General features: G+C 38.1%; 57 protein-coding genes and 9 tRNA genes (2 of these 66 only partly in view). 14 read left to right on the top strand and 52 right to left on the bottom strand.

Annotated elements, in window-relative coordinates:
• A protein-coding gene (locus tag BN6559_RS10475) for a sigma-54-dependent transcriptional regulator (RefSeq protein ID WP_110954652.1) crosses the window boundary here: on the top strand, positions 1-428 show its end. The gene continues 2,257 nt to the left of window position 1, outside the view; 428 of the gene's 2,685 nt are visible here — the last part of the coding sequence; its start codon lies beyond the left edge, outside the window; the stop codon is at positions 426-428.
• A gap of 100 nt (positions 429-528) precedes the next feature.
• On the opposite strand, the gene srlA is transcribed toward BN6559_RS10475, so the two are convergent.
• From srlA to BN6559_RS10455, 4 genes are all read right to left on the bottom strand, one after another.
• Positions 529-1,056, bottom strand: coding sequence for a PTS glucitol/sorbitol transporter subunit IIC (gene srlA / locus BN6559_RS10470; RefSeq protein ID WP_110954651.1), 528 nt, complete (start codon positions 1,054-1,056; stop codon positions 529-531).
• Between the two features lie 169 nt (positions 1,057-1,225).
• Positions 1,226-2,086, bottom strand: coding sequence for a class II fructose-bisphosphate aldolase (locus BN6559_RS10465; RefSeq protein ID WP_110954650.1), 861 nt, complete (start codon positions 2,084-2,086; stop codon positions 1,226-1,228).
• A 135-nt stretch (positions 2,087-2,221) separates the two neighbouring features.
• On the bottom strand, positions 2,222-3,187 hold the full coding sequence (locus BN6559_RS10460) for a sugar-binding transcriptional regulator (protein ID WP_110954649.1): 966 nt from the start codon (positions 3,185-3,187) through the stop codon (positions 2,222-2,224).
• A 257-nt stretch (positions 3,188-3,444) separates the two neighbouring features.
• Positions 3,445-4,173, bottom strand: coding sequence for a GntR family transcriptional regulator (locus tag BN6559_RS10455; protein ID WP_110954648.1), 729 nt, complete (start codon positions 4,171-4,173; stop codon positions 3,445-3,447).
• 213 nt (positions 4,174-4,386) lie between these two features.
• Between BN6559_RS10455 and BN6559_RS10450 the strand changes: the two genes are divergently transcribed.
• Positions 4,387-5,082, top strand: coding sequence for a triose-phosphate isomerase (locus BN6559_RS10450; RefSeq protein WP_110954647.1), 696 nt, complete (start codon positions 4,387-4,389; stop codon positions 5,080-5,082).
• 14 nt (positions 5,083-5,096) lie between these two features.
• On the top strand, positions 5,097-5,618 hold the full coding sequence (locus BN6559_RS10445) for a YjbQ family protein (RefSeq protein ID WP_110954646.1): 522 nt from the start codon (positions 5,097-5,099) through the stop codon (positions 5,616-5,618).
• Between the two features lie 240 nt (positions 5,619-5,858).
• Here the strand turns inward: BN6559_RS10445 and BN6559_RS10440 are convergent, their stop codons facing one another.
• From BN6559_RS10440 to BN6559_RS10405, 8 genes are all read right to left on the bottom strand, one after another.
• Complete coding sequence (locus BN6559_RS10440; protein WP_110954645.1) at positions 5,859-7,295, bottom strand: sodium:solute symporter family protein; 1,437 nt, start codon at positions 7,293-7,295, stop codon at positions 5,859-5,861.
• Positions 7,296-7,862: 567 nt separating this feature from the next.
• Positions 7,863-8,069 carry a hypothetical protein gene (locus BN6559_RS10435; protein WP_110954644.1) on the bottom strand — a complete coding sequence of 69 codons (207 nt, stop codon included), beginning with the start codon at positions 8,067-8,069 and terminating at the stop codon, positions 7,863-7,865.
• Between the two features lie 152 nt (positions 8,070-8,221).
• Positions 8,222-9,688 (bottom strand): ATP-binding protein, encoded by a 1,467-nt coding sequence (locus BN6559_RS10430; protein WP_110954643.1) that lies wholly within the window; start codon positions 9,686-9,688, stop codon positions 8,222-8,224.
• Between the two features lie 256 nt (positions 9,689-9,944).
• A complete protein-coding gene (locus BN6559_RS10425) occupies positions 9,945-11,120 on the bottom strand; it encodes an AAA family ATPase (RefSeq protein ID WP_110954642.1) in 1,176 nt (391 codons plus the stop codon).
• A gap of 392 nt (positions 11,121-11,512) precedes the next feature.
• Positions 11,513-12,943, bottom strand: coding sequence for an ATP-binding protein (locus BN6559_RS10420; protein WP_110954641.1), 1,431 nt, complete (start codon positions 12,941-12,943; stop codon positions 11,513-11,515).
• A gap of 195 nt (positions 12,944-13,138) precedes the next feature.
• Positions 13,139-13,807, bottom strand: coding sequence for a hypothetical protein (locus BN6559_RS10415; RefSeq protein ID WP_199883923.1), 669 nt, complete (start codon positions 13,805-13,807; stop codon positions 13,139-13,141).
• Positions 13,808-14,127: 320 nt separating this feature from the next.
• A tRNA-Gly gene (locus BN6559_RS10410) sits at positions 14,128-14,201 on the bottom strand.
• Positions 14,202-14,856: 655 nt separating this feature from the next.
• Positions 14,857-15,093 (bottom strand): DUF2164 domain-containing protein, encoded by a 237-nt coding sequence (locus tag BN6559_RS10405; RefSeq protein ID WP_110954640.1) that lies wholly within the window; start codon positions 15,091-15,093, stop codon positions 14,857-14,859.
• A 182-nt stretch (positions 15,094-15,275) separates the two neighbouring features.
• On the opposite strand from BN6559_RS10405, the gene BN6559_RS19260 reads away from it, so the two are divergent.
• From BN6559_RS19260 to BN6559_RS10390, 4 genes are read left to right on the top strand one after another with little or no spacing between them, the layout of a single operon-like run.
• Positions 15,276-15,455, top strand: a complete 180-nt coding sequence (locus BN6559_RS19260) for an FAD-dependent oxidoreductase (protein ID WP_199883922.1) — start codon at positions 15,276-15,278, stop codon at positions 15,453-15,455.
• Positions 15,415-15,720, top strand: coding sequence for an NAD(P)/FAD-dependent oxidoreductase (locus BN6559_RS10400; RefSeq protein ID WP_199883921.1), 306 nt, complete (start codon positions 15,415-15,417; stop codon positions 15,718-15,720). The genes BN6559_RS19260 and BN6559_RS10400 overlap by 41 nt, the downstream gene beginning before the upstream one ends.
• A 2-nt stretch (positions 15,721-15,722) precedes the next feature.
• Positions 15,723-15,965 carry a glutaredoxin domain-containing protein gene (locus BN6559_RS10395; RefSeq protein ID WP_110954639.1) on the top strand — a complete coding sequence of 81 codons (243 nt, stop codon included), beginning with the start codon at positions 15,723-15,725 and terminating at the stop codon, positions 15,963-15,965.
• Position 15,966: 1 nt separating this feature from the next.
• The gene (locus BN6559_RS10390; protein WP_110954638.1) at positions 15,967-16,512 is read left to right on the top strand and encodes a glutathione peroxidase; all 546 of its coding nucleotides are present in this window, start codon (positions 15,967-15,969) and stop codon (positions 16,510-16,512) included.
• A gap of 403 nt (positions 16,513-16,915) precedes the next feature.
• Here BN6559_RS10390 and BN6559_RS10385 read toward each other — a convergent pair.
• From BN6559_RS10385 to BN6559_RS10315, 15 genes are all read right to left on the bottom strand, one after another.
• Positions 16,916-16,991, bottom strand: a tRNA-Val gene (locus BN6559_RS10385).
• 85 nt (positions 16,992-17,076) lie between these two features.
• Positions 17,077-17,151, bottom strand: a tRNA-Glu gene (locus BN6559_RS10380).
• Between the two features lie 6 nt (positions 17,152-17,157).
• Positions 17,158-17,233: transfer RNA gene (locus BN6559_RS10375), tRNA-Lys, on the bottom strand.
• Positions 17,234-17,237: 4 nt separating this feature from the next.
• Positions 17,238-17,313 (bottom strand) — tRNA-Phe (locus BN6559_RS10370).
• Between the two features lie 5 nt (positions 17,314-17,318).
• A tRNA-Asp gene (locus BN6559_RS10365) sits at positions 17,319-17,395 on the bottom strand.
• 12 nt (positions 17,396-17,407) lie between these two features.
• Positions 17,408-17,483, bottom strand: a tRNA-Val gene (locus BN6559_RS10360).
• 9 nt (positions 17,484-17,492) lie between these two features.
• Positions 17,493-17,567 (bottom strand) — tRNA-Glu (locus tag BN6559_RS10355).
• A gap of 210 nt (positions 17,568-17,777) precedes the next feature.
• Positions 17,778-19,211, bottom strand: a complete 1,434-nt coding sequence (locus BN6559_RS10350; protein WP_199883920.1) for a glycoside hydrolase family 1 protein — start codon at positions 19,209-19,211, stop codon at positions 17,778-17,780.
• A gap of 16 nt (positions 19,212-19,227) precedes the next feature.
• Positions 19,228-19,527, bottom strand: coding sequence for a PTS lactose/cellobiose transporter subunit IIA (locus BN6559_RS10345; RefSeq protein ID WP_110954636.1), 300 nt, complete (start codon positions 19,525-19,527; stop codon positions 19,228-19,230).
• Positions 19,528-19,550: 23 nt separating this feature from the next.
• Positions 19,551-19,853 (bottom strand): PTS sugar transporter subunit IIB, encoded by a 303-nt coding sequence (locus tag BN6559_RS10340; protein ID WP_110954635.1) that lies wholly within the window; start codon positions 19,851-19,853, stop codon positions 19,551-19,553.
• 64 nt (positions 19,854-19,917) lie between these two features.
• Positions 19,918-21,225, bottom strand: a complete 1,308-nt coding sequence (locus BN6559_RS10335) for an S-layer homology domain-containing protein (RefSeq protein ID WP_110954634.1) — start codon at positions 21,223-21,225, stop codon at positions 19,918-19,920.
• A gap of 57 nt (positions 21,226-21,282) precedes the next feature.
• Positions 21,283-22,578: a PTS cellobiose transporter subunit IIC gene (celB, locus tag BN6559_RS10330; RefSeq protein ID WP_110954633.1), complete on the bottom strand. Its 1,296-nt coding sequence runs from the start codon at positions 22,576-22,578 to the stop codon at positions 21,283-21,285.
• 311 nt (positions 22,579-22,889) lie between these two features.
• Positions 22,890-25,592, bottom strand: a complete 2,703-nt coding sequence (locus BN6559_RS10325) for a sigma 54-interacting transcriptional regulator (protein ID WP_110954632.1) — start codon at positions 25,590-25,592, stop codon at positions 22,890-22,892.
• 172 nt (positions 25,593-25,764) lie between these two features.
• Complete coding sequence (locus tag BN6559_RS10320) at positions 25,765-26,670, bottom strand: nitroreductase family protein (RefSeq protein WP_110954631.1); 906 nt, start codon at positions 26,668-26,670, stop codon at positions 25,765-25,767.
• A gap of 173 nt (positions 26,671-26,843) precedes the next feature.
• A complete protein-coding gene (locus tag BN6559_RS10315; protein WP_110954630.1) occupies positions 26,844-27,635 on the bottom strand; it encodes a DUF2971 domain-containing protein in 792 nt (263 codons plus the stop codon).
• A gap of 276 nt (positions 27,636-27,911) precedes the next feature.
• Between BN6559_RS10315 and BN6559_RS10310 the strand changes: the two genes are divergently transcribed.
• Positions 27,912-29,153 carry an EAL and HDOD domain-containing protein gene (locus BN6559_RS10310; RefSeq protein WP_110954629.1) on the top strand — a complete coding sequence of 414 codons (1,242 nt, stop codon included), beginning with the start codon at positions 27,912-27,914 and terminating at the stop codon, positions 29,151-29,153.
• 102 nt (positions 29,154-29,255) lie between these two features.
• On the opposite strand, the gene BN6559_RS10305 is transcribed toward BN6559_RS10310, so the two are convergent.
• Positions 29,256-29,561, bottom strand: a complete 306-nt coding sequence (locus tag BN6559_RS10305; protein ID WP_110954628.1) for a helix-turn-helix domain-containing protein — start codon at positions 29,559-29,561, stop codon at positions 29,256-29,258.
• 140 nt (positions 29,562-29,701) lie between these two features.
• Here BN6559_RS10305 and BN6559_RS10300 point away from each other — a divergent pair, with 140 nt between their 5' ends.
• Together BN6559_RS10300 and BN6559_RS10295 are read left to right on the top strand one after the other, a co-directional pair.
• On the top strand, positions 29,702-29,953 hold the full coding sequence (locus BN6559_RS10300; RefSeq protein ID WP_110954627.1) for a helix-turn-helix domain-containing protein: 252 nt from the start codon (positions 29,702-29,704) through the stop codon (positions 29,951-29,953).
• A gap of 51 nt (positions 29,954-30,004) precedes the next feature.
• Positions 30,005-30,607 carry an EAL and HDOD domain-containing protein gene (locus tag BN6559_RS10295; protein WP_110954626.1) on the top strand — a complete coding sequence of 201 codons (603 nt, stop codon included), beginning with the start codon at positions 30,005-30,007 and terminating at the stop codon, positions 30,605-30,607.
• Positions 30,608-30,881: 274 nt separating this feature from the next.
• Here BN6559_RS10295 and tnpA read toward each other — a convergent pair whose 3' ends face one another.
• The 9 genes from tnpA to BN6559_RS10250 all read right to left on the bottom strand — a co-directional run bounded on the left by tnpA (position 30,882) and on the right by BN6559_RS10250 (position 40,540).
• Positions 30,882-31,346 carry an IS200/IS605 family transposase gene (gene tnpA / locus BN6559_RS10290; RefSeq protein ID WP_110954625.1) on the bottom strand — a complete coding sequence of 155 codons (465 nt, stop codon included), beginning with the start codon at positions 31,344-31,346 and terminating at the stop codon, positions 30,882-30,884.
• Between the two features lie 243 nt (positions 31,347-31,589).
• A tRNA-Lys gene (locus BN6559_RS10285) sits at positions 31,590-31,665 on the bottom strand.
• Positions 31,666-31,768: 103 nt separating this feature from the next.
• Complete coding sequence (locus tag BN6559_RS10280) at positions 31,769-33,052, bottom strand: adenylosuccinate synthase (protein WP_110954624.1); 1,284 nt, start codon at positions 33,050-33,052, stop codon at positions 31,769-31,771.
• 371 nt (positions 33,053-33,423) lie between these two features.
• Positions 33,424-34,755: a replicative DNA helicase gene (dnaB, locus tag BN6559_RS10275; protein ID WP_110954623.1), complete on the bottom strand. Its 1,332-nt coding sequence runs from the start codon at positions 34,753-34,755 to the stop codon at positions 33,424-33,426.
• Between the two features lie 18 nt (positions 34,756-34,773).
• The gene (gene lonC, locus BN6559_RS10270; RefSeq protein WP_110954622.1) at positions 34,774-36,696 is read right to left on the bottom strand and encodes a Lon family ATP-dependent protease; all 1,923 of its coding nucleotides are present in this window, start codon (positions 36,694-36,696) and stop codon (positions 34,774-34,776) included.
• A gap of 13 nt (positions 36,697-36,709) precedes the next feature.
• Positions 36,710-37,156 carry a 50S ribosomal protein L9 gene (gene rplI / locus BN6559_RS10265; protein WP_110954621.1) on the bottom strand — a complete coding sequence of 149 codons (447 nt, stop codon included), beginning with the start codon at positions 37,154-37,156 and terminating at the stop codon, positions 36,710-36,712.
• Positions 37,128-39,134, bottom strand: coding sequence for a DHH family phosphoesterase (locus BN6559_RS10260; protein ID WP_110954620.1), 2,007 nt, complete (start codon positions 39,132-39,134; stop codon positions 37,128-37,130). The genes rplI and BN6559_RS10260 overlap by 29 nt, the downstream gene beginning before the upstream one ends.
• A gap of 136 nt (positions 39,135-39,270) precedes the next feature.
• Positions 39,271-40,227, bottom strand: a complete 957-nt coding sequence (locus BN6559_RS10255; protein ID WP_110954619.1) for a YybS family protein — start codon at positions 40,225-40,227, stop codon at positions 39,271-39,273.
• Positions 40,228-40,231: 4 nt separating this feature from the next.
• Positions 40,232-40,540 carry a MazG-like family protein gene (locus BN6559_RS10250; RefSeq protein ID WP_110954618.1) on the bottom strand — a complete coding sequence of 103 codons (309 nt, stop codon included), beginning with the start codon at positions 40,538-40,540 and terminating at the stop codon, positions 40,232-40,234.
• A 123-nt stretch (positions 40,541-40,663) separates the two neighbouring features.
• On the opposite strand from BN6559_RS10250, the gene BN6559_RS10245 reads away from it, so the two are divergent.
• On the top strand, positions 40,664-41,137 hold the full coding sequence (locus BN6559_RS10245) for a nucleoside deaminase (RefSeq protein WP_110954617.1): 474 nt from the start codon (positions 40,664-40,666) through the stop codon (positions 41,135-41,137).
• 50 nt (positions 41,138-41,187) lie between these two features.
• On the opposite strand, the gene BN6559_RS10240 is transcribed toward BN6559_RS10245, so the two are convergent.
• The 9 genes from BN6559_RS10240 to ulaG form a co-directional block, all read right to left on the bottom strand.
• A complete protein-coding gene (locus tag BN6559_RS10240) occupies positions 41,188-42,432 on the bottom strand; it encodes a multidrug effflux MFS transporter (protein WP_234407829.1) in 1,245 nt (414 codons plus the stop codon).
• Positions 42,433-42,670: 238 nt separating this feature from the next.
• Positions 42,671-43,654: a 6-phosphofructokinase gene (gene pfkA, locus BN6559_RS10235; RefSeq protein ID WP_110954616.1), complete on the bottom strand. Its 984-nt coding sequence runs from the start codon at positions 43,652-43,654 to the stop codon at positions 42,671-42,673.
• An 84-nt stretch (positions 43,655-43,738) separates the two neighbouring features.
• Positions 43,739-44,587: an L-ribulose-5-phosphate 3-epimerase gene (locus BN6559_RS10230; protein ID WP_234407828.1), complete on the bottom strand. Its 849-nt coding sequence runs from the start codon at positions 44,585-44,587 to the stop codon at positions 43,739-43,741.
• A 97-nt stretch (positions 44,588-44,684) separates the two neighbouring features.
• Positions 44,685-45,377 (bottom strand): L-ribulose-5-phosphate 4-epimerase, encoded by a 693-nt coding sequence (locus BN6559_RS10225; RefSeq protein ID WP_110954615.1) that lies wholly within the window; start codon positions 45,375-45,377, stop codon positions 44,685-44,687.
• Between the two features lie 25 nt (positions 45,378-45,402).
• Entirely contained in the window at positions 45,403-46,431 is a 1,029-nt protein-coding gene (locus tag BN6559_RS10220; protein WP_110954614.1) for a hypothetical protein, read from the bottom strand.
• 55 nt (positions 46,432-46,486) lie between these two features.
• On the bottom strand, positions 46,487-46,780 hold the full coding sequence (locus tag BN6559_RS10215) for a PTS sugar transporter subunit IIB (protein ID WP_199883919.1): 294 nt from the start codon (positions 46,778-46,780) through the stop codon (positions 46,487-46,489).
• Between the two features lie 45 nt (positions 46,781-46,825).
• Complete coding sequence (locus BN6559_RS10210) at positions 46,826-48,283, bottom strand: PTS ascorbate transporter subunit IIC (RefSeq protein WP_110954612.1); 1,458 nt, start codon at positions 48,281-48,283, stop codon at positions 46,826-46,828.
• Positions 48,284-48,339: 56 nt separating this feature from the next.
• Entirely contained in the window at positions 48,340-48,774 is a 435-nt protein-coding gene (locus BN6559_RS10205; RefSeq protein WP_110954611.1) for a PTS sugar transporter subunit IIA, read from the bottom strand.
• A 138-nt stretch (positions 48,775-48,912) separates the two neighbouring features.
• Entirely contained in the window at positions 48,913-49,977 is a 1,065-nt protein-coding gene (ulaG, locus tag BN6559_RS10200; protein WP_110954610.1) for an L-ascorbate 6-phosphate lactonase, read from the bottom strand.
• Between the two features lie 345 nt (positions 49,978-50,322).
• On the opposite strand from ulaG, the gene BN6559_RS10195 reads away from it, so the two are divergent.
• Positions 50,323-51,123 carry a DeoR/GlpR family DNA-binding transcription regulator gene (locus tag BN6559_RS10195; RefSeq protein ID WP_110954609.1) on the top strand — a complete coding sequence of 267 codons (801 nt, stop codon included), beginning with the start codon at positions 50,323-50,325 and terminating at the stop codon, positions 51,121-51,123.
• A gap of 501 nt (positions 51,124-51,624) precedes the next feature.
• Positions 51,625-52,539: an AEC family transporter gene (locus tag BN6559_RS10190; RefSeq protein WP_199883918.1), complete on the top strand. Its 915-nt coding sequence runs from the start codon at positions 51,625-51,627 to the stop codon at positions 52,537-52,539.
• A gap of 280 nt (positions 52,540-52,819) precedes the next feature.
• Here the strand turns inward: BN6559_RS10190 and BN6559_RS10185 are convergent, their stop codons facing one another.
• The 6 genes from BN6559_RS10185 to BN6559_RS10160 all read right to left on the bottom strand — a co-directional run bounded on the left by BN6559_RS10185 (position 52,820) and on the right by BN6559_RS10160 (position 57,142).
• Positions 52,820-53,494 (bottom strand): TMEM165/GDT1 family protein, encoded by a 675-nt coding sequence (locus tag BN6559_RS10185; RefSeq protein WP_110954607.1) that lies wholly within the window; start codon positions 53,492-53,494, stop codon positions 52,820-52,822.
• Between the two features lie 338 nt (positions 53,495-53,832).
• Positions 53,833-54,063, bottom strand: coding sequence for a 30S ribosomal protein S18 (gene rpsR / locus BN6559_RS10180; RefSeq protein WP_110954606.1), 231 nt, complete (start codon positions 54,061-54,063; stop codon positions 53,833-53,835).
• A gap of 15 nt (positions 54,064-54,078) precedes the next feature.
• Positions 54,079-54,489 carry a single-stranded DNA-binding protein gene (locus BN6559_RS10175; protein WP_110954605.1) on the bottom strand — a complete coding sequence of 137 codons (411 nt, stop codon included), beginning with the start codon at positions 54,487-54,489 and terminating at the stop codon, positions 54,079-54,081.
• Between the two features lie 25 nt (positions 54,490-54,514).
• A complete protein-coding gene (rpsF, locus tag BN6559_RS10170; RefSeq protein WP_110954604.1) occupies positions 54,515-54,799 on the bottom strand; it encodes a 30S ribosomal protein S6 in 285 nt (94 codons plus the stop codon).
• A 151-nt stretch (positions 54,800-54,950) separates the two neighbouring features.
• Positions 54,951-56,312: an MFS transporter gene (locus BN6559_RS10165; protein WP_110954603.1), complete on the bottom strand. Its 1,362-nt coding sequence runs from the start codon at positions 56,310-56,312 to the stop codon at positions 54,951-54,953.
• Between the two features lie 122 nt (positions 56,313-56,434).
• Positions 56,435-57,142, bottom strand: coding sequence for a hypothetical protein (locus BN6559_RS10160; protein WP_110954602.1), 708 nt, complete (start codon positions 57,140-57,142; stop codon positions 56,435-56,437).
• 371 nt (positions 57,143-57,513) lie between these two features.
• On the opposite strand from BN6559_RS10160, the gene BN6559_RS19255 reads away from it, so the two are divergent.
• Positions 57,514-57,671, top strand: the beginning of a protein-coding gene (locus tag BN6559_RS19255) for a hypothetical protein (RefSeq protein WP_199883917.1). It continues 211 nt past the right edge of the window; only the first 158 of its 369 coding nucleotides appear in the window; it begins with the start codon at positions 57,514-57,516; the stop codon falls past the right edge of the window.

Here is a 57,671-nt window from a genome sequence, read left to right as displayed (position 1 = left end):
AAAAGCTTGAAGATACAGCTTGGAGCACTGCAGAAGTCGGCAAAGACTATGACTATTTTGAGCATGATAAAACAAAAATGTTGAAAATGTTAGAATCAGTTCTGACTTTTTTAGACGCGGACAAAGCTTACACACTTTTAAATCAAATTTATCTTTCCTTTCTAAGCAGATTACAATTAAAAGCAGATATAAGCTTCAAAGTTAAATTTATCTTTCATAATATTTCTATGCTGGAGAGAGTCATCCGTAACGATCCTTTAAACTACAATAATTTTGAAAATGTTTATCAACAAAATCTTTTTTTAGCTAAAATAATTCGCGAAGAATTTAAACTTCTTGAAAATTCTTTTGGTGTTTTTATCCCCGATAGTGAAATCTCCTACAATATTGAAATGATTAATATCTTTATCAAAACACAAAATGAATAAAATACAAAAGACCTCGCAAATTCCCTGCGAGGTCTTTTGTATTTATCGAGTAACCAAATATGCTCTCTTATGCAGCACACTTTACGATCAGGAATTGAATTTAAACTTCTCTTTTTTCTTTCGCTTGCATATACGCATAAATTTTTTCTGTAACAACGCCACGAATGAAAATGACCACTATACCTACGAGAAAATAGCGCACTGCCAATTCACCCAGCGGCAGTCCAAGCGCTGTAATGCCTGCTGCAATTCCCATATAAACGAAAAGTTCTCCACCATTGGCATGTGGGAATAATCCCGTGACTGGATGAACAAAGCTTACAGCCGCATCATAAAAGGCCGGTTTATGCTTTGCTTTAACAAATCTGCCAAAACTATAGCACATCGGATTACCCAAAAAAATTACCGCTAGTACTGGCAATACCGTATACCGCGTGATAATGTTTTGTGTCGCTCGCTGTGCCAAATTGCTTACTCTCTCTTCACCAATTAACTTGATCACAGAACTTACAGCCGTCATCAAAACCACAATCAGCGGAATAATTCCTGCTACCCAACTGGCAAAAGTTCCTGCACCCGCTTTAAAGATATCCATAAATCCATTCGCTAACCCTGCAATAAATTCCATACTATTTTCCTCCTCATTGTAAATCAAAATTCATGGGGCACTTCATTATAGTACAAATATAAGTTAGTTTTCTTTTAATTTAGAATATTCAGATTTTACATTTAAACAAAATCACAAGTGCAATTTAGCCTTAAAATTTTACCATTTTATTTTTAAGGCTAAAACGTCTTTATTTTTCAATCTTTATCGTTTCAAAAACCTGATAGTAGTGTTTCAAACAATTTTTCATGCCCTGTTTCGCATGTGCCATGACTTCAAAATAATTTGTTGCTGTTTTATTTGATATTTCTTCCTTTGCTGCAAGAACGAAATCCGTAAAAATATTAATTTTTGAGATTCCACTTGTAGCACATCGATTTAAATTCACATCCCCGGAAGATGAACCACCATGTAATACAAGCGGTGTGTCCATTCGCAGCGCAATTTCTTCCAATCTTTTAAAATTAATAACCGGAGTTCCTTTATAGGTGCCATGCGCTGTTCCAATCGAAATTGCCAAAGAATCTACGTTGGTTTTTTCGCACAATTCTACCGCTTCTTCCACTGAAGTGTAAATAGAATCATCATTTTCTCCCGTCCCACCGCCTTCACCAACATTGCCGACAAGAACTCCCGTCCCAACATGTCCAATTTCAGCCTCTACTACCACATTTTTAGCATGCGCATAATCAACAATCTCTTTTGTAATTGCAATATTTTTTTCTAACACTTCTTGCGATGCATCAATCATAACTGAAGTAAATCCTAAGCCAATTGCTTGTTTCACAATGTCCAAAGATGTTCCATGATCCAAATGCAATACAACTGGGACATTAATATTTTCCCCATAAAACTTTCCAAGTAAAGCTGCTTCTTCTATTGACAAATAAGCGCTATGCGCCTCAGCGTAACTTAGAATAATTGGCAAATTCATTTCACTGGCAACCTCAGTATATGCAACAATAGAAGTCCAATCAAAGAAATTAACAGATGGTACAGCAAATTTTTGTTGTCGTGCTTTTTTGAAAAGCTCCTTCGATGTAACTAACATAAAAATCCCCCTTTTCCTTCAATCTTTTTTAAGACACATGTCATATTTACCACATTATTTTAGAAATCATACGGTTTAACTCTTATTTATAAACGATTTCGTCAATAAATATACGCGCATGTATCACTTATATTTTCAGAGTTCCAATAAAGCCTTTGCGCAATCAATATCTGTAATTAAGATATTTAAAAAATTGCCTTTAATTGCACCGTGCACAGCTTTTGCTTTTTGTGCACCTCCGGCAATGCCAATTCGCTGCGGCACCTTTTTCAACTGCTCAATTGGCATGCCTGCAACGCGCTCATTGAAATCTCTAAATTTTTCAACATTACCAAATTCATCAAAAAACTGTAAAGATATATCGCCTACAGCGCCTCGTTTCACAAACTCTTCCATGACCTGTTCATCTACATAACCTGTCTGCATCAAAGTTGAACATTCTCTATCAGGTACACCAATTCCCATAATAATTGTGTCTATTTTTCTAAATATTTTGAAAATACCCTTTACCGACTTTTCTTTCATAAAGCCATTCAAAATATTGATATCCGAGAATACTGCCGGTGCAAAAAATTGTATACAATCTCCGCCAAATAAAGTTGCCAACTTGATTGCAATTGAGTTGGAATGAATATCTGACCGGCTTTCCCCAATTCCGCCGACAATAGGAACAAACGTGCACTTAATTGGTTCCTCAATGACTTTCTTTGTACTGGTAAGATTTTGTAAAGTCATGCCCATCGTAACACCAACATACGCACCATTTTCCAGGATCGTTTCTAAAAAATGAATCGTTTCCTCCATCAGCTCACTATTTTTTCGTTCTTTTCCAGCCACAATAGGACTCGAATCTGCAACAATAACTTCTCTTAAATTAAATTTCTTTTCTAACTCACGTTCTATTTTGCCAAAAGTAAAGCCATCCGGATGCTTAATCTCGATTTTTACGATGCCTAATTCTTTTCCTAACTTTATCATTCGACAAACAGATGGTCTTGATATGCCCAATAAATCACAAATTTCTTGTTGACTCATTTCATCTTCATAGTAAAGGCTACAGCATTTAAAAATAAGTCGTGTATCATCAATAATTTTTTTCATTGAAAAACCTCCGATACATTTTGACAATCAAGTCATCTTTTCTATATGCAATTTCATCATTAGGTTTATGATTCATATTATATAGATGGACCATCATGCATTCAATATATTCTGTTCAGAAACATTGTAAAAATGCATTGCGATTCTTTTGACTTTTACATTTATTCTGATTTTTCTATTTTATTTTACAACCAAAAAAGAACCCAGATATTACTACGAAGTCATAAATGAAAATCTGCCATCTTTTTTGTATAAAATTAGATCGATGAGATCACCCTAAAACTACTTTTATATGCATCTGCTTTTGAAGTTGCATATTGTATGATTCTAGAATCCTTATCATACGTAATGATCCGCGTCACAGAGATAGGTTCACCTTTTTTAAGATTTAAATAAGCAGACTCTTGAGGATTTGCTCTTTTTATTTCAATCGTTTTATCTTCCTTACTAGGTATAATCTGATATTTCTCCAAGGTTTGAAAAAGCGACGCATTTGTAAAATCAATCTCCATTAATTTAGGGCAGACATGTAGTGGAATATAATCATCTGCCAAGGAATATAACGCATGATTCACATAACGAAGACGCTTTAAATGAAATACCATTTCATCCTCTTGCAAATTCAAGTATGCTGTAATATTTGGATGAGGGATTTCTACAACCTGTTGTAAAACATGACTTTCGGTAAATTTCCCAACCGAACTTAGCACTTGAAACAACCCTAACCCGTGCCCATTGGCGTTTGAATAATCAATTGGCACCTTATTTCCTAGGTAAAACGACCCCCGTCCTTGAATCCTCGTTATCATATTTGCTTTTTCTAAGTTTTCTAACGCTTTCCGAATTGTCGGTCTGCTAACTTTAAAAAGTTGGCATAACTCGCGTTCGCCCGGAAGTGGTGAAAAGTATGATAAATCCGCCGTTTGCTCTAATATCGCCTTTTCTATTTTTTCATGCAGCAGACTCTCTCTTTTTTTATTTTCCATATCAAAATTACTCCATTACTTTTTTTCTATATTAGTATAAATTGTAAACATTATCAATCTTATTTTTGTGCATTTACTTTTCTTTCATGCTAAATTTTTAACGAAATTAAATTTTACAAAATTTCTGATAATAATCAATTGAACTTTTAACTTACCAGTGGTATCATTTAAATTAACCACTGGTAAGTTAATAATGATTTAGGAGGTCTCATAATGAAAAAAGTGTGTTGTCCTTTTTTAGTTGTCAATCCAAAATCGTATCTCTACGGAAAAAAAGCCTTAGAACTTGCTAAAGAAGCGGATAAAATCGCGCAGCAAACAAAGCTGCAAATCTTTTTCACTTGCCCATTTGCAGATATTCGTTTTATCAAAGATCATACAAGCTATATTACGGTAACCGCACAGCATATGGAATCCTTACGCCCGGGACGTGGTATGGGGCATATTCTTCCTGAATCTTTAAAAGAAGCTGGTGCCAATGCTGTATTTCTCAATCATGCTGAAAATCCAATGACAGTTTCCGAGCTTTCAAAAACTATTTTGCGTGCAAAAGAATTGGATATGATTACAATTGTCTGTGCAGACTCCGTTGCTGAAGCAATCGCAATCGCAAAAATGGATCCAGATATTTTACTATGTGAACCAACTGAATTAATTGGTACAGGTCAAGTCGCCGACAAAAATTACGTGCTTGAAACAACAGAAAAAATCAGATCTATCAATCCTGCTATCGCTGTAATGATCGCATCTGGCGTAACAACAGCCGAGGATGTTTACAATGTAATCATGCTTGGAGCCGATGGAACCGGCGGCACAAGTGGTATATTAAACGCACCTGATCCGGCGCTTAGAATAAAAGAAATGGCTGAAGCCATGCTAAAAGCAACAGACGAAAAAAATAAGGTTTAGGGAGGCTTATAAAATTGAGTGTTTACAAAGAAACCATCACATTAGAATCTCATGGAAAAACGCCTACTTTCTTAAATATAACCGATGAAGTAAAATCCGTTATCAAAAATAGTAAAATCCAAAATGGTATTTGCACTGTGATTTCCCCCCACACAACCTGTGCAGTTTTCTTCGAAGAATTTGTACATGACTATCACGATGACGGCAATGAATTTTTACAAACTGATTTAAACAATGCTTTAAAAAAGCTAATCCCTGATCACACCACCAAAGATCAATATAGTTATCCCGGTGAAAAACATTATGAAGCAGTAGCTTCCTGGCCCGATGCTGAAGCGTACCTTCCCAACGGCGACCGTACAGCATTACTAAATGGCGATGCACATTTAAAAGCTACTTTAGTTGGTTCAAGTGAAACCTTCGATGTGGATCATGGTGCACTCGGCGTTGGCACAACGGGTTATGTTTACTTCGTCGATTTCGACCGCACAAGAGCGCGTTCAAGAAAGTGCAAGATTATTGTTATAGGAGAATAATTTTTTCCTTGTCGCATCTTTGCATATTTTGAACAAACTCTTCTATGTTCATAAACGCTAAGCATACAACCTATTTTTTATTTTTATCCTCTTTCGGCAAAAATACCAAACAATAAATGCTATTATCAATCTCCGGTGGAACAATCCTCTATATGTTTTTAGTTCAGCATTTATTTTAAAAAATGAATCGTAAAAATAAGCCTCGCAATAAATCCTGCGAGGCTTTGATATTTTATATTACTAACCACAATGTTTTACAGTTACCCCACACAACTCTTCTTCCTGCGTATCGGGGAGCTTGATTGGTTCCTTATCGACCACAGCCACCACAAAGAAAGTGATCAAGCAAACCAGCCATTCCATGTAAATGGGGTGAGCAAAAATCTGTACAGACGGAAAAGCCTGCCATACAAAAAGCGTCAAGATACCTGCCAGCGTAGTGTAAAAAGCAGAATTACGTCGACACAGCCCCGGTGCAAACATCGTAAAAAGAAAAATCAAAGTGAATGCCGTTGTCAAGCTCAACCCGATCAGCATTGTTTTTACGATACCTACTGCATTAAAAGCAAACCATAAGGTGATCATCCCTAATCCTAAAATCGCACAACGATTAATTAAAGTATACTGCTTATCACTTACCTGTGGATTGATAAAGCGTTTATAAATATCTTGAGAGAAAAGCGTCCCTGCCGCCAGCAAAATATGACAAGCGGTAGACACATCTGCTGCCCATAATGCCGCTAGTGTTAAACCAGAAATGATTGGATCCAAACTCATAATCATATAAGGTAATGCTAAGGTCGCCTGCATTTCCGGATGCGCAGCGCGAGCGGCTACACCCATGATTGCACAAGCAAAACCGATGGGAAACATCAGCAATGCACCCCACAAAAATCCTTTTTTCGCCGCAGCTCCATCAACCGCTGCACAAGCCACCTGAACAGGTCCTTGCGCAGTAATCGCCTGTGTCATCATCACTACAAACCAACCGATAATCGTTGCCATTCCCAGCCCGCCAAGCGGCCCGAACCAATCAATTCCCGGTGGCAGTGAAGCCGCAATCGCACTGATACCACCTTGTTTAGCTACAATCGTTACTGTGCTGATGAGCACCCCCACATAGATCAAGGCCACACTAAGAATATTGGATAACCCAGAAGACCATAGTCCACCAAGAATTGTCGTGCCAAAAAACACAATCGCACTCGTAATCATTCCACCCTCAAAAGAAAAAATATCCGGCATCAAGGAAGAAAGAATCGCGCCTCCCGCCAGATACTGTAAAGAGGTAATCACCAATTGCAGTGTAATCATGCCCAATACGGCAATTACACGTCCTTTTTTATCATAATACCGTTCAAAAAGCTCCGGTACAGTCGTACAATTGAGCTCACGATACTTCCGAGCTGCTACCAACGCCATCAAAACAGCGCCCGCGGCCCAAGCAGCATTGTACCAACCTGCTGCGATTCCAGATTGAAACGCATTTTCTGCCACACCAATCGTAGCTGCTGCACCAATAGCCGTTCCGGCAATATTTGTCGCCACCAAAGTGGTACTTAACTTTCGTCCGGCAAAAAGAAAGCCGCTGCTATTATTCGCCCGACGCTTTACATACATGCTGATTGCAAAAAGTACGCAAATGTACAGCACGATGATCCAAAATTGAATTGTCATGTTCATCCATCCTACCTTTCTACTAGCCCCGTCTTTTTGAGAATTTTTTTGTTTATGCCTGCATAAATCTAAGCACAAACTCTGCTACTTTTCTACTATTCTACAAATTGATAATACCAAACTTCTTCTCATTTCTCATTGTCATACACTAAGACGTGCTTCTTTTTATTTTACATGACCTTAGCTTTTCTGTCCATTTGAATATAAATCATGTATACTTTACTTTCTCATTTTTTAATATAAGGCTTTAGCTTAACATACAAAAACATTTTACATAAAAAATAGTTCGTATAAGTTTTTCAACCTATCCGAACTATTTTCTGTATATCTATAATACACTCGATTCCTTATTTAAAACGTTCCATAAAAATATTTAATGCCTCTGCAGCACTCGTTAAACGAGAAAGATGTGCTGTAATTTCTTTCGTAGAAGCTGCTTGTTCCTGCCTGATCGCCCCTATTTTTTCAATTGTCTTTGAACTTTCAATTACAGCACGATTCAGATCTGCAAGTGTTGCCTGAATTTTTTCTGTTGCAGGTCTTGATTGTTCAGCAAAGCATTAGATTTCAACGGCTAAAATACCCCATAACAGTCCTATAGAGCCTTGATTTATCTAGCTCCATGCACTTTTCTTTTCTCAATCGATGGAACAGTTCCTCTGCCATAGATTCTATATATTCACACCTGCTAGTCTTATCTGCTTCGGTCAATATATGACCTTCCATAGCCATTGAAGCTGTTACATTACAGATGATTCTCTCTTGTTTTCTCATAAAATCACCGTCCTTATATCACCTCTTATTATATAGCATTTTTATCAACGTGATATTTTCATACTGTTTGCATAGGATAAAATTTTTGGCACTTCATGCAAAGTGGAAAATTATTTTTATTCATAGATACGTATACGTGATAGCAGCCATATCTATCCCCAATAAGGAACATATCGCCTATTTTTATTTGCTGTCACCGTATCATCAGTTATTTTTACCAATCCCGCTTCACAGCTGTCATTTAATAACCTGGAGATCACCGCACTATTTTTAGCTGCAACTTTAAAGCGTTCTCTGAGCGATGAATTCGTCATATATTCACGATTCACTCTTTTCAAACAAGCATGCAAATAACAAGCACGCATTTTATCCTCTTTGCTCATTTTTGAAAAATCTTTATGGGCAAACATCGTAACCCTTGTATTATTATGATAAACCTCAATCTCCGGTGCAGGCAGTTGATAATATTCAGTTTGATGAACAATTTTATCAAAACCGCTGCCACGTTCCTCACAAACACCGATCCGCCGCATAAAAGATGCCAATTTTTCATTTCTTGAAATTGGCGGTGAGTCTATAAACCGCTTCGTTTCAATCAGAGGTGTACCCGGATTCGTTACTTCCATACGATCTTCAAAAATTTCAATCATCGGACTTGTTCCCTGCAAAAAGAAATTTTGATGAATAATTGCATTTGCTACAACTTCTCTGACAGCCAGCTCCGGATACATCGGAATATCCTTTCTCAATGCTCTGCCCATGATTTCATTGCGAGGTAAAATCCCATTAATATATTCAATTAATCCATCAAAACCCGTTGCATAGCCCTTATGGCCAATTTGCTCTTTCACAGAATGAATGCGGGAGTTATCTTTGTATTGAATTACACGAATTGCCTTTCGCTCCAAAGATGGAAAATCAGATAACTTCTTCGCAAATAAAATAGCACCTAAATTCGTAATATTGTAATTTCCCGTCACACATTTTGCGATTAGACCATCGGCAAGTAAAGCATTTAATATCCCCACTTTATCACTCGGCAGCTCTTGTGATAATAAATCAAAATACGCCGGATAATCTAACAGCCGAATGACAAAATCACCCGGTACATCTTCCATAGCAGTCATAATTTCAAATGATTTTTTGGCAAGAATCGCCCATAATTCCCGCTCGGTATCCACATAATCTTTTAATTTTTTCTTATGTGAATCAATACGAATATAATCTATATTTTTGAACTTAACCGGTGCAGAAGCAGCACTCGAAATTTCTAGTAAAATAATTTTCTTCTCTTCAAGCTCTGTCTTATGAAAATAAAACTGTACCTGAGGATCTAATTGTGTACTAATCCATAGCTCTAATCCCTGATTCCCCTGTTTTACTTTCGATGGATCAAACTCCGTACCGACCAGTTCATGGGTCTCATCATCAATGCCCCAGATCATGAGCGCCTTATCTTTATTATAAAGCGCTGCTGTATTTGATAGCGCACTAATATACTCACCTATTTCCTGTGGCTGCGTACATTTATTTACTTTAAATTCACCCCAGGGCAATTCCGTACTATGTGCTCTTGCCTCATGAATAATTAAATTGATCTGCTCTTCCTGAAAAGGCATATTTCACACCGCCTATTTACAATTTAATACTATTATATCACATATGCAATCAAATTAATCATCAAATAAATTTTTAATTAATAATCCTTATAAATTAAACATTCAATGTATATATTTATATTTTCATCATTTAATAATCAAATAAATTACTAAACATCATCAAATAATTTATCAAATAAATATCTTAAGTAAATATCACAATATAGCACCACAGTTCTCTATATCCTTTAAGCGGACGCCTAGAAGCAATTATTCTTTAAAGTTCATGTATTCTTTTTAAAAACTTATCAAACTGCGGTACAGTAAAATCCACCTCACCGCGATTGGATGAGTAGATAAATCCCTTGTGAATTAGTTGCGCTCTAAGCGGCGATACCGTTGACATTGCACAATTCAGTTGCACGGCAATATCATTTGTGGAACACGGCAGTTTGCCTGTTTTCACCATTGCCAGCATAAACTCAAGTTCTCTTGGTGTAGCTCTATCATGCCTAACCTTGAAAAAACTCTCGTCTAAGCTTTTCTCAAAATCGACATAGGCGGCTTTTACCATTTTCTCATTAATGGTACGTTCGTCACCCAATTGCCCCCATACTTGCTTACCATACTCTTGCAGAAAATACGGGTAACATTCTGTACTCTCCAGTATTTGTGCAATCGCCTTATCCGTATACTCTACATTCCATCTTTTTGCAGGCTCGGTTAATGCCAGTTTCCCTGCTTCATAAGACAAGGAACCTATCGAAACAAACGCAAATAAACGTTCTGCATAAGATTTTACATCACCAGCTATTTTTGCAATTTTAGGCAGACCAGCGGCAAATACAATCAGCGGTAATGCTTTTTGATTGACTCTGTGTATCGCAGCAATCAAAGCTTCAAATTCATCATCTTTTAAATACTGGATTTCATCAATAAATAATGCAACCCCACACTCTTCTTTCTGCGCAATCGTACCTAAGGCTACAAATAATTCGGTCAAATCGTTTTGAAAGTTTCCTGTATCCGCTACACCAATCGCAGCTATAATTTCCGGGTCAACTCCAACACTTACTTCACCCTCTGGTGAATATTTTATAGAGAAGGCTTTTAATACTGATAATGCTTTATCTATGTATTGTTTCATTTTAGACTTTATACTCATCTGACGAATCAGCTTTAAAACGTGCAATGAAATAGTGCTTTTAAAGGAACCACGTTCTGCTATTTCAATCTGTTCAAAATGAATATTTCGCTCTTCGGCCATATTTTCAATATGGTTCAGTAAAACAGTCTTGCCGACACCACGTAATCCATAATAAACAACAGAACGTGCAAAATATCCATGAGAAATATACGCTAATGCTTCCTCGGCACTTTTCATGGTATCCTCTCGTCCTGCTAAATATCTCGGAGGAACTCCTGCTCCCGGTGTATAAGGATTTAACAGCATACCAACGCCTCCTTTTTCTTTTATTATACCCTTTTAACATAAAAACTCAATATTACCGCAATATATTTATTATATAACCTTATAAATATCATCAACCGCTACTAATTTAAATTCACGCTGCTATATACGATCATTTAATTATATATATTTATATTACATTCTAAATAAAACACATCCCCGCGGTATTTCCGGTTTAAAATTCTGCTCTGAATACTTTCAAGAATTTCTAACATACAACCAAACGGAAGAGCAAGAAACAATTGAAAAAAATTTTTTCAAGATTATATGTCCGATGTTTTTGATAGATATTCTCCATATATTCAGGACAATAACCTTAGATAATCTTTATAAGGTTTTTATAAGGTTTTTATAAGGTGTTGACACCTTATAAATTAATCAGCAATAAACCTTTGATTTCTACTCTTTGGCTTATCTGGTATTGTATATTTTAATTTACCTTTTTCAATTAAAGGCAAAATATACTTTTTCATCGCATGATAATTTGTTTTTAAACCTAAATATGCAGTAATTTCATCCCTGCTTCTTGGAACCCTGCAAAATCTAACCAAGTCTCCATGCTCTTCAATTTTAGACGCATTGGCAGTCTCATTATATAAGGTCACAGAAAAATAATTCCTGGCATCATCAAATACAGGTTCCTTTAATCCAAATTCTTTCATACTTCTCCGAATCGTTGGTATTCCTGAATAACGATTTTCAGTAAGCGACAGATCTTCCATCATAGTAGCAATCACAGGATTTCTTGTGTCAGGCTGTGCCTTACCAATCTGATCAATTCTAAATCTTCCATACAGTCCGCCAGGACTTTTAACTTCCAGCCTGTCTTTAAACAGGAGTAGCTGTATCGGTATCCCCTCCGTCTGTATGCTATAATCGCGATGAATCAACGCATTTAATATAATTTCTCTGATTGCATCCATTGGATATTCCATCTTATCCTGTCTTTGTCCGGTTGCTTTATCAATAATTGTTTTAATTGCACTATTCTTATATACAAACCGTACTGCTTCTTCTAACATTTCAGGAATTGTCCCATCAATTCTTTTATTATCAATGAACCGTTCTCCCATACTTCCAACTTCGCCCACTTCATATCCCGGGACAACAACAGCGGTCATACAAAATTGCGGAAAATAACCCTGTGGATATTTACAAAACATCATGGTTCCCGCTAAAGTTGGTATATTACTTTTGGTCACGCCCATCAATTCATAAATTTCTTCATTATGCATTGCCGCTAATCTAGTTTTTTTATTTTTTAACGCGATCACATACGCATCCAATTTATTTTTATCAAGCATAGAAACTGGTACCTTTTCAGTCAGACGAATATCCTCCTGATATTTATTCCTAAAGGCATCATAACTATACACTTCATATTCTGTCATTTGTTCATCAGAGTCTCCAACTCGTATGTATGAACCTGTCAGCCGCCCTTTTCCTGTATAGAAACATGGTTTATCATTCACATCAATTTCCGGGATTTCAGCTGCCATAATGATTTTGTTATCAATTTTACAAAAAGTGAAAACAGGTCTTACAATTGGCGACATTTGCTTACATTGTTCAGTCATTTTCTTTTGTAAATCAGCTGGATCATATACACCAACCTCCTCAAAACCAGTCGCTTCCTTTAGCCCAAATACTAATGTGCCTCCACCATTTTGATTAGAAAAAGCAGATATCGTATCATATAATTTTTTAGGACATCCTTCGTGTGCTTCTTTTACCTCAATATCATAAAATTCTGTTTGATAGTTTTGTATTTTTTCTACTAATTCTAATAAATCACGTTCAAGCATCTTCATCCCTCCTCATATTTATATTATATTCCAAATAAGCTAAATTTATAAGCAAAATTTTGCTTAATATTTAGTTTATTTATAAAATAAACTAAATATTAATAGAATAATCAAAATTCAGTTAGTTTATTCTTTTAATAAGCTAACTGCAAAATTATATAAGAAAGTTTTTACAAACATATTGCACTTAATTTTTTAGGCCATTAACCGCTTTGCAATTGGAGTTACATTGCATACGCCAGCTTCTTTTTGCACCGATTGTAGCATCTTCTTCACAGGCACCGTTAAAAGCTCCCCGCCCAGCCGATAAATAAGCGGCTCCACCTTTAAACTTCCCAGCCCAACCTCACTATTGCTGATCACCATACCAGCCGGAACAACATCCCCTACAGCTACTTCAGCTTTGAGTTTTTTATTAATAATTTTCAAAAACATATGCGTTTCCGTTACATCACAAGAGATAATTTCAGCACCTTTCATTTCTTTAATCAACGGTAATACGGCTGTACAAAGCTCTAAATTATCTAATCTTCTGTAACGGTCAGATAGGAAAGCTCTAACATTACCATCTAACGTGCGGATCATCCGGCGTTCCGGGGCTTTCATGAACCAACTATTGATATTATCGTCTAAGAGCGATGGATATTCTTCCCACATCTTCTGATAATACCGATAAGGAATTTGCTGTCTGGACGCGATCTGCTGATGAGCCAGTTCATTGAGTATAAAATCTGTCGCAGTATTTTCTAAGCTAAGTGATAATACTGTATTACGCCCCGTTGTCTTCACTTCCAAATTGCGGGTATCTGCAATAAAATCTTTTCTCGCTTGCCTTTGACGTTCTAATTCCTGACCTAATTCCACTGAACGCCCCTGCACTGAAGTACAGGGGTTATTATTGCGACTGGAAGTCGGGGTTTTTACCTAGCGCATTGAAAATAAAAAAGATTTTGAATCCTGCCTCCAGAAAAAGCAGCAAAAACAGGAAAATTTATCTCAAACAGAAAAGCAAGAAAATTTCGCAAGCTATTTAAATCAGCTTTTGCAAACCTATTGGTATCCTTTTCTTAATGAATGAAATTTAAAAAATTCTTTTCGTAGACTATCTCCCATAAGGTTTTTTTAAGGTTTTTTCGCATAAAAATAGCCCTCACAGGAATCCCTGTGAGGGCTTGATTTACTTATGGAGCGGGCGAAGGGAATCGAACCCTCGTGTCTTGCTTGGGAAGCAAGCGCTCTACCATTGAGCTACGCCCGCATATAAAAATTGTTCATCATCCACAACATTATTATTCTACCACTATAAAAAAAGTATTTCAAGTATACATTCCATTAGCAGATAACCAATTTATGCATATATTTCTGGATATTTATACTATAAATGTTATGATTTCGAGTTTTGTATTATCACATACTGTATACAATTCAATTATTCTGTATACATACTGTAAATCTATTTACTATTTTTTTAATATACGTATAATAAAAAATGTAGCTTGATTTAAGAATATACATTTTCAAAACAAGCTGAATCCGCTTTCAGGATTGGAATCTTCCATCTGAAATAAATCAAACCTTTGAAAGGATGTGTCCTCTATGAAACAAGAAGAAACTTGCCAATGTCTATATTGCTGGGAAGGCAAATGCTATCTAAATGCAGCCGTATCCCCTGAGGAATACGATGCGCATCAACCAAAATGCAATAACTGCAAATTCATGAAAGTAAAAAAATCTTAAATTATAGTATACAACACAATACTGCACCCTATGATGGCATATAAGAATAAATAATTTATTCTTATATGCCATATTTCTTATCGTAGTAGAGGACGATTTTATAATAGCGAATGCAACTTGCATTCGCTATTATTATTGTCTTTCACTCACTAACTTATTTCAAATCTAAGGTTATCTTATTTAATAACCCGCTTTTCCAAACTAAATAGTTCCTCTGTTTTTTGCTGCATGAACTCATGCGTATCTGCAATCGCCTGATTGTAAATATATACGCCCATAGTGTTCAAGGTAAAGTCCAAATAATTTTCAGCCTTAAAAGTGCTTATCTCCTCATCATATTCGTGCATAAAAATTTTTTTGATTTCTTCGATGAGAATTTGCTTCCGCTCCTTGCTCAACTCTATGCAGTTCATAATAAACGACCTTCCCCTCTTGAAAATTTTATAATTAGAATAGTTAAATTATCTAAATAACGTAAAGATTGTAAAATAAGATAAAAACGGTTACTCTAGTATTATACTACAGTAAAAATTTTATCAGATTCAGTGCATTATTTCTCCTTAACTTTTTATAAAACTGAAAGCAGGTGAGACAATTGCCAAAATCACAAAAGCCATTGGATGTGCTTATTATCGGTGCCGGCATTGGTGGATTAACTGCCGGATTATATGCTGCACGAATGAAGTTAACTACCTTAATTTTAGAAGATGAACTCGTAGGCGGACAAATCATTGATGCCTACGGCATTGAAAATTATCCCGGACACCTCATCTAATGTACAAAAAACATTAGATGTAAATGGTATCTTTGTAAATATCGGCGTTGAGCCAAGAACACAGTTATATAAAAACGATATAGCACTGGCTAAATCCGGGCATATTATCGCTGGAGAGACTTGTGAAACCAATATTAAAGGTGTTTTCGCTGCAGGCGATATACGAACAAAACCCATACGGCAACTAACAACCGCTGCTGCTGATGGAACCGTAGCCGCTCTGCTCGCTGAAAAATACATTGCAGAAAAAGGAAAGGAGCAGTAAAAATGGTTAAAGTATATTCTATTCCAAATTGTCCATGGTGCCAAAAATTAAAAAAATATCTTTCCCTAAACAATATCGATTTTACCGAGGTCAATGTCGAAGACGATGAAGCCGGTCGAGACGAATTATTTGCTCTTACAAATCAACTTAACGTCCCTGTCGCACAGATTGAAAAAAATGTTGTCATCGGCTTTAACAAAGAAGAATTGGATACGTATTTAAACTTAAACCAAGGAGGAATGTAAAATGAATATTTATGATTTTAACGCAAAAACCATCAAAGGTGAAGAAGTATCACTCTCAAAATACAAAGGAAAGGTACTCATTATTGCAAACACTGCAAGCAAATGCGGTTTTACACCTCAATATAAGGGACTGCAAGATTTATATCTGCAATATAAAGATCAAGGTCTCGTAATTCTAGGTTTTCCGAGCAATCAATTTGCTGAACAAGAACCTGGTACAAGCGATGAGATACAAAATTTCTGCCAAGTGAATTATGGGGTAACTTTCCCGTTATTTGAAAAAATAAATGTACGTGATGAAAACATCCATCCGCTTTTCCAATATCTAAGCGACCAAGAGCCTTTTCAAGGGTTTGATTATAACCATCCAACCGGAGAAAAATTACACAATGTATTAAAAGAAAGATTCCCTGCCTTCTTGGAGGGTAATTCAATTAAATGGAACTTTACGAAGTTTTTAATTGATCGAAACGGCAACGTCGTTAAACGGTATGAGCCTACAACAGAACCATCCGCAATGAAAGAAGCAATTGAAAAATTACTTTAATTTCATTCGATCGAAGCAGCTAACATACACGCCCCGAAGTGAAGTAAAACTTCACAGATCATTTATAAACTTGAATAACAACATACTAAAAGAGGCTATCTAGCTAGGTAGCCTCTTTAGGTTGTCGATGAAATAAAATATTTATGTCAAGCCCTAGAAAATAACTACATCCGTTCCACTCATAAACTAGTACGAAGATAGATTGCTGGTTGGTGAGAAGTGCTTAGATGCTAGGCACAGTAAGGTGTTACGGAGGAGTCGTACGTCGGTACGTCGACGAGTAGCACCTTACTGTAACGACGCAGCTGAGCGCTTATCGCCGACCAGCGACCTATCTGTCCATAGTTTATCTACATACTAAAAAGAGACTATCTAGTTAGATAGTCTCTACTCTTTATATCATTGGTGGGCGATGACAGGATCGAACTGCCGACATCCTGCTTGTAAGGCAGGCGCTCTCCCAGCTGAGCTAATCGCCCATAAAATAAATGGAGGTTCCTCACTTACGCTCGGAACAAAGCGAATCACACAAAATCAATTCTGATTTTGGTTCTCTGCTTTTTTTGGTGACCCGTACGAGATTCGAACTCGTGAAGCCGCCGTGAAAGGGCGGTGTCTTAACCGCTTGACCAACGGGCCACAAAATGGTGATCCACCCGCGACTCGAACGCGGGACACCCTGATTAAAAGTCAGGTGCTCTACCGACTGAGCTAGTGGATCATAATGGTGCCTTAGGACAGAATCGAACTGCCGACACGAGGATTTTCAGTCCTCTGCTCTACCGACTGAGCTACCAAGGCATAAATGGCGACCTGGATGGGACTCGAACCCACGACCTCCGCCGTGACAGGGCGGCATTCTAACCAACTAAACTACCAGGCCATATTGTTTTTTTGGTGGGCGATGACAGGATCGAACTGCCGACATCCTGCTTGTAAGGCAGGCGCTCTCCCAGCTGAGCTAATCGCCCATATAAAATTGGTGACCCGTACGAGATTCGAACTCGTGAAGCCGCCGTGAAAGGGCGGTGTCTTAACCGCTTGACCAACGGGCCACAAAACCAATGACAAAATACGCCAAAAATACTACTCATGCAACAATTTGACGCTTACGTCACTTGATTAGTATACACAACATCATTCTATTTTGCAATAGTTTATTTTATTATTTTTTTCACCAAATAAAGACAGCTGTCAATCAAAAGAAAAACCCTGCGAACAAATCGCAAGGTTTTAAGATCTTTTTTCTCAATAGTTATAAAAAGTTATTTATAACTAGGTTCAAATTCATCATATTCAAAATAACCATCTTGCATAGTCTTTTTAATCCAATGACCCGATTTCTTTATTCGTCTGTTTCTATTATCTTCTAAATCAATTTCCACGTACCCATAACGATTTTTAAATGCATTATAAGGAGAAACATTGTCCGTGAAATTCCACATCAAGTACCCAAAACATTGACTGCCTTCATCAATTGCTTTGTATAACCAGCGCAGATGATCCGCAACAAAATCGATCCGATAATCATCTTGGATTACCCCAGTTGCATCTTTATGCTGCCATTCTCCCTCTACGCCCATGCCGCTTTCCGTAACTAACCAAGGCAAATCATGATATTCTTTTTTTAATATCATGGCAAAATCGTATAATCCCTTCGCATAAATTTCCCAGCCTCGGAATGGATTCATTTTCTTCCCTTGCAGTTCATACTCATCATAATAGTAATGCGGGCTGAATTTAATCTTTGAGTTCCATGCAGACATCCTAGCTTTTACGCGATTAGGACGGTAATAATTCAACCCCATAAGATCGATTGTATTGGCTTTTATGATTGACAACTCTTCCTCTGTAACATCAATCATGCAATCATGTTCTCTCAGTATGGAAAAGTATTCTTTAGGAAACTCACCTTTAATGCACGGATCCATATAGATTTTATTATAGAATAAATCATGCATTTTAGCCGCATACACATCATCAGCAGATGTAGAACGCGGGTAACTTGGTGCTGCATTGATAATAATGCCGATTTTCCCATTTATTTTTTTGCCATATCCTTTTTCATGATATACCTGAACAGCCTTTGCAGTTGCTAATACTTTATGATAGTTCCACTGCATCGCTTCCTGCGTATCATTTTTATATGGATACCAAACGCCATCCATAATTGCCAGTTCAGGAAATACAATCGGTTCATTAAAGGTAAACCAATATTTCACTCTATCGCCATACAGCTGAAATGCAGCTTCAGCATATTGAACATAAAGCTCCACAACTTTTTTGGATTTCCAGCCACCATACTTCTCGAACAATTGATTGGGTAATTCCCAATGTTCTAAGCAAAGAATTGGTTCAACACCATTATGAATCAATTCATCAATTACGGCACTATAAAAAGCCGCTGCTTCTTCATTGACCTCTCCAGTTTCATAGTCTTTGATAAATCTGGACCAATCAATTGATGTTCGATAGGCTTTCAACCCCATTTGTTTCATCAATGCACAATCTTCTTTATAGCGATGATAAAAATCGGTTGCAATGGTTGGCCCATAGCCTTGGTGCCATCTTTCCGGATTTGTTTTGTAGGCAGTATCGATCAGAGAATCCTGCTTTGCCGTTTTACCCGCCCATCCTTCCGTCTGCCAAGCAGATGCTGAAGCACCCATCATAAAATTCTCAGGTAAATAATATCTCACGTACATTATCCCCTTTTCATTTCTTATATAATAAAATCATCTCTTCAATTAAGTCTTTTGCTAAAATAGCCGTCATCAAATGATCTTGTGCATGGATTAATAATAAATTTACCTCTTGCTTTTCGCCCCGTGACTCTGCTTGTAAAAGCTCCGTCTGAATATGATGCGCCTCAATAAGTTCGGCTTTTGCCTTGCCCATAAGGTCTTCGGCTTTGCTGAATTCTCCTTTACGAGCACAACGTAAGGCTTCAAGCGCGTGGCTGCGGGCATCACCTGCATGCAAGATCATCGTAAAAACAATTTGCTCGCTATTCATAAATACTGCCTCCTAAAAATCAACTATCCTTTCATGGCATATGCTTGCGCGAGAACTTTCTTTCCGTCTACCATGCCATAGCTTACCGAATCAATCACCGCCGAAACTTTTCCTTTAGCAGCAGCAATTTCGCCGATACTCTTCGCTTTATATCGAATCTGCGGACCGATCAATACGACATCATATGTATCGATATACTCATCCAGCTGATCTACCGAACAAGCAAAGATGTTATCATCTCCACCGCTGGCTTCACTTTCTTTTTGCATCTTTGTCACCAATAAACTTGTTGACATTCCCGCTGAACAGACCAATAAAATATTCATCACGTGTTCCCCTCTTTTATGTAAAATCCCTTTCCCAAACCCTTTATTACAAAAAATTTCTTTTTTAGAAATGGAAATCTAATTGCGTACGAATTAGTTTTCGTTTTGCATTCTGCTCCACAGCGGTTCCTGTGCCGTAATTATAATCTCCGGTACTAAGACCTGAAATATTTAATTTCTGTTCAGAATAGAATGTTTCCCATTGTACATTTTTATATGGTACATAGGTGACTCCAAAAATCCAGCCTTTCATATCCGTTGGTAAGGAACACCATTCATCATCATGTGAAGCATCTCCGTATTTGCCAAAGTTCACATAACGAACATACGCACCAAAAGACCCCACTTTATTCAGATCTACACCCTTATAATCCAATCTGTATTCCTGACTACTATCTTCAAGATCCGCATTTGTTTTAGCATACGTTGTAGTAAGTACCAAATTCTGATTTAACTTCGTTCTTAGATCTAAGGAACCCCATCGATCCATCTTTTGTACATCCTTATCATCATTTCCGGCAAGCACCAAATTCGCTTCTAGATTCTTGCCCAACTTACCAACAAAATTTACCCCTTTAATATTGGCCGATTGCGAATCTACCGAGCCATCTGCCATGCTCATTAAATTTCCCTGCGTTGGTCTTAGACTGAATACACTGCCCTTCCAACTCGGTGAAAAATTATAATCCAGTTGAATACCGTTCGCCGCATGACCGAATGCAACATTTTGGAAACCATACCCCCACCATTTTTTCCCCATGGTTACGCCAACTTGTCCGTTTCTTCCCTCAACCCAAATCCTTTGGAAAGTACCGTCCTGATCATCATCACCTTTGGTTCTCCAATACTGTCCATTGGCAGTATACCCTTTGCGCGTTTCACTTTGAAAATGTGCATCCCATTGATCGTCAACTTTCATTTTTCCTTCTAAATTCATGTAGAAATGTTTATTGACATTGGTACTGAGCCCATTGCTCGTATCACTGTCATATTTCGCTCTTACAAAACCACTGAGCATTACCTTATCGACTCGTTTATCTAATTTATCGTACTTATCATTTAGTTTATCTATTTCTGTAGCATATTCCGCTTCAAGCTTTCTAATTAAAGCTTGATCTTGTGCACTTGCCTGATCTACTTTCGTCATTGCCCTAGCGACAATAATCGCCATTTCATAACGGCTTAAAACGTGATCTCCTCTATAAGTTCCGTCTTGATACCCCTCTATTATACCATCTTTTGCTAATTGATTGACAGCATCATAACTCCAATGTTTCTCAGGTACATCAGAAAAAATACTGGATGCAAGTGCTGTTCCCGTAATCCCAGCCGAAAGTGTCAAAGCCAAAATTGTACTTAAACTTTTTTTCATTTTTTTCTCTCCTCAATATGCAATGATTTTTTTAAATGCCATCCCAAATTACTGATTTTAAACATGAAAACTTTGGTTTGATGTTACAGATGGTTTTGTCTCCGCGATTGCACCTTTTTCCTCTTTTAATTTCGCTTTATCCCACATCTTAAAGAATGGATAGTAAATCGCACCGGAAACTAAGAAGCAAATTAATTGTAATACGGAGGCTCTGATATCTCCGGTATCTAAGAAAGCATTGATAATTGGCGGCGTAGTCCACGGCGCAATTGCAAACATTTTATCCACTAAACCTGCATCAATCGCAAAATACGCAATCGTTGCAGTAATCAATGGCGCAAAGATAAATGGAATCATGATCACCGGATTCATGACAATTGGCATTCCAAATAAAATTGGCTCATTGATGTTGAAAAGCGAAGGTCCAATCGCCGACTTTCCAAGAACTTTTAACTGTCTGGATCTGCTAAATAAGAGCAGCATAAAAGCCAGTGCCAAAGTAGCACCCGATCCACCGATCAATGCATACACATCCCACAACTGATTACAGACGATATTCGGAAGGGCTTCACCAGCAGCCTTTGCAGCAGCATTCTGTTCAGCTAATGCAAACCATACTGGGCTCATCGTTCCCTGTACCAAGGCAGCACCATGCAGTCCTACACACCATAATAACTGTGCAAACAATATGCAGAGCAAAAATGCCGGTAATGTAGCGCCCATACTAAGAATTGGTGCCGCAAGAATCTTATAAATAAAATCTTGAACATTGGTTTGACCAGTTAATAATACGCTATTAATCACCCAAACAATAGCAAGTGCTGTAAAACCAGGGAGCAACGCAGTAAAAGAACGCATGACTGCCGGCGGTACCCCTTCTGGCAATTTAAATACAAAATTCTTGCGAATCATATACCGCTGAATTTCTACTACAAAAACGGCGGACAGCATCGCAACAAACAATCCTTTACTCCCCATCCATGCAGAGGTAATATTACCATCCTTCGTAAATGGCGTTGCCAGCATAAAAGCTGCTACACTGAATAAAGAATTCGCTAACGGATCCATTTTGTAAGAATTCGCTAATGAGTATGCTACCGAAAAAGCTGCCATAAGTCCCATAAGCCCCATGGTAGCATTGTTGACCGAACATAAACTGCCCACATAAGGTTTTACCATATCCGCTAACACTGGGATTGGCGGAAAAGCCAAAATAAGAAATAACGATCCTATCAATAATAAAGGTATGAGGGCTACGATACCATCTCTAATTGCTTTCAAATGCCGTTGTTCTCCAATTCGTGAGGCGATCGGCGTATAAGTTTCTTCAAGCCATTTAATAATTCCGTCCATACATATACACTCCTTTTCTACTTTGGTATTCAGACTCATCACGCAATCTCACACCCGCGTTCTCATTTTCCTCCTTTCCTTTTACTTTTCTTAAACGCAAGAACTATGCCAATACACATAAATTTGTCCTAATTATTTGAAAAGCCTGATAATTTTCAATTCTGATCGTCATGTGTATTTTTGTGTATTCTTTTTTGTATCGTATCTTAGAATGAAAAAACAGATGTTTAGGCTCAAACCTAAACATCTGTTCAGACTGTCTACACAATAAACTTCAGCAATCTGCTGCTATTGCTTCTCGCATATAAACATCACAGATAATACATGAGTTTTACTATATTCTCATATTCATATTCATCCAATGTAATTTGAAAGCTTTCCTCTAATGCGCGTAGACAATCTGCTATAGCTTTATAACTTGCTTCATATTTATCACGCTCATCAATATGCCTTTGTTTTGTATAGTCAAGGCTTTCACCCCTTACTAATTTTTCAACAACACAAGCCAAATGCATAATCAATCCAATTCCGACTTCTTCACTCAATACAAGATTATAATTTTTTAACTTTTTATAAAATGCATTCCATGCTTGCATAAATTTTTCGCCATCAATTTTAAGATTCTCTTGAATGACTTCTTGCATAAACTGAACTTTTTCCAGTACCAGCTCCGTCTGTCTTACTTCGCCCATGCTTTCCATAAGTAAAGGCTCCAAATCTCCCTCGATCAGTTGCTTCGTAGAAATATGTTTAATGCTTCGATCCTGTGGTCTGATACTGCTTACAACTGCAACCAGATTTTTTTCCTGTTTGACCTTATCCAACTGCCGCTCAAAATTTTTTATGCTGCCGATTTCAATGGGTATAACATCAATCTTTCGGCCATTTTCCTGCAAAGATTTTTCGATCATATTTTTTAATTTGATCGCCGTCCCCTGACCAGTAATACATGCCGTTACAATCACATTATCTTTCAACTGCTCACGAAATACATTCCCATGCATACGCCCGATATACGGGCTTAAATTGGTCACTGCATAATAAATATCATTTAAAGAAACACGCATCAAAGATTTACGTGCCGCTTCTAAAACCATTGGTGTACTCACCATCTCAACTGTCTTAATCGGCACTAAAGTACGTTCATAAATCATGTCACCAAACATCACCAATGATCCCATATCAACAAGAAGAATAACACCTTGTCCCTCATTATGCACTTCAATCAGTTTTGTAATATTCTCCAAGGCTGTTTCAGTTTTTTGATCTAAAGGCATATCATAGCCCACTACATGTTTCTCCCCTAGCAGTCGATTGGCGACCTCTGCCATTGAGCTCGCGGTACTGACACCATGCATTGCCACAATTACGCCGACCCGCCCCGTATTGGTCTTTTCAATATAATCATCCGCGACCAAAAACATTGTAATAAATCCGACTTCTGCCATAGGAACCTGTATCGCGAAATTTTTTTGTATAAGCACCGCAAAATATTGGGCAATTACAAATTCTTTTGCATATAGCTTTTGTATTTCATCCAGATAAGGATTTGAAATTTCCCGTCCTTCCCGGATGCGCTCCAACGTACTCGAAATATGAATACTCATACCAAATAAGATTTTATCATCATATTGTCGTTCTAGCCGTTCACTAACATATCGCAAAAATTCCTGTGCAACGTCAACTACTTTTCTGTCAACAATTTTATATAATTCTTCCAGATTCCCCTGCCTGAATTTCATCATATATTTTTTTATGTAAGTTTCGATGTCCATTGCCAAAATCAGCTGAACATCACTTTCGCTCAACCCTTTTGCTTTTAAATCCATCATTTTCTCTTCTAACGATTCGTAAATGTTAAACGCACCTGCCTGTTGAGCCTCAACACAGGCATCTTGTGATGGATGAAAAATGATTTCTTCCATCACGCCGATTTTATCCAACTCACCGCGATGTTCTTTATATTTGACGAAACCACGTCTAATATATTCCGGTAAATCTTCACTATGGACACGCAGCACTTTATCGTTACTGCCCACATAATCCAAAAATGCTTTGGCACAGCTGAGTTTGATATCATTTTTTAGCTGACCGATATTGTTGACACAATCATAGAGCAAAAACGCTTTCAATGAATTTGGTGAAATGCCAATTGGTACCTTTAAGCATTGCGCCTCTCTTTGAAAAAAGCATTTAATCAGCTCCCATCGTTCATTCATTGTCCGTTCTCTGATCGGAGGTAAATGAATCATCATCGGAATGCGTCGTGTAAAAGTCCGCAGCAATGCAGAATCATTCTGTTCCGTCGTAGCACAAATAATCAAAACTTCTACTTTTTGATAGGCTTCTACATCCCCCATACTGCGAAAAGCACCTTTATCAATCAAATAAAATAGCATCTCCTGCCCTTCCGGCGGGAGTCGATGTACTTCATCTAAAAATAAGATTCCATGATCGGCCTTTTCTACTAATCCGCTTCGATCTCGCTCGGCACCTGTATAACTTCCTTTCTTCGCGCCAAATAACTGCGTAAGTAAAAGCTGCGGATTATGTGCATAGTCCGCACAGTTAAACGCGACAAATGGTGCATCGGCTTTTAATCGACCAATTGCTTTGGCATACCGAAAAATACACTCTGCAAACATAGACTTTCCAACGCCTGTCTCCCCAAACAACAAGGTATGTAGTCCCAACGGTGGATACATAACGGCTGCCTTTGCTTTCTGTACAGCAGTTTTCAAGCTTTTATTTGCCCCAATAATTTGATCCATGATAGAAGATTCCAGCGGTGTATAGTCATCCTTTACATTTTTCTGTGTCAGTTTATATAAGACCGGCTTTCCTTCAATTTTTTCTAATCTGCCCGCTTTTACAAGTGCATTTAAATCTCCGGAGGCATTTGATCGTTGAATCCCAAGTTCATTTGCAATGTCATCTGTACTTACACCAGTACACGAACGTCGTTCACTGCACAAACTTTTCACCATTTCAAAAACATGCTCAATCCGCTTCATTTCGCCCTCACCTATAAATATAATTTAGCAAATAATATTTTATAGTTATAACATTTGCCAATAAACGTCAAAAACCTGCTTTTAATTATTTATATGGAAAATAAATGATTTGTTCATTCATTTATACGCCTATTGCTATTTATCGCTGCACATTTAACCAAGCTTTAAAAGTTCAGATATAATCTACCTGTGCAAACGTTCGCCGTATCCCGCGCAAATACTCTATTTCTGCGTATCCAAAAATAACGACTAAACCATTTTTCAGATCCGGCCGCAAATGATACTTCACTCTAAACGCACCTGCATATGCAAGCCAGGGTATAACTGAGCCAATCATACAAGTACCCAATCCCAAAGCTTCTGCGGCAAGCATCGCATAAGTAGCCGCAATCTGTGCATCAGCCGGATCGGCATAAGGTGACCCTTGAAAAACCATTGCAAGCGGTGCCCCGTAAAGAATATAATCTTCTTGATTTTTCTTTCCTTCAATAGCAAAATCCAGAAAGGGTTCTACAAAATCGTCAAACATTTCGCAATACGCCTTTCCAATAAAAGGTCTAAGTAGAACTCGCATTGGCTTAGAAAGAAACCACCGCTTTGCCGCAACAAAATCAATAAAATCGAAGGAAAATCCACGTACTTTATCAAAGCCCTCCAATACCAAAACACTTACATCCGACGGAGGTATTCCCATCGGTGCTGTTGCAGCCGCATCTAGAATTTTTGTAATTTTCGTTTTCTCAACTTCTTTATGTTGAAATCTTCTCACACTACGTCTAGACAGCATTAACGCATGAAGATTTTCATAATCTGCACATTTTGTTTGTTCTGGCAACGGTAAATCATCGGAAACCGATAACGTCCGTCCGTGAACAGTTATACAGCCTTCAGGACAAACCATCTGACACTGTGCACAGCCAATACAACCAAAAAGATTATCCGCTTTGATCCTCACGCACCCGTTTTCCATATACAAAACTGAACTGCATACTTTACTGCATAATCCACAAGCTGTGCAACGTGTATTGTCGACGTGCACCTTTGCATTGACTTGTGTCCGTGTGGTTTTAACTGCCATGCAGGGTCTCCCCCTTCCAATGTCATTTCATAAAACACGTTCTCTTTATATCATAAAATTCTACATTGCCCTTTTATGAAAATAATACCATTTTGTGTATTATTTCACAAGTAAAATAAACCACTATAACAAAGACGGCATAATTAAGCGATACAACATCGTTAACTATGCCCTTATTTATCTTTATTCAGTGGCTGAATATACGGTATCCCTTTATCCCAGCCTATATACCGGACTTCCAGATCGTACTTCTCCTTAAAGTGCCCAATCACCGGATCATATACGTTCGGAAAATCAATTCCAAGTACGATCCCTTTCAAAATCTTATCAAGAGAAATAAATTGATATTCTATGTCATCTGAGTAAAAAACATATCGATATTCTGTCTCATCTCTCCAATCACGATTTTTATGAAAGAAAATCGTGTTCGCATACTTATCGATATGCTTTTGTACGATATATTTCATTCTATCTTTCGTCAATTCTTCAGCTTTAAAAGTAGCTGCTTCTCTCACATCGTGAAATGAATTCGTATATGTGACAACACCTCGATATACCTTTCCTTTACCAGATAATGCTCTATCAATTTCTTGATCTAACTTTTTTGCATCAAAAATTAAACAAACGCCCCGATGATTTCCCGCATATTGCGCCCACATTCTGGCACGGGCAAATCCTCTGCAACCAAAACCACTCTGGCAATTTGAACGATCATCCTGTGTTAAGCAAAGTACCTTACAGCGTTTTAATCGTTCTTCATTTACAGAGGAAATCAAATCAGCACCGGATTTTTTCAATCGTAAGTGAAGCGCATCAACGATTCTCCAGTCCTGTGACTCACGAGGATCATTCGTTTCTTCAAACGGCCCGAATCTAATTTTTCCCGAATATAAAATCTTTTCTATTGCAATTTCTAAAGTTGTATAATGATATAAATATTGATCAGTTACGATCTTCGAAAACATGCATCTCCACCTCACATACACAATAACTAAAGCATCCCATAATTCACTAGTATACTACAAAGCAGGAATTTATTTACTTACGTAGAATTATGTAGAAAAAGAGTGTGAATCTCTGTAAATTATGATCATTTTGAATCCACAAAGTACGAAATTCTTAGATGAAGCGAAACAATTTCATATCCTGCGCACATAACACCAAAGTTAGTCTCTTATCCTTGTACTCTTAATAGAAAATTGAACGATTTTTATTGAAAAGGATTGGGAAGGGAGCTTATTATGCTACAACCGGAACAAACAGATGTCCATGTTGCTCGGCAACCAATTTTTGATGTGAATTTGAATGTTTTTGGCTATGAACTACTATTTCGCAGCAACAATGCCGTAAATAATTATACTGGCATTGACGGCGATCAAGCGACGCTTGATGTCATCGCAAATAGTTTTTTATTGATTGGCATTGACGTATTAACCAATGGGAAAAAGGCGTTTATAAATTTTACTGCAAATGCGTTAAAAAATAGTCTTCCCGCTATGCTGCCGAAAGAAACAATTGCTGTGGAAATTCTAGAGAATGTCGAACCTGATGAAGAATTGATCTGCGCCTGTGAAAATTTAAAGAAAAAAGGATATTTACTCATTTTAGATGATTTTGTTTTTGCACCACGTTTTTTACCGCTGATTAAAATTGCTGATATTATTAAAGTTGATTTCCGCTCAACAAACCGCTGTGAGCGACAGCAATTAATTGATCAAATGCGTAATTATCCCCTAAAATTTTTGGCTGAAAAAGTTGAAACTCCAGAAGAATTTCAGGATGCACTTCGCATGGGATATTCCTACTTTCAAGGCTATTTTTTTTGCAAACCTTGCATCATAACCGGCAAAGATTTGTCCGGTTATAAAACAAGTTATATGCGAATTCTCCAAGAAATCAACCAGCCTGAATTGGACCTAAAAAAAGTGGAATCTATCATTAAACAAGACGTCTCTCTATCTTACAAATTACTGAAATTTATGAATTCGTCTGCTTTTGGTTTTAAAACTAAAATCAACTCGTTACAGCACGCTTTAGCACTCTTGGGAAAAAAAGAACTGACCAAATGGGTATCCTTAATCGCCCTGAAAAATCTTGTTTCAAATAAACCCGATGAATTAATTTTAAATTCACTCATTCGTGCTTGCTTTGCAGAAAAACTAGCAGCAAAAAAAATTTGTCCGCAGAGAACTTCCGATGCCTTTCTCATGGGTATGTTTTCACACCTTGACGTTTTACTGGATCGTCCACTGAGTGAAATCCTTGAAGAACTCTCTTTAAGCGAAGAAATTAAACGCGCTTTACTTGAAAAAGAACAAAATCAATTTTTCATCCTCTACCAATTAATAAAAACTTATGAAATTGGCAATTGGAAGGATGGTTTAGTTTATATAAAACAGTTGAAGCTCCATGAACACGACGTATTAAAAGCATATCGAGAATCTTTAATTTGGGCACACAACTTAATTATGTGCAATCACTAAAGAATTCATCACAAAAATTATGATACAAAGGCTGTCGCATTAAAAAATGCGGCAGTTTTTTTATGACAATGGCGAACAGCCATCGGCGCGTGCATTGGTACATTAAGATTTTTTCATTTGTCTTAAAAACTCTTTTAACGCCCGTCTCTGTTCTGGTCTCAAACTTCTTACAATATCAAATAAACTGTTTAGCTCCGAATCAACCTCAGAGTTATGCAGTGAAAAAAATTCACCTAAAGTAAAACCCAAAGCGGAAATAATACGCTCCATTGTATCAAAAGCAGGCTGCTGATACCCACTTTCAATACGGCTTAGGTTTGCTTGTGAAACTTCACATAGTTTTGCCAGACGATTCATGCTTACATTTTGCGATTCTCGAATTTCTTTTATTCTCTGTCCTATTTTCACAATGATAACCCCTTTACTTATATGAATTCGTATAGCTAGAGTGTAGCATAAATATTTTTATAACTTATTATACGAATTGGTATTGACATTAATACTAAAAGGAATAAAATGTTATTATAATTCGTATTAGAGGTGGCTATATGATCAATATTGGTAAGCAATTATTGCAATTACGTAAAAGTAAAGGGTTATCCCAAAACCAATTAGCAATTATATCGAAAGTTCCACAATCTGCAATCAGCGAAATCGAATCCGGCAAACGAAAAAATCCCGGGATCATCTATTTTCAACAACTCGCAACAGCCTTAGACGTATCCTTGCCCGATCTGTTAACCAATGACCCGGTCAAGAATCCTCCCAAATCTTTGCTTGCTGAAGAAACAAAACCATAAAATACAAATTGCAATCTAAAATTCGCAGCCTGCTTATGAAAGGAAATGATTATGCTAAAAGATTTAGGTGTACAAGTAGCTCGCCAACCAATTTTTGATGTAAATTTAGATATTTTTGGCTACGAGTTACTCTATCGCAGTAGTTTTGTTAATCATTATGACGGCATCAACGGCGACCAAGCAACACTTGATGTAATCCGAAATAGTTTTTTACGCATCGGTATAGACACCTTGACCAACGGAAAAAGAGCATTTATTAATTTCACAACAAACTGCCTAAAAAACAATCTTCCTGTTATGCTACCCAAAGAAATTCTCGGTGTAGAAATCTTAGAAGATGTACTGGCCGATGAAGAAATCATCAACGTTTGCCAGAAACTAAAACAAAATGGGTATTTATTAGTATTAGATGATTTTGTATTTACTCCAGAACGCCTCTCATTAGTAGAATTAGCCGATATCATTAAAATAGATTTTCGCACAACTTCACCCAAAGATCGTCGGCAGCTTTTACAACGATTACGGAATTATCGGCTGAAGTTCCTCGCCGAAAAAATAGAAAAACACGAAGAATTTCAGGAAGCCCTACACTTAGGCTTCTCCTACTTTCAGGGATATTTTCTTTCCAAACCGTCAATTATAGCCAGTAAATGATGGTGAATTTATTGCACTCCAAATATAGATTTAAAACTTATTATATGGTCCAATACGTTCAGCCATTCATCATGTGGAACTGTAGTCATTTAGCCTTGATCAATTTTTTTCAACGCTCTGTCCTTCAAAATCAAAACCACCAGTTAAACTGGTGGTCTGCTCCGACCCTACAAGAGTCAATTACTTGTGGTAGCACCTTAAAAGATGCATTGATATGCTCTGACAACCACATTATCACCACTGGCTGCCCCCTCCTCGGGGGCTTTTTTATGCCTTATTTATTCTTGCTACCCGTAAACGGGTCTTCAAATTCCTTCAAACTTAATTGATCATTGGCTATATCTTCTTGTAACTGATTTTTAATATATTCCTTTATTGCATTTTCATATTTTCCTACCGTATCCACATAATATCCTCTACACCAAAAATGTCTATTTCCATACTTATATTTTAAATTTGCATGCCTATCAAATATCATCAAACTACTCTTGCTTTTTAAATATCCCATAAAACTTGCGATACTTAAATGTGGCGGAATAGTTACCAACATATGAATATGATCCGGACAACATTCTGCCTCTATTATTTCAACTTTTTTACGTGTACATAATTCTCTAAGTATTTTTCCTATATCTGACTTAATCTTTCTGTAAATAACCTGTCTTCGATATTTAGGCGAAAAAACTATATGATATTTGCATCTCCATTTACTATGTGATAAACTTTGTACGTCATTCATTGACAGGAACCTCCTATGTTTTTTTGTGGTTGTCAGGCCACTTAAATTTTAACATGGGAGGTTCTTTACTTCTCTTTAAGTTTTTTTCTTTACCCCCAGTTGAACTGGGGGATTTATCATGCCTTTTCGGCGCCACTGAAAATACCTCCTACCGAATGATTCGGCAGGAGGTATTTTGATAAAAGCATCAACAATGTGTAACAAAAAACCTTCTAAACAAAGTTTAGAAGGTATCATTTACTATGGTGATCCACCCGCGACTCGAACGCGGGACACCCTGATTAAAAGTCAGGTGCTCTACCGACTGAGCTAGTGGATCATTACGATGTACTCACAATGAGATATTATACTGTACAATCATGTCATTGTCAATGCTTTTCTATTATGAAGAAGTCTGCTATCTAAGATAGCAGACTTCTTATTTAAAAAATTTCTTTTAAAACAATGGTTTGTTCACGTCCAGGGCCTACAGAAACAATGCCCAATTGAATTCCTGTAACTTCTGCCATACGCTCTAAATATTTACGTGCATTCACAGGCAATTCATCATAAGAACGAACTCCGCTAATGTCAGTATTCCAACCTGCAAAAGTTTCATATACCGGTTCAACTTCAGCATATACCTTCAGGCTTGCTGGCATTTCATTGATAAGCGCACCTTTATATTTATAGCCAACGCACATTTTAATTTCTTTAAATGTATCTAAAATATCGAGTCGCGTAATTGCCATATAGTCAATGCCACTTAAATAGCCCGCATAACGAACAACACAAGCATCCAACCAGCCGCAACGGCGTGGACGCCCAGTCACTGTCCCAAATTCATGCCCACAATTGCGAATCATATCACCAATTTCATTTAATTGCTCTGTTGGGAACGGGCCTTCGCCAACACGCGTACAATATGCTTTGACGACGCCTACAACTGTGCTGATTTTATTTGGACCAACACCAGCACCCACACATACGCCACCAGCAATTGGATGAGAAGACGTAACATATGGATATGTACCATGATCAAGATCAAGCATTGTTGCCTGCGCACCTTCGAATAATACTTTTTTGCCTGTTTTAATTTCCTCATTTAATAATGCAGAAGTATCCACAACATGTTTACGTAAACGATCCGCATAACCAAGATATTCTTTTTTAACGGTTTCAAAATCAAAGCCTTCATGGCTGTAAACCGCTTTGAGTAGTTTATTTTTCAGTTTAAGATTTGCTTCTAATTTAACGCTGAATTCTTCTTCATCCATCAAATCGCAAACACGGATACCAATACGATCATCTTTATCAATATAACATGGACCAATCCCACGTTTTGTTGTACCGATTTTCTGATCGCCGCGTGCTTCTTCAAACAGCTCATCAATCAACTTATGGTATGGCATAATTACATGGGCACGGTTAGAAAGTCTGATGCCATCTACATCAATTCCCTTTTCCTTCATCCCATCCATTTCTTGCAGCAATACTTCCGGATCAACAACAACACCATTGGCAACAACGCATTTTTTCCCTTTATATAAAATTCCAGAAGGTAATAAACGTAATTTGAACTCTTTTCCATTTACTACAACTGTATGACCGGCATTGCTGCCTCCTTGATAACGAACGACTGTATCTGCTCTCTCTGCCAAATAGTCAACGATTTTACCTTTACCCTCGTCTCCCCATTGAGTACCCATTACAACAACTGCTGACATTAAACATCCACCTCTCAGTTAAGCAAAACGTAAATTTTTACGCAAGCTAATTTATGATAGATCGAAACAAGCTATGATCGCGTCTACATAATTGCAGCTAGCAAAATCAGTTGAAGCAAGCCTCGATTTTTTCGCTTTATCACATTGTCAAAACGACAAAAACAACTCAAATTGACATACATATCATGCCTCTTTTTGAGTTTTCGTAAAACTGTATTCTTATATTCCTCGCTTATCATAGCATTGAAATACAATAGGTGTCAAATGCTAATTATAAATCATGCGATTCTCACAATAAAAAAGGGATGAATTTATTCCTATAGAACTTAAATCCGCCATAAGAACACTTCATACCCTTTTTGCATACAAACTTATTCCTGCAATCTCGATAAATCACAGAATTTCGTAAATTGTTTATGGAAAAATAATTGCACTGTATCCACCGGCCCATTCCGATGTTTTGCAATGATAACTTCTGTAATATTTTTATTTTCTGTATCTGGATTATAATAATCCTCACGATAAAGAAACGCAACGATATCAGCATCTTGCTCCAGTGACCCAGATTCACGCAAATCACTCAGCATTGGTTTCTTCACTTGCCGTGATTCCACGCTACGACTCAGCTGGGAAAGTGCAATCACCGGCACATTCAATTCACGCGCCAAAGCTTTTAAAGAACGAGAAATCTCAGAAATTTCTTGTTGGCGGTTATCCCCGCCTTTACTGCCGCTGCCTTGCATCAATTGCAAATAGTCAATGATGATAAGCTGTAAATCATGTTCAATTTTTAACCGACGCGCTTTTGAACGCATCTCCATTACCGTAATACCTGCCGTATCATCAATAAAAATCGGTGCTGACGCAAGTCGATCAGCCGCACTAATCAATTTACCCCAATCACGATCCTCAAGTTCCCCAATCCGCAATCTTTGTGAATCAATCGTTGCCTCCGAACAAAGCATACGTTGTACCAGCTGTTCCTTCGACATTTCCAGCGAAAAAAAAGCAACCGCTTTTTTTTCGCGAATCGCAACATGAGATGCAATATTTAACGTAAAGGCTGTCTTTCCCATACTCGGACGTGCAGCTACAAGAATTAAATCCGAAGGCTGCAAACCAGATGTCAGTTTGTCAAAATCTTTAAATCCTGATGCAAGACCAGTAATCCCGCCCTTCGACGCATAAAGTTGTTCGATCTTTCCAAACGCATCAAAAATAATACTTTTAATCGGGGTAAAATCTCCGCCAATTTTACGCTCCGATACTTCCAGTATCATTTTTTCCGCTTTGTCAATAATTGCTTCCACATCTTCGGCATCTTCATATCCCATACCAGCAATCGTTGTCGCCGAGTTGATCAAACCTCTGAGTAAAGATTTTTCCTCGATAATTTTACCATGGTACAAAATATTGGCCGCCGTTGGAACACTATTGGCAAGTGAAGTAATATAGGCAATCCCGCCGACCGTTTCTAATTTATCATTTTTTCTAAGCGATTCCGTTACTGTAACTAAATCAACAGCTTCATTTTTATTAAACAAATCCAACATCGTATCGAAAATAATCGTATGTGCTTCCCGATAGAAATCACTGCCCTTTAAAAACTCCGCTACTTTAGAAATTGCTTCTTTTTCAATTAACATCGCGCCAAGAACTGCTTGTTCCGCCTCAATATTCTGCGGCGGTACCCTATCGATCATTCTTACATCCCCTCTCAGCTAGTTCTCCTCTATAAACAGTACCTTAAACGCTTCCTCTGCTGTTTCTACACTATGAATATCAAGCCCAAGATGCCCTGCCGGAATATCCTTAGCATTTTCTTTTGGAATGACAAGCGTCGTAATCCCCGCTTGCTTTGCTCCATACGCTTTTTCAAAAACGCCACCGACTGGTCTGACTTTACCTTGAATCGAAATTTCACCTGTAACAGCGACATTTTGACGAATTTTTCGTTTTGTTATTGCTGAAATAAGCGCTGTTAAAATTGCCGTTCCCGCTGACGGGCCATCAATATTGCCCCCGCCAATTACATTGACATGTGCATCATAATTACTCAAATCTTCGCCGGTAATTTTCCGTACCACTGCAGCGGCATTAAAAACCGAATCTTTTGCCATATTTCCTGCAGTTTGATTAAAACGGATCGTTCCCTTGCCCTTCTCGTTGGCTGGGAATACCACGGCTTCAATTTCTATAACAGAACCAATGTACCCCGCGACACCAAGTCCAAAAACTTTACCGATTTCACCTTTTTCGGAAGCTTTTTGGGTTACAAATGGAGAAAGTCTACTTACTTGCACGACTTTATAAATATCTTCTTTCTCTATCACAATTTGGTCTATTTCTTCAACATCATTGTTTCTTTGCAATGCCAGACTATATGCATCCGCTAAAATATTAATTGCCTTACGGCCTTCAATCGTATATTCGCTGATCAAACGTGCTACATCATCTTCTAATATAACTTTAAGCTTCTCGGCAGCAACATACACAATTTTTTCAATATGCTGTGGTGTAAGTGGCTCAAAGTAAATTTCTGCACACCGTGAACGAAGTGCCGGATTGATATAGCCAGCTTCACGCGTCGTCGCACCAATCAGAACAAAGTCGGCAGGTGCCCCTTCTTCAAACAGTTTTCTAATGTATTTAGGCACAGATTCATCCGCCGGATCATAATAAGCAGAATCAAAAAAAGCACGTTTATCTTCCAGAATCTTCAGCAGCTTATTCTGCAGCATCGGATCCATCTCGCCAATTTCATCAATGAACAAAATACCGCCATGCGCATCTGTTACCAAGCCTGGTTTCGGTTCAGGCACACCACTTTCCGCAAGATCGCGTCTTGCCCCTTGGTAAATCGGATCATGAACAGAACCAAGCAACGGATTTGTCATATCATGGGGATCCCACCGCAGGGTTGTTCCATCAGATTCTACAAATGGCGCATCTTCTGCAAAAGGCGTAAACTTCGCCTTCCGTGCCTCCTCCAATACCAACCGCGCAACTGTCGTTTTTCCGACACCCGGCGGTCCATAAAGAATCAGATGCTGCGGGTATGGCGAACTAAGTTTAGCTCTTAGTGACTGCACCGCCCGCTCCTGTCCGACAACTTCCGCAAGTGTAGCCGGACGCAGCAACTCCATCACAGATTTCGTTAATTTCGTACTTTCCAATTTCTCTAATTCAGCGAAACGTTTTAACGTTTGCGCAGTTTCCACACTATTCTCTTCTTTTAGAACCTGTGTGCGAATTTCCTGCATATATTCTTGATGTCGTTCTTCCATCTTTTCGACGACTTTCTTCTCAATCTTATCCTCAACGGTCCGTCTTGCCATTGAATCGGCAATCTCTTCTTCCAATTCGTCTAACAACATTGGGATTTCTTCTGTCGTTGGCAGCTTATCAAAGGTTGGGTTTTCAAAAACGATCTTTTGTAGCGCCAACACTCTTTCAGCAACATTCTTTGAACGCATCTGTTCCAATGCATCCAATTTGCCTGCCTTTAATACCAGTTTTTCTGAACCGATAACATCCGCCAGCAAACCATACAAAGCCGTCACTTGTCGATTAATCAAATCTTCGCTTTCCAAATTCACTTCTTCCTGACCATTGCCAATCAGTCTTTTAAAAAACTTTTTCATGCCCTGCCTCTTTCTAGCCCGCGATTATGTGTACCTTAATCTTACTTGTAATTTCAGGATGCACTTTGATTACGGCTTCGTAATCACCAATCCCTTTTATGCCTTCTTTCACTTCAATTTTACGTTTATCTATATCGATATTATGATCTTTTTTCAACGCTTCCGCGATATCTTTACCCGTTACCGAACCAAAAAGTTTCCCGCCTTCACCGATTTTTACGGGAATTGTTACTTCAATCTTGCTAAGCTGCGCTGCCATTAAATTCGCTTCATCCACGGCTTGCTGCTTCTTACGTTCTTCAGAACGCTTTTGCTGATTTACAGCATTTAAATTAGTTGCTGTAGCCTCAACCGCATAGCCTTTTGGTAAAAGAAAGTTTCTTGCATAGCCTTCTGAAACTTCTAAAATATCACCTTTTTTACCAACTTTTTTAACCTCTTGCTGCAAAATCACTTTCATGTTTGTCACTCTCCTCAATATAGTTCACGCTCAGTTCAACCACTTTGCGTTTTAAATCTTCTAAACTAATATCTTTTACTTGTGCGCCGGCAACATTTTGATGTCCCCCGCCGCCAAATTGTTCCATAATAACCTGTACATTAATTTCACCAGTGGAACGTGCACTGATCCCAACACCATCTTCAAACGGAAATAATACCAAACTCATCCTTACATCTTCAATCCGCAGCATAGAATCAGCTATTTGAGCTGCAGTCACTTGTGCATTTGGCGTATTTTCCGGACAGCTGGTCACGATCAGCCCGCCCTTCAAAAATTCTGCCCGACTTAAGGCTCTGGCTTTCGCCCGTGTGCTTTCATAATCCGTCCTGAATAGATGTCTTACCATTGCAGGATCTGCCCCAGAACGTCTAAGATAAGCAGCAGCATCGAACGTCCTTACTCCCGTCTGTACTGCAAAATTTTTCGTATCAACAACAATGCCTGCATAAAGTGCAGTCGCATCCATTTTCGTTAAACTCATATCGTCTCCAAAGTACATCAAAAGCTCTGTCACAAGCTCACTTGTCGAAGAAGACGAAGGTTCTATATAGACCAGCAACGGACTATGAATAAAGTTTTCTGATCGACGATGATGATCAATTACAATCACATTGTCTACACGATCCAACAACCCTGGTGCAGCCGTCATATTTGGAATATGCGTATCCACCACAAATAAAGTTGCATTCACCGGTATAATGCTCGTCGTCTCACTTGCACTGATAAAAGAATCTGTATACGCCGCATCATCTTTAATCAGATCCGTAAATTTATCAATGCCTTCATTCATTTCGCTTAAAATAATATGCACTTCTTTTCCAAGATGACGCGCCATTTTCGCCACGCCCATAGAAGCACCCAAACTATCAAAATCTTCATTATGATGACCCATAACAAAAATCATATCGGAATTCTCAATAATCTCATATAAAGCATGCGCGACTACGCGCGCTTTCACCCGTGTATGCTTTTCTACTGCTTTGGACTTACCACCATAAAACTGCGTCTTGCCGTCAATTTGTGCAGCAACCTGATCTCCGCCGCGCCCCAATGCCAAATCCAATCCACCCTTAGCAATCTCACCAAGTGCAATTAAACTTAGTCCATCACCAACTGCAACGCCGATACTGAGTGTTACCGGGAATTTATTAGCTCCATGAATTGAACGAACTTTATCCAGGACATCAAACTTATCATGTAACGTTTTATCCAAAGATCGCCGATCCATAATTACGATGTACATATCATCCGATATTCTCTTAATAAATGCTCCAATTTCAGTAATCCACTCATTCAAGCATTTATTAATTTCAACCAATAATATCGTCCGCTGCGCTTCACTTAGCCCTTGTAATACTTCATCATAATTATCAATTTGCACATAACAAAAGGCCGGTTCACTCATTTTTTTCTCGATTTTGATGTTTTCAACTTCAGTTACATTCGTAACATAAAAAACCATCAAACCATTGGAATCGTCTACATTCAAAATCGGTCGATGCTTGACCTGATAAAACTTATCTTCAGATTGAAAAACATATACACCATCTTTGCCCCAAATAGGTTCAAAAATAAAACTTTCCCAAAACTCTTTAATTGCCGTCCCAATTAAAGACTCTTCCGGAAACCAGCGATCAAACTCCTTATTTACCCATTTCACACGACCATCCATACCAAGAATAAGAATGGCAACCGGCATTTGATCAATTGCATAATTAGATAATTCATTTAAATTTTTTACGATATTATGGTAATACTGCTCCAACGCCTTCTGTTGATCATTGCATCTTTCTTGACCATAAACAAACAGCGAAGCTACCAAAATCAATCCAATTAAAGCAACATATTGATTATAAAGCATAATCACCAATAATAGCCCAATTACCACAATTAAGTGAATACGAATATCCAGCCAATTAGACGAATTACGAGGCATACAAAAACCCCCATTTCTTAGTTTATCTAGTCGTCATTTCACTTTCCTTAAAAAATTTTACGACATACTAGATAAATTCAGCTGAAATCCAGATGCATTTTTATTGCATCTAGCACCAGCCTCACATACGCTAAAATTACTTTCTTATCGCAAAACGTTTACGATAATCAAAGATGATATCAAATAAGCCGATCAAAGCTACGATATGAAACATTCCACTTGTTAAAGTTAAAATCAGTATAATACCACGAATAAATTTCGACAAATTGTACCGATCCGCTGCATAAAACAAAATTGCAAGTCCCTGAATAAAAGCTAAAATACTGGCAAACATATTAAAATTCATCGAAGCATTGGTCAACAACTCGATCTCGCGACTAGCGCCCCAATACATTCCAATTAAAGAAAAAGCATAGATATAGACTAAGACCACAGGTAATTTCCATTCTTTAAACGGTGGCAATTGTGGGATATTTTTATTGCCGATTCGTCGTAAAACTATACCTGACACAATAAAGTTAATATAAGTCTCAAATAAGCCGGCCAAAATAATCGTAACCGGTACAAGCTGCTTTACCGTTTCCAAGCCATTCTTAAATTTCTCCGCAGCTGCAGCAATCTCTGCTTCGCTCATACCCGAACTGCGATATACTTCCAAAGATTCATCAAAAGCCTGATTCATGACATCCATTTGAATATCCATCGGATTTACCTGAATCAACAACAAGCTCACTGCCATTACAACTAATATTGAAACGATTGCAGATGCCGAACTGATTGCCAAACACCGTACCGCACCATATCCCTTGCGATATGTATATCCTAACACGACACCAATGAAACCGCAAACAACTACAATACTAATTGCCTGTAAGGGACTAATTAACATAGCAATCAAGACCCCGGCAATGAGGGTAGACATTATTCCCCAACGCGCACCATGTCGTACAACGAGCACGACAATCGGCAACGGCAATATAAATGCCACCAATGAACCAATGATCGGAATATACAGGCTAATCAGCGACATAGCGACAGCAATCGCAGCCAAAATTCCCCCTTCTACCATCGGTTTCACTCTTCTATTTTCCATTCTTTCACCTCTTCTGTTCTAAAAAGCGCTTTAACTTCGAAAAATCGCCAAAACGATTTTCCAGTGCATCATTATTTTTACTATAATCTTCTAATTTATGCTCCACAGTTTGATCCATGTCCACAAAACTGATTCCTAGGCGCTTTCCTAATATATAGCTATAGATAATCAGCTTTGCCAAAGCTTCTTTTATTGCCAATTCACTATTTTCTGCCATAGCTTTATAAAGCACACCTATCGTGCTGATCAAATCTGCCTTTAAACCTTCTATTAAACGCATTGTCTTGACAATATCTGATTCTTGGGAAAACAAAATAACTCCCCCTTACACCCATCTGAGATAATATTCTAACCAGATTACCATTCTTCCTGCTTTTCTTTCATTTCTTTATGATAAAATGTAGTATACTGTATAAATAAAATTGAGGTGATACCAATGAAGCATGAAGATTTTATGAAAATAGCCGCCTTAGAATCCCAGCACAATTTAGCTGAAAATAACGGTGGGCCATTTGGTGCAGTCATTGTAAAAAACGGAACCATCGTAAGCAAAGGGCATAATGAAGTATTGAAAAATAACGACCCGACCTGTCATGCTGAAGTACAAGCAATTCGACAAGCTTGTCAAAACTTAAAAACATATGATTTAACTGACTGTGTATTATATACATCTTGCTACCCTTGTCCCATGTGTTTGAGTGCAGCCATTTGGGCAAACATAAAAACCATTTATTATGGAAACACCGCGAAGGACGCTGCCGACATAGGGTTTAGAGACGATTTTATCTACCATTTTATCGAACATAAATGCAGCAATGAAAACGTTCTCAAATTATTACCACTTGGCCGTTCATTTACGATTCAAACATTTGAAAAGTTTAAACAAAAAATTGATAAAACAATTTATTAACATAAATAAACGCCAGATATACTTTGATTTCTGGCGTTTTTTCATCTATCTTAGTTTTCTATTTTATGTTCTGAGCCAATCATAAGCCAAAAACATAGTCCTGCAAACAACTCGCTCAGCATGATTACGATCCCCATCGGCAATGCGGTAAAACTTCCCGCTATACCAACCAATGGTGCCATAAAACCACCGGATATATTAGAAAAAAAGCCAATTAAAGCCGCCGCGCTCCCTGCCATTTTCCCCTGCGCCTGCATCGCTAATGAAAAACTGCTGGAAGCCACAATTGGCAAACTCGATACAGTAAAAAATAACGGTATCAATAACATCAAAAGATTGCCATGCAGCACGATACTTAGCATGAGAATACAGCTACTTATCATCGCGAGAAAAAGTCCAAATTTCAGCAGTTTATAATCTGAAACGCGTCCAGATAAAAACCCCGTAAGCTGACCAGCAATAATGAGTCCCAGCCCATTCACTGCAAAAATCAAACTAAACATTTGCGGAGACACCGCATAAATATTTTGCAAAACAAAAGGAGATCCAGAAATATACGCAAACAATCCAGAAAAAGCAAAGCCTTGCATCAAACAATGTCCCATAAAATAACGCTGACTACATAAAGACCGCACAGCAACAACCGTACTTTTCATCCCGCCATTCAAACGATTTTCTTTCAATAAGCTCTCTTTGACAAAGAAGAATACAAAAAGAATCAATACCACGGCAATGCCTGCTAATACGATAAAAACACTTCGCCAAGAAGAAAATGCAAGAATCTGACCACCCAATACAGGTGCAGCAATTGGGGCAAAGCCATTGACTAGCATAAGCATTGAGAAAAATTTAGTCAATTCATACCCTGCATATAGATCACGCGCAATCGCTCGTGCAATGACAATTCCGGCCGCTCCAGCCAACCCCTGCAATAAACGCAAAACAAGAAAAACCCATATCGAAGTCGAAAATGCACAGGCAATCGATGCAAAAGCAAAAACTGCTAAACCGATCAACAAAGGCTTTCTTCTGCCGCGAATGTCACTAATCGGGCCAACAAACATCTGCCCGAATGCCATCCCAATAAGGCATGCAGTTAAGCTCATTTGCACCAAAGACGTTGTCGTCATAAATTCACCGGCTAAATTCGGCAATGCAGGTAAATACATATCAATTGAGAGCGGTCCCACCGCGACCAAACCCCCGAGAATGACTGGCAGCCACCTTGTAAATGAATTAGCAAACTCACTTTGATTCATTGCTTTTTTCCGCTCTATAGAATTTGCTTCTTCCATAAAAATAAAACCTCCATCACCATCATTTCATAAAATATACCTATCGTAAGGGAAATTCTATCAAATGTCAAATTTATTAGACGCAGCACGAGGCCATATTCAAAATAGATCGTCTAATTTTCCCAGTAAAACCTAAGAAACTCCACTCAGAAAAATGTAAAAAATACCGACTTGCTAAAATCTGCTCGTTGTGTTCACACAAACAGATTTTTTACACAAGTCGGTATTTTTTAAGTTATTATTTGGACACAATACGACAAACATTGTACAATTTTTCATCGATTGTCTTTTTCATTGCCAAACCTTCTTCGATTGAAAAATCTACAACGTGATCATCTTTAATTGACACCAATCGATTACCGATCCCTTCTTTTAACAATTCAACCGCATGATAGCCCATCTTCGTTGCATTTACACGGTCAAATACAGTCGGCGCTCCGCCACGCTGGATATGTCCAAGCACAGTCAAACGCGAGCAGATTCCAGTATCGGCCTCAATTTGCTTCGCAATTTCTGCAACTGAATCTTTACAACCTTCAGCAACGATAATAATGTGATGTGTTTTTCCTGATTTTTGCGCAGCCAAAATTTTATCAGAAACATCTTTCTTTATATCGTATTCCTTCTCGGGAATCAAGACCGTAGTTGCACCTGTTGCAACGCCAACATTCAGTGCCAAATGCCCAGCATGCCGTCCCATAACTTCTACGATACTGCACTTTTCATGACTCTGCGTAGTGTCTCTAAGCCTGTCCACCGCTTCCATTGCAATATTGCAAGCAGTATCAAACCCGATGGAGTAATCCGTACAAGCAATATCATTATCAATCGTCCCCGGAATTCCCACTGTAGGAATGCCTAATTTACTTAACGCAGCAGCGCCGCGGAAAGAACCATCCCCGCCAACTACAACGATTCCATCAATGCCAACCTTTTTTGCGGTCTCATACCCTTGTTTTTGACCCGCGAGTTCTATAAATTCCAAGCATCGTGCAGTATAAAGCATCGTACCGCCACGTTGTATAATATCGCCAACAGAACGATTGTCCAATTCGACAAAATCACCATTCATCAATCCATTATAACCACGCCGAATTCCTATAACTTCTAAACCAAATTCATTTGCGCTTCTTACGACAGCTCGAACAACTGCATTCATTCCCGGCGAATCTCCGCCACTTGTTAGGACCCCAATTTTTTTAACTTTACTCAAATCACTCATCCTTTTAGTAAAAAATTTAATCTACATTACTTTGTCCTTCTCTCTATATAAATACTACATTTTTACCTTGTATGCAATCCTTATTTAAGAATTTTTATCAGTAAAATTTACCGAGATAAACTGATTTGCATGTTTCAAATCATCCTGCCAGCTTGTACTGCCTGTATACCAAAACTCCGCTACATAAATTCTCACCCCGAGTTTCCAAGTCGTATCAATCACTGTTTTAAAATTTACATGTCCTGTTCCAAACGGAATTTCTCTGAATTTCCCCGGGACAGTTTCCTTTAAATGGCAAGCAACAATATGTCCTGCGCCGCCTTTCATATCAGCAACTACATTTTTTTCATATAAGACAGCGGCATTTGTAAGATTTCCGGCATCTGGATAGATTTGAAGATATGGCGAATTTATTTTTCCAACATAAGCAATTGCTTTCTCCACTGTGTTCATAAACTCTGTTTCCATTGTTTCAAAACCTAGCAGCACGCCTTTTTTAGCCGCCATACATGCACATTTTGCAAGATTTTGCTCAAACATCAACCTCGTTTCTTTGGAGGATTCCTCGTAGTAGACATCATACCCAGCCAGTTGAATAATTCGTACGCCTAAATCACAAGCAAGATCTATCGCTTTCTCCATAATTTCTAAGCTTCTCTCACGAATTTTAACATCTTGGCTGCCTAATGGATATTTGCGATGTCCACTTAAACAAATGCTCCGGATCGGGATGCCGATTTCATCCATAGAGTCGCAAATTCGTCGTCGTTCAGATTTGGGCATTTCTAGACGGGACAACTTCTCATCCGTTTCATCGATGCTCATTTCTAAAAAATCAAACCCTGCCTTTTTTGCCTCCTGTAATTTCTCCTTCCACGATAAATTAGGAGGCATTGCTTTTTCATATAACCCAAGCATATATTGTTTCATCATTGATCACGCTCTTTCTCAAAACTTAGTAAAAAATTACCCGCTCTATATTCCTAATGAAAAAGAAACAAAGAGCGAGTAAGTCAAAACGATCTCATCCTTATTTTTGTCCGTAATATGCTTTCGGACCGTGCTTGCGCAAAAAATGTTTATCCAGCAATACCTTTGGCATATGCTCTACGCTTCCTTGCCCCAACCGCTCTGTATTAAAGGCCATCATGGCAACTTCTTCAAGCACAACAGCATTATGCACCGCCTCAAAGGCATCGGCTCCCCAAACAAAGGGTCCATGATTTTTTACCAATACCGCCGGCATATAATCCGGATTGATATTTTTAAATGTATCTACGATGATCCTGCCGGTATTATATTCATAAGCACCTTCAACAGCCTCTTTCGGCATATCTGCTGTACAAGGAATTTCACCGTAAAAATAATCCGCCTGTGTAGTTCCATATGCATGAATAGACCTGCCCGCCTGTGCAAATACAGTTGCCCAACGCGAATGCGTATGTACAATACCGCCAATATTTTGAAATTCCTGATAGAGCTTTAAATGGGTCGGTGTATCAGAAGACGGTTTCAAATCCCCCTCTATCACTTTACCAGTAAGATCCACAACCACCATATCACTCGCCTGCATTTTATCGTATTCAACCCCGGAAGGCTTTATCACAAACAGACCGTTTTGACGATCAATCGCAGAAACGTTTCCCCATGTAAAAGTGATCAGACCATATTTAGGCAGCAACATATTCGCTTCATATACTTTTTGTTTTAAATCTTCTAACATGCTATCTCACACTCCATCTAAACGATCAATCCGTTACCAAATATAAAACAGCCTCGCCGATTTCACGATTTGCAGAAATAATAATATCCCGTTCCTGCTCATGTATCACCGCAACATTACTAGGGCCTATCTCTGTTTCAATCGTTGTTTTTACATACGTACCATCTTTATATTGAATATAAAATAGATCTTTCGCATGCCTTCTTTGGCCTCCGATAATCGTTGGTACGCCTCTCAGTGAACCACCCCAAACAACATGGCCAAATTCCATTTCCTCCGGATATTGATACACAACTTGATATCCATCTACAGTCTTTTTGTTAATTAAAAACTGATTGCCATGAAACGGTTCAATCGTCACCAATTCATCCACACCATCACCATCTATATCAACGACTGCGATATCACTGACAGGGCGATCTAGGAGCATTTCGACCTTCCAGTCTTCACCGACTTGCTGCGGTGGTGTAACGACAAAAACACCTTCCTCACAAGTCACCATGCCTACCATCTTTCCTTGCCATTGCACGCGGCTATACCCATGATTCTTCGTCAGGCCTTCCTGAATCACCTTAAGTGTAATGGGCTGATTCAAATCATCTGGAATAAGACCGACATAGATTTTCCCCGGATCTGACCAATCCTCTTTATCGGTTTTACTCGTACAAAGTGTACAGCCAATAAAATAATGGACACCATTGGCCGTTAGGATATCAAATCTATGCACATAAGGAAGCTTAAATAAAGTTTTTATCTCCCATGTGTCATTGGCTTTTGGGCTTGCCCAGACAATCGTAGCATTCTCCGATTGAAACGTTGGGAAAAAATTTTGCACGGCTAAAAAATCTCCATTTTTCCCGGGAACAGCGACCATCGACATTGTCCCCCCTGGCCCGTCCCATACCGTAGACTGTTTAAATTCCGGCCCTGCGTACATATAACAAGAGCCCTCACCCTCCGTCGCCAGCAAAATTTTTTCTTCGCCATCTATTACAGTACTGCTTGTCGCGTAACAACGATGCAATTTCGTTAAAAACTTCTTCTCAATTTTCATGACAAACCCACTCCTATTTGCAGCAATAACATTACATTCAGACGTATATACGATTCTATTTATTCACAATCTGCTCTGTAACTTTTTCCTCGATTTCTTTTTCTGATAATAAATTTTTAAGCCCAATAACCGTAATTCCCTTTGCTGCTGCATTTGTAAATGTCCCAAGGAGAGACTCCGAACAAACAACAACATCATAGTTTCCTGCCTGAGATTTTGCGTCGCCAACATTTGTATGATAAATACTAGCGTCGATACCAAGCTTTTTAAATACTTTTTCTAGCTTCATTTTAATAATCTGACTTGATCCCATACCACTGCCACATGCAGCAATCACTTTTAACATCATGCACACCCCATTTTTATTTACAATATCAATATGTAGAACGAATCTTTACGCTTTTTCACCTTTAACCTCGAGATATTTATCATAGTCTTCTGCAATCAAGAAATAGGTCTCTTTATTTTGCCGATACAAAATTTGCGGAATCATCAATAAGACGATGACGATTGCAGCAACACCAATATATTGGCCATAATTCATAATCACGCCAAATAGCGGCCAAACCGTATCCCAGTCAAAATTTCCATGCCAGCCGCCAAATTTACCGGTCATAAAGAAGTACGCGGCAAAAGCGCCGCCAAGCACCTGTGTAATTCCAGAAAAATAAGTAATAATGACAGTTGCTTTAATTCCGCCTAAGCGATTCGCAAATACTGCAAACGTTGCATTATCAAAAAATAACGGCACGAATCCGCTGATAATAAGGATAGGACTTTGGAAAACGAGCAATCCGATAATGGCGGTAAATTGGCCAAGTGCACCGCACAAGAAACCAAGCGTTATCGCATTTGGATGTCCAAATCCATAGGTTGCCGCACAGTCCACCGCTGGCATAGATCCCGGTAAAATTTTATTAGAAATACCCTGAAAAGATTCCGTCAATTCCGATACGAACATCCTAACGCCCAATTGCAAGATTGTTAAAAACACTGCGAAATTAAAGGATTTTTCCACAATATAAAACGCAAAATTTTGCTCTTTACTAAAACTCTTATCAATTTTATGCATTAAATCCGGGCCTAAAATCGTGATAATTGCCCCAAAAAACACAAGCATTAAAATACCAGTTGCTACAACATTTTCATTGAAGATCGACAAAAATCCCGGCAGTTTTAAACTTTCAATTGACTTCTTTTTATCGCCGATTTTTCCAGCAATCTTTGATACAAACCAAATGCCAAACATTTGTTGATGTCCCGTTGCAAATCCGCCGCCTTCCGTCAGCTTTTGACAAGGTTCGACCGTGAGATTCGATGCAACGGACCAATACGCACCAAGCAAAATCCCCAACATAGCTACAACACCGATATCCTGTAGCTGTGGAAAACAAAAGAGGACTAACCATAAAGCAGTAGACGACTGCTGTACCATAACGTGTCCGGTGATAAACAAAGTTCGAATTTTCGTATATTTTCTAAACAAAACAAGCAGTAAATTAAACATAAAGGCGATTAATAAAACTAACATCATCATAGAAAATGAGCGCCCGACACTTTCGACAGAAGCTTGTGCGGCGGCTTGTCCAAAATATGGATCAATCACAGCTGCAGATAAATCAAAACGATCCTTCAATCCCGCGAGTACTGGACGGAAATTGCCGACCAGTCCACCGGATGCTACCATCAAAATCATATAACCAACTACGGCTTTAATAAATCCAGCCAAAGCTTCATAAATTGGTCTTTGCAATAATAAATATCCAATAAATACAATCAAGCCAACAAAAAATTGCGGTTTTGTCAATACATTATTTTGGAAAAACTCCCAGATGCTCATCAAAAATTCCATAGGTGAATACCTCCTATAATTGCGATTTTAAAACACACAAAATAAATCTTTCATCATTACGGTAACTCTTTTAAATCTTCTATGGATTTTGCTGCCAATAACTTTTCTACAACCGTTTCATCAGATAACAATTCGGACAACTCGCAAAGATTTTCTAAGTGCTCTCCATTATCAACCGATGCCAATACGAAAAACAATTGTGCATCATGATCCGGATCATCACTAAAATGAATTGGTTCCTCTGTTTTCATAAAACAAACTGCCGTATCATTTACACCCACGCCTTCTTGTGCATGTGGAATACAGATTTTAGGAGCAATGACAATATACGGACCGAGCTCTTTTACTTTTTCAATAATTGCATCCGGATACTCCGGTTCAATGGTTTGATCTATAAGTAAAGGCAGGCAAGCGGCTCTTACAGCATCTTCCCAATTTTTAAACCCTTTATGAAAACAACATCTTTTCTTTTGAATTAAGTTTTGAAACATTTAGTTCCCCTCGTTTCATCAATCATAACTATAATTTAAATTTTCAAACTATTTACTCTCAGCAGGAACGATTTGCCAAAACATAAATGCCGCAAACCGTACCTTGAGCAATGCAATAAAACCACCTGCATAACATTTTTATAAAAAGCTTGTAAATGGAAGATTAATGTCTTTTGTGAAACAATCTTCAAATCCTCTTGGATAGTGATACTCACGCTTATCTTTATCTGCCGGAAACACAAATTTTCCGCCAACTTGCCAAATAAATGGTTTAAATTTATATTGCAGACGATGTTTCTTCATTTCATATAAAGTCGTAATTTCTGCCGGATCTGCCTGAAAGTTAGCCCATATATCATGATGGAACGGAATTACGACTTGTGTGTTTAACGATTCCCCCATCCGCAGAATATCGGAAGCCGTCATTTTATCTGTTATACCACGCGGATTTTCCCCATATGAACCTAAGGCAACATCAATCTTATGTTCATTGCCATGTTTTGCATAGTAATTAGAATAGTGGGAATCGCCACTATGATAAAGATTTCCCCCCGGCGTTTTGACAAGGTAATTAACTGCTTTTTCATCCATATCATCCGGTAGCCAGCCTTTTAATGCTCCTTCGGGTGGTGCTGTAATCAATGCGGTACGATCAAAAGATTCCAACGCCAAAATTTCCATATCTTTTATTTTTATTACATCACCAGGTTTAACCGTAATGCACCGTTCTGCCGGAACACCCCATTCCATCCATTTTTCTACACAATATTTAGGCCCAATAAAAGGAACATCTTCCGCGCAGTTTTGCATAACAGCGGCCGCTACATTTACATCAATATGATCATTATGATAATGGGTAGACAAAACTGCATCAATCTGCCGAATCGCAAACGGATCAAGTACAAATGGCGCTACTCTTAAATTCGGTTGCAGCTTTTTGCCGCCGCACATTCTAGCCATTTGATGCTGCGGATCCATATTAGGTTTTGCCTTTGTCCTTTTACCACTGCCGCACCAAAAATCAATGCAAATATTTGCATTACCTTCAGATTTCATCCAAATACCAGTACAGCCTAACCACCACATTGCAAACGTTCCAGGGACTACAACTTCTTGCTCTATCTCTTCATTCAGCCAAGTACCCCATTCAGGAAATGTGCTTAAAATCCATGATTCTCTGCTAATCTCTTTAACTTTACTCATAGATGCGCCTCCGTTATGTTTATTTTAGTGCTTATAATTATTTTTATGCTCATTTTATCCTTGTTTGTTTTAAACGAGCATAATTTATGCTTTTATAATACACTTTATCCGATTTTTTTACAAGTTTTTTTTTATCCCATCATGATTTTACGATCGTTATTTTTGTATATATGCATAAAACGATCATTTTTATATGTTCTTTTTAAGCAATCCTGCTTGTTTATTTCTATACTTTTGCATTATAATAAGAATATAACAAACGAAAATAAGGCCTATTTATATAAAATGAGCATTTAATTATCAAAATAAATCATGATACGTCTTTTGAAAGGAATGAACATTCTTATGAAAAACAGCAAAGGTGTTGTCTATAAACGCCAACAATATATTTTAAAATGTTTAAAAGAGAAACAAACTGTTCAAGTTGACGAATTAGCGGAGAAGTTAAAAATTTCACCAACGACGATCCGCCGCGACTTGCAAATTTTTGAACAACAGAACATCGTGAAAAGATTTCACGGCGGAGCAAAACTCGTAGAGGGCAATCTAAAAGAAGATCCTGCTCCAGATACCCTATCACCAAAAAAAATCTCTCAAAAACACGCCATTGCCAAATATGCGGCCTCTCTGATTGATGATGGAGACACCATCTTTATGAATTCAAGTTCAACTGCATTGCTACTTCTTAAGTATTTAAAAAATAAACATGTCATCGTTATTACCAACAATGGAAACGCGATCGTCGCAGAAAAAGATCCACGCGTAGAGCTGGTATTAACAGGTGGCGAAATTTACGAAAGAAAACAATCCATGGTTGGTGAATTTGCCATGCATACATTAAATAAAATCACCGCCAACAAAACTTTTATCGGCGTTGGCGGCATTAGCGTACGCGGCGGCATCACAACATCAGTCTTACAAGAAACGCCGATCAATGAAATGATGTTAAAACGCTGCATCGGACCTTGTTTTATCTTGGCAGGCAGTTCAAAAATTGGTCGGCAGCACAATTTTATGAGCGGATCCTTAGATAAAGTATCTACAATCATTACAAATAAAGACGCCGATAAACAAGAACTTGCCCGACTCCGCAGCAAGGGTATTGAAATCATTGAAGTCGATCCAATCGAAGAAACAATACTGTAGACAAACCATGAACAAATAGGTTATCGATAGAGGGGGATTGAATATCTTTTTTATCGTGCAAATCGTATATTTATCTGATCTCTATGAGATGCCGCATTTTAATGCGGCATTTTTCTCGTACCCGGCCTTTTCCGGAAAAATACGTTCCGAAGGATGAAAAATAGCCGGCTTACGTGAAGAAATTCGTTTGTCTGAGCGAAGTGAGTTTGCGAATTTTAGTAAGCCGGCTATTTTTCAAGGATTTTGGAGGACTGAGGCCTAGACTTTTTGGTCCTTTTGTGTCGATGACAAAAGGACACCCATGCGTTCATGATACACTAAGAATTTTATGAATAAAATCTTAGTACTCCTATTTTGCATTACAGCTTGCAGATATGATGGATAAGCGTTATACTCAAGTGATATACATCAAGAAATTTTTCACATGTAAGTATGCAACATCTCCAATTTCATGGTAAATTGCGCTGCATCAACTGCAAATTATATGTAAACGAGGTTTTTATGAACGACGTACTACTAAATGCTTTAAGCCTAATTACAATGATTATCATTGGATATCATTTAAAAAAATACAATTTCGTAACACTCGAAGGACGCAAATTAATTACAGACATTATTATGATGGTAACACTGCCCTGTGCATTGATTTCAGGTTTTTCAGACTTTAAAATGGATGCATCATTATATTATGTTATTTTGGTCAGCTTATCTTTTAACGTTATCGTCTGCTTATTCGCTCTAATTTGGTCACACCGTGAGCATAATGAAGTGAAAGCTTTTAATGTACTCAATATGCCTGGCTATAACATCGGCTGTTTCACCCTTCCTTTTGTTCAAACTTCCTTAGGACCTTTTGGTGTTATCGTTACGAGTATGTTTGATATTGGTAACTCCATCATGTGCACAGGTGTCAATTATGCACTGGCTGCAGAAATCGCCGGAAAAGGCGAACAGAATAAAATACGAAATTTTATCAAAAAAATGCTTTCCTCTATCCCTTTTGATGTCTATATGGTCATGTTGTTTATTACCATCACAGGTATACAATTACCGCATTTTGTCTTTTACATTACTTCGCATATTGGCAGTGCCAATGCCTTCCTCTGTATGCTTTTAATTGGTATGCTGTTCGAATATAAATTAGAGCGATATCAACTTGTCCATGTCATTACAATATTAAGTGTCCGCCTCTTATCCGCAGCAATTTTCGCCTTTATCATTTATTACTATACCTCTTTTTCTTTAGCTATTAAGCAAGTTGTTATTTTAACGACCTTTTCCCCAATTCCAATTAGCACAACAATTTTTACCGAAAGATGCGGTGCCGACGTTAAACTTTCTGGAATATGCAGCTCTTTTGCAATTCCAATCAGTCTCATCATCATGACTTCATTACTTACGTATTGGAATTTATAAACGCGCAGATGCACTTTTGGTATTCAACTACACGAGTAAAAAATGACCGACTCACGAAAATTTTTCATTTGCTTCGCTCAAGCAAATGAATTTTAACGTAAGTCGGTCATTTTTCATCTTTTAAAATTTTATGGTATTAACTCTCACTTATTTTTCACCATACGAAGTTATGCACAGCATAACCACAGAAAAATGTGTATAACTTCGTATATTTTGTGTCAAAACTTCCTCAACCAGTTACTTATCCACAGTATATTGTGTTGAAAAAATTTCACTCATCTTAATGTTTTTCCATTGATGGTTCCACTTCTTTACTCTGCCCCAAACGACTCGTTAAATAGATAGAAACAATCACGACAATTAAACAACCTACAATTACTGGCATCGTTAAAAATTCTTTTGGCACAGCTCCATACAAACCAAATAAACCAAAAAGAATAAAAACAATCGCTGCTACCCATTTAACCACACGTTCTGGTATTTTTTTACCCAAAACAATCCCAATAATGATCCCAATTCCATCAGCAATCATCATTCCGATTGTCGTACCAAGCCAAACAGGCAAGACCGCATGAAACTGCGCTGCTAAAGCAACCGTTGCAAACTGCGTTTTATCACCCATTTCGGCAATAAAAAAAGCAATTGCCACAGTCCAAAACGGACTATACTTCCTAGCTTTATCTTCACCATCAAGTTCATCACCGCGAATTGTCCAAAGCCCAAATACGATAAACGACAATGCAGCAATGATCTGAATATGCTGCATTGGAATAAAGTTGGTCAAATAATTACCAACAACTACAGCCAGCAAATGATTTAAAACCGTTGCAGCAAAAACACCCCACATTACAGTTTTCCAACAATAGCGTGTTGCAAATGCCATTGCTAAAAGTTGTGTCTTATCTCCCATCTCCGCCAATACAACGAAAACTAAAGAAGTTAAAAAAGCTATCATATCCTGCCCTCCAAATATTTTTTTTATTCAATTACGAATCTGCTCTCGCCCTAAGAATCCAGCCAGTGAAAGCTGCACAAAGAACGAATCCATCGCTGAATAAATTTAACTAAAATTCAGCAGCAGCTATACTGCGAACTGAATGAAGTCTCTATTTATAAAACACACTTAAAATACACACTTTTATTTATACCATAAAAAAAGCGAGACCTTTAGTACGACGATTTACGTCATACTAAAGGTCTCGCTATTGGCTAAGCCAACAACAGAGCCAGACAGCTACGCTGCCAGTATGTTGACTCTGTTCTATGAGCTACTCCCCTTTAGGAGTTTATATTTTATTCAGCAGTAAATGGCAATAATGCAATGTTACGTGCACGTTTGATTGCAACAGTTACTTGACGTTGATGTTTTGCACAGTTACCAGAAATACGACGTGGTAAAATCTTACCGCGTTCAGTAACATAACGGCGCAATTTTGGAACATCTTTATAATCGATAGCTTCTACTTTATCTACGCAGAAACTACAAACTTTTTTCTTAGGCTTTCTTCCTCTTTCGCGTTTCACCGAACATACCTCCCTTTAAAATGGTATCTCTTCGTCAGGGAAGACCTCACTGCCAAAGGAATTCGCACCGCCGCCCGCTGCAGGCGCCGAACTTCCGCCATCATCTGGTCTCGTTTGTTTACTGCCCATAAACTCAATGTTTTGTGCAATAACTTCTGTCACATACCGTTTTTGTCCGTCTTGCGTTTCATAATTACGAACTTGTATGCGACCTTCAACCAAAATTTGACTGCCTTTGATCAGATTATTGCCACAAATTTCGGCCAGTTTTTCCCATGCTACGATGGGTATAAAATCAGCTGTATTCTGCCCGTTACCAGCGTAACGGCTAACAGCAAGACTGAAAGTAGCATTTGCTTTTCCACTTTGCGTATAACGTACTTCTGGATCGCGTGCAAGACGCCCAACTAATATAACCTTATTCATGGTAACTTTTCCCCCTGGCCTTATATTATTCTTCTTCTTTTACGATCATGTGTTTAACAATATCGTCAGTAATCTTCATTACACGGTCAATTTCAGCAACAACGGCTGGCTCTGCAGTAATGTAGAATAAGCAATAGTATCCGTCAACGCAGTCTTTAATTTCATACGCTAAACGTTTTTTGCCCCAACGATCAACTTTATCAATGTTACCACCATTATCAGCAATTAGCTTTTCGAATTTTTCAATCACAGCATTCGTTGCTTCTTCTTCAAGTGGTTTAACAATGAATATGACTTCGTACTTTCTCACGAAATCACCTCCCTCTCTGGACTAATGGCTCCCTAACAGGAGCAGGGAAGGCCCAAAATAAATTTTGAAACCTAACTGTCTTATGACCAAACTATTATATCACTTTTAGCCCAAGCTATGCAAGGCGTTTCTCCCTAAAAATAGAAATATTTTATCTGTCCCGGTCCCCCCGTGCCATAGATGCTGCAACGCCAAGCAAACATAAGAACGCAAAAATAATAAATATCTGCTGAAAGCTATCCAGCATATGTATCAGATAGTCTGGCGATAAAGTGTCCATCGCGTAAATGGACAGCATAAAAGTTACAATCGCCATACTCACCGCTTGGCCGCTGAGCCGCATAGCAGACAAAGCAGACGCTGCCACACCATAGTACTTCGGTGTCACTGCACCCATAATTGCATTATTATTCGGTGACGAAAACAAAGCAAAACCTAACCCGATCAACATAAGATCTAACCCAATCCAAACAAGTGATGTATCCTCCTGAAGAAACGCAAGAAAAATAAGCCCAATCGTATTCAATCCCATCCCAATAGAAGCAACGATCCGTGGTTCCATCTTATCAGATAATGCACCTGCCTTGGGAGAAAAAATCGCCATAACAATTGGTTGAATCAGTAAAATGAGCCCCGCCATCGGTGCATCAAAACCACGAATCAGCTGGAGATATAACGATAGAATAAAACCAATTGCAAACGTAGCACTATAATTAATCATTGCCGCTAAATTTGACATGGCAAACACAGTATTGCCACGAAACATTTTTACATCAAAAATCGGTGAATCATATTTCATCTGTCTTTTTACAAATAAACCACCTAACAGCAAACAGCCTATCAAAATGTATTTTGCATAGTGGTTGGTAGCAATCGTCGAGCAACCATACAATATCCCCGGACTTGCAATACCATAATACAAAGTTCCTAAAATATCAAATCTTTCCCCTTGTGCCCCATACCATTCCTTCTCGACACGTAAGATCAGCCATAAGCTCACGCCTAATACAATCGCTGTAATGAAAAAAATACTCCGCCAGCCCATAAAATGTGTCATAATGCCACCGAGCATCGGCCCCAAAGATAATCCAATATAAGTAGCTGCCGCAGAATATCCAATTACCCTGCCCCGCTCTTCCGGTTTATGTACCGATATAATCATTGCCATTCCCGTACTAAAAATCATTGCTGTTGCCATCCCTTGGATCCAGCGGCAAACAATTAAAAATTCCACAGATTCAGCAAAGCCTGACAATAACGTGAAAAGAATGAAAAATACAACCCCGATCATGTAGATTTTTTTTCGTCCCATGATATCAGCAAGCCGTCCAATTGGTAACATGACCATAACAGACCCAAGCAAATACGCCGTTACCACCCAGCTAAGAACATTGGCACTCACCGCAAATGTTTCTCCCATCGCTGGAATAGCTAAATTAATTGCACTTCCCATAAAAGGTCCGATAAAAGATGTATTCAATACTGCCAGAAAGATGAGCTTCGACTCCGACATAACATCACTCCCAACAAAAAACCGCATCCGTCTCTACTTCATATCATACCACAAAAGATATGGTTTCAATTCCCACTATATCACCGCACCCTCCTATTGATAAAATTCCCATAAATTGAAACTTAATGGTTTACATGCGGATGAATGTTCATAATAAATGTAGATTGTCCAGCCTGCAATTCATCATGACTATATTCAATGTCATACTTCATTTTATTATATACTTTATCGTACCACCCTTTTTTACTGTGCTTATCCTGCTGTTCCTCCGTAGAAGGTTTTTGCAATCTATTTTCTATGCTTCGCTCCAAATGCTTGATTGCTTGTGTTGGCCCTGATAATTTAAAACCTAATGAGAGCTGTTCATTATTCGAAATCCAAAGCAATTCACAAAACAAATTCTCTTTCAAATGATATGCACCGGCGTAATATGCTTCACCTTCCAATTGACTGATCTTTTCGTCAAACAATGGTAAGACATTCATTTGTGGATTTTCTAAAAATTGCAATATTTTTGAAAATAAAAAATCTCCTGTCCAATCCATGTCTTGCGGGTTGGAAACAATTCGCATCGTAAACGCATTCCGCGATTCTCGCGTCGAATCTGCCGATGCATCTAATTTCTCTTCAAATCTTTTTTCTTGACGCTCGGACACTTCCGTTTCTGCTTTACTGTTTTCTGCAAAATTCGGAGTTTGGCGCAGCACCAACCAACTTAAAAATATCGCAACAAATATGATCAAACCTAACCCCATCTTATGACCAAATGTATTGCGATTTTTATTCCCATTTACACGTCCGCTAAACTTCATTCTACTAATATAAAACATCCCATTTCTGCTAATTTTCTTTCATCGAGAACAGCACACATGCTATTCCCTTATAGTTTTTGCAAATACTTGCAGTAATCATACACCAATCAACGCGACCAGTCCATGTAAAAGCCTACTGCACTTTTATATTCTACCTCCATTAATATAAATACCTCCTATTTCATTTTAGAAATTTCTAAAAATAAAATTATAAAGCCTTGACCAAAAATTATCTAGACTTTATAATCTTATCCATGTGATAATGATAATCATTTCATATTGTTAGAATGACTAACATCAGTCTTATTAAGTTGGCAGCGCAACTTTTCAATCGTAAAAACTTCTAAATTTCAATTTAACTACGCTGCAATAAAGAAAGGAGTCTCCTCATGACACAAAAGAAAAAGCAATTATTATCTTCTCTAATTATTACACATTTATTATTTGGCGTTCCTTCCCTCGTTTTCGCGGAAACCTCCAGTGACGAACCTGATCCGGCCTTTGAAATGGAGGAATACGTCATTACTGCCAACCGAATCCCTGTAAA

Origin of the sequence: Massilibacillus massiliensis, assembly GCF_900086705.1 — a bacterium.
Lineage (GTDB): Bacteria > Bacillota > Negativicutes > FLKF01 > FLKF01 > Massilibacillus > Massilibacillus massiliensis.
This window is presented reverse-complemented; position numbering and strand designations above follow the sequence as displayed.

Bases quoted from the DNA above. Each gene is read 5' to 3' on its own strand.
- BN6559_RS10465 (WP_110954650.1), bottom strand. From the start codon at position 2,086: ATGTTAGTTACATCGAAGGAGCTTTTCAAAAAAGCACGACAACAAAAA.
- BN6559_RS10435 (WP_110954644.1), bottom strand. From the start codon at position 8,069: ATGAGAAAACAAGAGAGAATCATCTGTAATGTAACAGCTTCAATGGCT.
- BN6559_RS10185 (WP_110954607.1), bottom strand. From the start codon at position 53,494: ATGATAGCTTTTTTAACTTCTTTAGTTTTCGTTGTATTGGCGGAGATG.
- srlA (WP_110954651.1), bottom strand. From the start codon at position 1,056: ATGGAATTTATTGCAGGGTTAGCGAATGGATTTATGGATATCTTTAAA.
- BN6559_RS10255 (WP_110954619.1), bottom strand. From the start codon at position 40,227: ATGGAAAATAGAAGAGTGAAACCGATGGTAGAAGGGGGAATTTTGGCT.
- BN6559_RS10320 (WP_110954631.1), bottom strand. From the start codon at position 26,670: ATGGCAGTTAAAACCACACGGACACAAGTCAATGCAAAGGTGCACGTC.
- BN6559_RS10430 (WP_110954643.1), bottom strand. From the start codon at position 9,688: ATGCCTTTTCAGGAAGAGCAGATCAATTTAATTATTCATGAGGCAAGA.
- pfkA (WP_110954616.1), bottom strand. From the start codon at position 43,654: ATGAGTGATTTGAGTAAAGTTAAAAAAATTGGGGTCCTAACAAGTGGC.
- BN6559_RS10175 (WP_110954605.1), bottom strand. From the start codon at position 54,489: ATGAATAAGGTTATATTAGTTGGGCGTCTTGCACGCGATCCAGAAGTA.
- celB (WP_110954633.1), bottom strand. From the start codon at position 22,578: ATGGACGGAATTATTAAATGGCTTGAAGAAACTTATACGCCGATCGCC.
- BN6559_RS10300 (WP_110954627.1), top strand. From the start codon at position 29,702: ATGATCAATATTGGTAAGCAATTATTGCAATTACGTAAAAGTAAAGGG.
- BN6559_RS10420 (WP_110954641.1), bottom strand. From the start codon at position 12,943: ATGCTTGAACGTGATTTATTAGAATTAGTAGAAAAAATACAAAACTAT.
- BN6559_RS10240 (WP_234407829.1), bottom strand. From the start codon at position 42,432: ATGGAAGAAGCAAATTCTATAGAGCGGAAAAAAGCAATGAATCAAAGT.
- BN6559_RS10335 (WP_110954634.1), bottom strand. From the start codon at position 21,225: ATGAAAAAAAGTTTAAGTACAATTTTGGCTTTGACACTTTCGGCTGGG.
- BN6559_RS10400 (WP_199883921.1), top strand. From the start codon at position 15,415: ATGCCTACGGCATTGAAAATTATCCCGGACACCTCATCTAATGTACAA.
- BN6559_RS10205 (WP_110954611.1), bottom strand. From the start codon at position 48,774: ATGTTTCAAAACTTAATTCAAAAGAAAAGATGTTGTTTTCATAAAGGG.
- BN6559_RS10390 (WP_110954638.1), top strand. From the start codon at position 15,967: ATGAATATTTATGATTTTAACGCAAAAACCATCAAAGGTGAAGAAGTA.
- tnpA (WP_110954625.1), bottom strand. From the start codon at position 31,346: ATGAATGACGTACAAAGTTTATCACATAGTAAATGGAGATGCAAATAT.
- BN6559_RS10195 (WP_110954609.1), top strand. From the start codon at position 50,323: ATGAAAAACAGCAAAGGTGTTGTCTATAAACGCCAACAATATATTTTA.
- rplI (WP_110954621.1), bottom strand. From the start codon at position 37,156: ATGAAAGTGATTTTGCAGCAAGAGGTTAAAAAAGTTGGTAAAAAAGGT.
- BN6559_RS10450 (WP_110954647.1), top strand. From the start codon at position 4,387: ATGAAAAAAGTGTGTTGTCCTTTTTTAGTTGTCAATCCAAAATCGTAT.
- BN6559_RS10210 (WP_110954612.1), bottom strand. From the start codon at position 48,283: ATGGAATTTTTGATGAGCATCTGGGAGTTTTTCCAAAATAATGTATTG.
- BN6559_RS10395 (WP_110954639.1), top strand. From the start codon at position 15,723: ATGGTTAAAGTATATTCTATTCCAAATTGTCCATGGTGCCAAAAATTA.
- BN6559_RS10165 (WP_110954603.1), bottom strand. From the start codon at position 56,312: ATGTCGGAGTCGAAGCTCATCTTTCTGGCAGTATTGAATACATCTTTT.
- ulaG (WP_110954610.1), bottom strand. From the start codon at position 49,977: ATGAGTAAAGTTAAAGAGATTAGCAGAGAATCATGGATTTTAAGCACA.
- BN6559_RS10345 (WP_110954636.1), bottom strand. From the start codon at position 19,527: ATGAATAGCGAGCAAATTGTTTTTACGATGATCTTGCATGCAGGTGAT.
- BN6559_RS10225 (WP_110954615.1), bottom strand. From the start codon at position 45,377: ATGTTAGAAGATTTAAAACAAAAAGTATATGAAGCGAATATGTTGCTG.
- BN6559_RS10215 (WP_199883919.1), bottom strand. From the start codon at position 46,780: ATGATGTTAAAAGTGATTGCTGCATGTGGCAGTGGTATGGGATCAAGT.
- BN6559_RS10340 (WP_110954635.1), bottom strand. From the start codon at position 19,853: ATGAATATTTTATTGGTCTGTTCAGCGGGAATGTCAACAAGTTTATTG.
- BN6559_RS10425 (WP_110954642.1), bottom strand. From the start codon at position 11,120: ATGCTGTTAAATCCTTATACACCGGGAGCAGGAGTTCCTCCGAGATAT.
- BN6559_RS10310 (WP_110954629.1), top strand. From the start codon at position 27,912: ATGCTACAACCGGAACAAACAGATGTCCATGTTGCTCGGCAACCAATT.
- BN6559_RS10160 (WP_110954602.1), bottom strand. From the start codon at position 57,142: ATGTTTTATATTAGTAGAATGAAGTTTAGCGGACGTGTAAATGGGAAT.
- dnaB (WP_110954623.1), bottom strand. From the start codon at position 34,755: ATGATCGATAGGGTACCGCCGCAGAATATTGAGGCGGAACAAGCAGTT.
- BN6559_RS10295 (WP_110954626.1), top strand. From the start codon at position 30,005: ATGCTAAAAGATTTAGGTGTACAAGTAGCTCGCCAACCAATTTTTGAT.
- BN6559_RS10220 (WP_110954614.1), bottom strand. From the start codon at position 46,431: ATGAAAATTGAGAAGAAGTTTTTAACGAAATTGCATCGTTGTTACGCG.
- BN6559_RS10440 (WP_110954645.1), bottom strand. From the start codon at position 7,295: ATGACAATTCAATTTTGGATCATCGTGCTGTACATTTGCGTACTTTTT.
- BN6559_RS10405 (WP_110954640.1), bottom strand. From the start codon at position 15,093: ATGAACTGCATAGAGTTGAGCAAGGAGCGGAAGCAAATTCTCATCGAA.
- BN6559_RS10245 (WP_110954617.1), top strand. From the start codon at position 40,664: ATGAAGCATGAAGATTTTATGAAAATAGCCGCCTTAGAATCCCAGCAC.
- lonC (WP_110954622.1), bottom strand. From the start codon at position 36,696: ATGAAAAAGTTTTTTAAAAGACTGATTGGCAATGGTCAGGAAGAAGTG.
- BN6559_RS10260 (WP_110954620.1), bottom strand. From the start codon at position 39,134: ATGCCTCGTAATTCGTCTAATTGGCTGGATATTCGTATTCACTTAATT.
- BN6559_RS10455 (WP_110954648.1), bottom strand. From the start codon at position 4,173: ATGGAAAATAAAAAAAGAGAGAGTCTGCTGCATGAAAAAATAGAAAAG.
- BN6559_RS10460 (WP_110954649.1), bottom strand. From the start codon at position 3,187: ATGAAAAAAATTATTGATGATACACGACTTATTTTTAAATGCTGTAGC.
- BN6559_RS10315 (WP_110954630.1), bottom strand. From the start codon at position 27,635: ATGTTTTCGAAGATCGTAACTGATCAATATTTATATCATTATACAACT.
- BN6559_RS10190 (WP_199883918.1), top strand. From the start codon at position 51,625: ATGAACGACGTACTACTAAATGCTTTAAGCCTAATTACAATGATTATC.
- BN6559_RS10325 (WP_110954632.1), bottom strand. From the start codon at position 25,592: ATGAAGCGGATTGAGCATGTTTTTGAAATGGTGAAAAGTTTGTGCAGT.
- BN6559_RS10280 (WP_110954624.1), bottom strand. From the start codon at position 33,052: ATGTCAGCAGTTGTTGTAATGGGTACTCAATGGGGAGACGAGGGTAAA.
- BN6559_RS10230 (WP_234407828.1), bottom strand. From the start codon at position 44,587: ATGATGAAACAATATATGCTTGGGTTATATGAAAAAGCAATGCCTCCT.